Origin of the sequence: Psychrobacillus vulpis (assembly GCF_006861825.1) — a bacterium.
GTDB classification, from domain to species: Bacteria; Bacillota; Bacilli; order Bacillales_A; family Planococcaceae; genus Psychrobacillus; species Psychrobacillus vulpis.
Map to the genome: position 1 here is coordinate 1 of NZ_VDGI01000011.1, position 57,671 is coordinate 57,671.

A 57,671-nucleotide genomic window follows, 5' to 3' on the forward strand; every position below is an offset into this window, starting at 1 on the left:
ATGTAGCATCATCCGCGGGTCTATTCGGTATACAGATGCAAGGTGCAATGGCAATCTTTGCAGTAAATCTGAAAAGAATTATGAGCCTATTGAAGGAAGAAAAGTAAAAAAAACAGGAGAAAAAGGCAATTTTTCGTTCAAAATCGAACGAAAAATTGTCTTTTTTGATGGCGAGTATATAAAAAAATTAAAAGCTAAGGTTTTTCAGTGCCCTCCCTTTCCGCGGGCGTTGCCTTAGCCTCCTCGCTTCACTGCGGGGTCTTCGGCTAACGCTATTCCCGCAGGAGTGTCGCCTTTTTCAACGATTTTCCAGAAATAAAGAAATATTTATCTTATAACAGACAGTTTTTCACTGCCCTCGTTACCTAGGCAAACTAAAATTTCTATCATTTCTCAATTCTCTTAGGAGCAGTCTCATTTTGCTCGACTGGATAAAACTGATTCGCACCAGTTTCCGGGTCAAACTTTCGTTGAAATTCCATCCCTTTTACTTCAGCTAATACTAAATCTACTGTTATTACTGGGGTTTCACCTTTAATAAAATGTCCTCCAAAGACATTTCCTACTTGATCGCACATTGTTCCATGGAAATGCGTCTCATATTCCCCTTCTCTTTTACATACAATGCCAGTACCTTGTAAGAACTCAATTGGCCCTTCTTTTACTACAAGGTCATTATATCCAACACCAATTATCGAATTATCTTTTGGTACTAAATAAACAAAACCACTTCTTTGAAAACTTCCGAAACAACTTATAATTGTTGCATACTCAATATTATTATCTTCACATAATTGTTCAATTCCTTCTAGCAAATCTGTACCATATACTATTCTAGCCCCAACTGTTTTACCATACTGACCAACTGCATAATTCACCTTTATTGTCGACATATTCCCCATCATCCTTGCATATTTATTTATTGTTAGTTAACTTTAAACTACATCGACTGAAAATTTCAATAAGAAAAAATAGATTGACTTTGGTAAATTGGTGTAGTAAATTAACTTTTATGGAACTGCTGAAAAATTAAATAGCTTATATCTCTTATCAAGAGTAGCTGAGGGACTGGCCCGTTGAAGCTCGGCAACCATCTACATTTTCCAATGTAGAAAGGTGCTAAATCCTGCAAAACATTTTGTTTTGGAAGATAAGAGAGGACACTTTGTATACCTATGCGCCTCTCTTTCTTTTGAAGGAGAGGCTTTTATATTTATTCAACATTCCTAATAATTATTAGGAGGAGTAAAAATGAAAAAAATTGGTTTATTATTATCAAGCGTACTATTAACGGGGGCACTTGCAGCATGTGGAGATAGCTCTGGCGGTGGAGAAAAAGCGTTAAACGAGAAAAAGCTAGTAGTTGGCGTTACTGCAGGACCACATGAACAAATTGTAGAAGTTGCAAAAGAAGTAGCTGCTAAAGACGGGTTAGAAATAGAATTAAAAGTTTTCTCAGATTACATACTTCCAAATACTGCATTATCAGAAGGTGACTTGGATGCGAATAGTTACCAACATGGTCCATTCTTAGATACCTTTAACAAAGACCATAGTACTAACCTAGTAACTGTAGGAAAAACAATATTAAATCCTATGGGAGTTTATTCAGACAAATATGACTCTGTGGATGACCTTCCAGATGGTGCAACTTTTGGATTGCCAAATGACCCAACAAACGGTGCTCGCGCATTATACATTTTAGAGGAAAATGGCTACATTAAAATTAAAGAAGATAAAAGAGAAACTGCTTCCATCTATGACATTGAAGAAAACCCAAAAAACTTAAAGTTCATTGAATTAGAGGCTGCACAAATTCCAAAACAATTAAGTGAAGTAGACGCAGCGGCAATCAATACAAACTTCGCCTTAGATGCTGGTATAAACCCTAAAGAAGATTCTATTTTACTAGAGTCATCCAACTCTCCGTATGTAAACTACATTGTCGTTCGTGCGGAAAATAAAGATGACCCAACGATTCAGAAGTTTGTTAAAGCTTATCAATCTGAAGAAGTGAAAAAATTCATCGAGGAAGAGTTTCAAGGTTCTGTATTACCAAGTTGGGATGAGTAAAGATTAATCAATTTCGCCTCGGCGTAATTGCGTCCAGATTTTGAATTGAGCTTGCTCAATTAACTCCCTTCAAAATCTGTGACATCCGCCAGAAGCTTTAACTTGAATCAGCTGTTATTATTTGCGACGAGCTTGCGCAGGAGCAGGGAGTTTGGCATCCCTCTGATTTACATGGATTCTGGCATTCATCCCGCCACTTGTTGAAGTGGAGGACTTCTGCTGAATCAAGTAAAAACGTTACCGACATCGGTAACGTTTTCTTTAGAAAGGAAGGTTCATGATGATTGTATTAGAAAATATTACAAAAGAGTTTAATAGTAAAAGTGGAAAAGTAAAAGCAGTAAAAAATGTAAATATCCACGTAAAAAAAGGAGAAACCCATGGTGTCATCGGTTATAGTGGTGCCGGAAAAAGTACGCTTATTCGTTGTGTGAATTTACTCGAAAAACCAACAGAAGGAAAAGTATTTATTAATGGAGTAGAAACAACCTCCCTCCCCCTTCCCAAATTACGTGTAGCACGAAATAAAATCGGTATGATCTTCCAAGGTTTTAATCTCTTAAAAACAGCTACTGTTTACGATAATATTGCGATCCCTCTAAAGCTTCTTGGTTATAAAAAAGAAGAAGTAAAAATAAGAGTGGAAAAATATTTAGAAATTGTAGGTTTAACTGATAAACATAAAAACTACCCTAGCCAATTATCTGGTGGCCAAAAGCAAAGAGTTGCTATTGCAAGAGCTCTTGCGCAAGAACCGGAAGTATTATTAAGTGATGAAGCAACAAGTGCACTTGATCCAGAGACAACTGATTCAATTTTAGATTTGTTATTAAAAATCAATAAAGAACTTGGGATTACAATACTATTAATCACACATGAAATGAACGTAATTCAAAAAATATGCGACCATGTATATGTTATGGAAAATGGTGAAGTAGTGGAACAAAATACTGCTATTAATTTATTTACCAAACCTGCTCACCTTACTACTAAAAAGTTTTTAAATACAATTAGTCAGCGAAATTTATCATCTACACTAATTTCCCAATTAAATGTTACTGGTGCAGTTACTCGTTTAACATTTGTCGGAGAAAGTACAGGTAAACCTTTACTTGCAGAAGTAAGTAAAAAGTTTAATGTTCAACCGAATATTTTAACTGCAAATATTATTGAATTAAAAAATGGCATCGTTGGAAACATCGTCATTCATTTAATAGGTGATAAAGATCAAGTGCAAGCTGCCCTTACATTTTTAGAGGAGCATGGAGTAGGTACTGAGGATTTGGAGGGACAATCATGAGTAGATTTGAACAGTTTACAAATCAATGGCTACCTATAATAGGAAAATCTGTTATTGAAACATTTCAAATGGTCGGGATATCTTTACTTTTCGCTGTTTTAATCGGAATACCGCTTGGAATATTAATCGTATTAACTAGACCAGGGCAAGCTTTACAAAATAAGTTCCTTTATCAATTAAGTAACTTAATAATTAATATCGTCCGCTCCATTCCATTTATCATTTTACTATTTTTCATCCTGCCATTTACTAAACATCTTGTTGGAACGACGATAGGTGTAAAGGGTGTAATTGTGCCTTTAGTTATTTATACGGCTCCATATATTGCAAGATTAATGGAATCTGCTCTGTTAGAAGTAGAAAATGGCGTCATCGAAGCTTATACAGCTATGGGAATTAGTACACCGGCAATCATTTGGCATGTACTACTTCGAGAAGCACGTCCATCCATCGTTTTGGGATTAACCATTTCTACTGTTAGTTTAATAGGTGCTACCGCAATGGCTGGAATGGTTGGTGCTGGAGGTCTTGGTGATTTAGCATATCGGTTTGGACACTTACGATATGAAGTAGATGTCATGTATGCAACTGTCTTTATACTCATCATCCTTGTTCAAAGCATTCAATCGATTGGTAATAGATTGGCTGCTAGATTGAAGAAAGACTAATGGGAGGGTTTCAAATGTCAAACAATTTATATGTGGAGCGAAACGGTTCGATCGCTACCCTTGTTATTAATCGAGCAGAAAAGAAAAATTCATTTTCTCTTGCTATGTTTAAACAATTAGGAGTAATTTTAGATGAATTGGAAGCAGATCAACAAGTAAGATTGTTAATTGTAAAAGGTGTAGATGAAACTGCTTTTTCTTCAGGTGCTGATATTTCCGAGTTTCTTGAAAATCGTTTCTCTTCTAGTAATGCAAAAAAATACAACGATGCTACACTCGAGTCTATAGAAAAGCTTTATCGCTTTCCAAAACCTACGATTGCACTTATTAAGACACTAGCAATTGGTGGTGGCTTAGAACTTGCTAATTCCTGCGATTTCAGATTTGCAACATCTGGAAGCAAACTTGGGATTACTGCTGCAAACATCGGGATTGTTTACAACTTAACGAGCACGAAACGATTAGCAAATCTAATCGGTCCATCTAAAGCGAAAGAATTACTATATACAGCTAAGTTAATCTCAGCAGAAGAAGGAAATGAAATTGGATTAATCGATTATGTTTATTCAAAAGAAGAAATTGAAGAAAAATGTTTGGAATTTGCCGAGAAAATTGTTCGTAAATCTTCTGTAGCAAACAACGGTATCAAACAAGTTATTCAATCGATTATTGACGGAGAAAATGAAGAAACTAAAGAAATCGAACAACTCATTTTAGATTCTTTTAGTTCGGATGATTATAAAGAAGGAATTGCAGCGTTTTTAGAAAAAAGAAAGCCTAACTTTTCTTAAGGGGTGGAAAAAATGACGAATGGAAAAAATAATGATTTATTATTAGTGAACATCGGTTCAACAGAAAAATTTCCAATTAACTTTCAAGAATTAGAGCAAGCTGCAAAAGAAAAATTGACAACAGGCCCATTTGGATACATTCGCTCATCTGCTGGAGGTGAAGAAACGTATCGAAAAAATATAGAAGCTTTTCCTAAGTACTCCATTGTGCCAAGGTTTCTAAACGATGTTTCCACATTAAATACGGAAGTAACAATTTTTGGTCGTACATACCCCCACCCTCTTTTCATCGCCCCAGTTGGAGTGAATAAAATTGCACATGAAGATGGGGAAATCGCCGTAGCAAAAGCTGCAGCAAAATATGATTTTCCGTACATACAAAGTACAGTTTCCAGCTATTCAATAGAAGAAATTGCAGCTGCTACAGAAGGAAGCTCGAAATGGTTTCAATTGTATTGGTCACAAAATAAAGAAATTGCATTTAGTATGGTAAAAAGAGCGGATCAAGCTGGGTATGAAGCAATTGTTTTAACGGTTGATACAGTAATGCTTGGCTGGCGTGAAGAAGATGTTCGCAACCAATTCTCTCCCCTAAAAAGAGGTTTTGCAAAAGGAAACTATGCATCCGATCCTGTGTTTATGTCTGCTTTACCAGATCATGAGGAAGAAACGATTATAAGTAGTATCGTTGAAAACATTTATCATCCTTCCTTAAATTGGGATAATATTGCTGAACTAAAAGAAAGAACTACACTGCCAATTCTTATTAAAGGTATTCTGCATCCGGAAGACGCTAAGTTGGCAATTGAAAAGGGAATTGATGGAATAATAGTGTCAAATCATGGTGGCCGTCAATTAGATGGAGTCATCGCTAGCATCGATGCGCTCCCTGCAATCGTTGAAGCAGTTAACGGTAAAATTCCCGTATTATTTGATAGTGGTATTAGACGTGGTTCAGATGCTGTCAAAGCGTTAGCACTTGGTGCAACTGCTGTTTGTATTGGCCGACCTTTTGTTTGGGGCTTAGCTGCAGATGGTCAAGCTGGTGTTGAAAGAGTATTAGAAAACTTCTTACAAGAAACTAAGGTTTCCATTTCTTTAAGTGGAGTAAGCAATCTTAGTCAACTTCGCAATTTGAAGATTGTGAGAAATTAAAGGTGGTAAATTAATGGAACAAGCTTTAAAAGGTATGAAAGTGGTCGATTTATCTCAAGTGTTAGCTGGGCCATATTGCACGATGGTGCTAGGAGATATGGGAGCAGATGTTGTCAAAGTAGAGAAATTTCCACTTGGCGATGACACTCGAACAATGGGACCTTATATAAATGATGAAAGCTATATGTATATGATGGTAAATCGCAATAAACGTGGTGTTTGCCTTAATTTAAAAACTGACGAAGGCTTACAAGTTTTATATAAACTTATTAAAGAGGCAGATGTTTTTATCGAAAACTATCGACCAGGAGTTACAAGGAAGCTTGGTATTGATTATGATAGGTTAAAGGCGATGAATCCTAGCATTATTTATTGCTCTATTTCTGGTTATGGTCAAACTGGTCCTTACAAGAGTAGAGGCGGATTTGATATTATGGCACAAGGTTTATCTGGATTAATAAATATGACGGGTGAACGTGAAGGAAAACCTGTTAAAGTAGGAATTGCTATTCATGATATTGCGGCTGCTCAAACAGCGATTCAATCTATTTTAGCTGCTTATATTCATCGATTGAAAACAGGTATTGGACAGTATATCGATGTTTCACTTGTAGATTCAGGACTTGCTTGGACAGTATGGGAAGCTGCTGCTTATTTTGGCAAAGGCGAAGTACCACGTAGAAATGGAACGGCACATCGCGTTTCAGCTCCTTATCAAGGCTATAAAACAAAAGATGGTTTTATACTTATAGGCGCAGCGAATCAAAAACTGTGGGAAAAATTTTGTTTATCTGTTGTCAATAAACCAGAATGGGTTGCAGATGAACGTTTTTTAACAAATAGTATACGTGCACAACATGTAGATGAATTAGAAATAGAAATGGAAAAAGTGTTGATGGAACATAATTCCACCTACTGGCTTGATTTATTGGATAAGAGTGGTATTCCTTCTGGCCCAATATATTCTTATGACCAAACACTTTCAGATGAACATATTCTTTCAAGAGAAATGATTTTAAAATACGAACACCCAGTAGCTGGTGAGATGAAAACACTTGGCTTTCCTGCTAAGTTTTCAGAAACACCTAGTCAATTGAAAAGTCCTGCTCCCCTTCTTGGTCAACATAATAAAGAAGTATTAGTAGAACTAGGTTATTCTATAGATGAGATAGATAGTTTATTAACAAATAGTGTACTAAAAAATTAAGTTTTCTTTAGTCAAGACTACTACTATTCAATTACAGGATTTTCCGAATTGCCTATTAAGTAGAAAATCTTTGAAACGGCTCCCTTTTCGAGGGGTACTGAATAAGTGTTATTCTAATAAATCTTCTATTAAATAGTCGTTAAGAGAATTATCACTTTGGCATTCGCTTACCTCCGAGAGACGAGCCTCCTCCTACGCTTGCGCTTCGTACGGGGGTCTCGACTGTCTCGCTTTTCCCACAGGAGTCTCACGCCGCCGTGCTAAATCCTATAGCTACATCATGTATTTACCATATAAAATCTGTAATACATTTTTTCAGTGGCCTTGCTCCACTACGCTCGTGGTCTTCGACAAACGCTATTCCAGTTGGATTGTCGCCTTTCTTAACGATTTTCTACAAGAGAGTTCTACTATTAGAAAAGCGATCAATTGAAAGTGCCTCATAGCATTTATTAATCATTTTAGAGAGAAATATTTAAAAAAGTGAGAAGTATCTATCCATTAAGAAGCAAAGTGCACCCGAAATTGTATCTTCGGGTGCTGCTTTACGTATAAAAAAGTATTTTTCTTTCATTAACCTAAACCAAAAGTGCCCTGACTCCAATAGTTTTAGAAGTGTGACGGACAAAAGTCGACCACAAGATTACCGAAAAAGAGTGGAAGTAAGTGGCAAGCCACTTACTTCCACTCCTATAATTCCTTCGGTAATAGTGTAGCCGATGAGCAGTCCAAAACACTCCTAGAACTTTGGAGACAAAATGCTCTTAAATGCGCTTATGCATTATTTACATATTCTCCATTAATCTTTTAGCGATCGCTTTGTACTCTTCCGGTCCAATTCCAGGTGCGAACTCTTCTGGAAGAGAATCCAGATTAGGAATATCATAACCTTTTGGACTACCTTCTTTCACAACGAGCTGTGCCCCACTTGTTGGGTTCGTTCCTTTCCAAATCTGCTTTATATCTGTGTAATCTCCAACATTATTCCACGTAAACAGTACGTTTCCATAACCAAGATCCTCGTATTTTTTTGCTTGGTCAAATGCTCTATTGTCTAGATTTGGAATTGGAAGCATTTTAGTCACATCAACGCCGGTTGCCATTTCCATTGCTTTTGCATATGCCAAAATATGTGTACCTCCACGAACTAGCAAGTAACCAATCATTTCTCTTGCAGTCGGATGGTCAGTCATTTCATATACACGCATTTTATGTGTTCTTGCCCCACATTCTAAGAAGAAGTTATGAAGCAAATCAAGTACTAGATTGCCACTTGAAAAAACATAATCCCCTCTCCACGGGCTTCCCATCGAATCTCCCGCTAATGAGGTTTGTGCATTCGCTATAAAGTGATAGGTATTTCTTTTATCCTTGGCAGTTTGAAGTGGCGTAACGTCTGGATCTCCATTAAATGTAGTACCCTTTTGTAATAAGTTTATCGTGTTAGAGACTAGCTCTACATGACCGAACTCTTCAGCTGTTATACTTGCGACTAGATCATAAAAAGGTTTGAGTTTCGTTTTTTCTCTAAAATTGAATGATTGGTACATATAATTATTTAATGTAGACATTTCTCCAAACTTTCCACCTAGTAACTCTTGTACAGCAGCTGCTGCATTTGCATCACCATATTCCAAGTTCGGGAGTTCAATTAACAATTTGTTCACTCGATTGAACAATGAATCATACTCCTTTTTTTATTTTGATAGTGTTACCCAAACAATTTCTTTCATTCTAATATAAAAAGGACTACCACTAACTTCTACGACAATATAATCTGGTGCCACCGTCTTTAAATTTCCTTGCAGTGTACTTCTAGATGTTTGTACAGCAACTCGCTTCCCGCTTAACGTTTGAAGTAGTTGATATAAATACGGTTCAAAACTACTTACAAATTCAACGGACGATTGTGGATTTGCGTTCACCTAAATCCCATCCCTTCTATGCAATCGTAATATTGTATGATATGAATATTTATATGGTGACTATTAAGTGGTATGATAATGTGTAGACGTTAAACAAAGTAGGTATAATAAATGATAAAACGTTTAGTAGTAACTGGATATAAAGCACACGAGCTAGGAATATTTGATGACTCTCATCAAGGTATCCCAATCGTGAAAAAAGCAATTAAAAATCAATTCATTGCATTAATCGATGAAGGCTTAGAATGGATTATTTTAAGCGGTCAGCAAGGCGTTGAAACGTGGACTGCTGAAGTAGTATTAGAAATGAAGGAAGAATATCCTGATTTAAAATTTGCCATTATTACACCTTTTTTAGATCAAGAAAAAAACTGGAGTGAACTTAAACAAGAAAAATATAGAAGCTTATTGTCCCAAGCTGATTATCAAACAAGCCTTACAAAAAGGCCATATGAAGCTCCATGGCAATTCATTGAAAAAAATAAATTTCTACTTCGAAATTCAGACGGTATCTTAATTGTATACGATGAAGAAAACGAAGGATCGCCAAAATATATTAAAAATTTAGCAGCAAAGTTTGCAGAGAAAGAAAACTACTCGATATTCAGTATCGATGCATATGATCTTCAAGTCATAGCAGAAGAAATTGCAGAGGAAAAGAGGAATGATTATATATGATCAATTTACAATGTGAAAGATATGATAAAGAAACAGAAGAGCTAATTTCAAAAGATTCGATAGAGTTTTTAAAAACTCCACTTGCCTATTTTAAAGAAAAGAAAAATGAATATGTATATTTACAATCGGAAAGTTTCGATGCGATAAAAGTAGATGGACTAGTATTAGAATACGACGAGGTATTTGAAGTATACACTGCTATGTTTGGATTATCACTACAAAAGAAATTTGGATCTAATATAAAGACATTTATAAATGATCATTTCCATTCAGAAAAAATGAACTACAGTATGATGTTTTCTGGAGATGAAGGTTTATGGGAAATCAATTTACCACTAAATTACATCGACCAATTTAAAGAAGAATTTACAATTGAAGAATCTTATGAATTTCTACATACATTCATCTCTTCCCTAGTAGAAAATAGTTCCAGGCCCCTGTAACACATTTGTAATATAAAACCATGATGTGTATATTTCCAATTGATGTGGTCAAACTAACGAGGATGTTTCATTACATTTTCAATAAGGAGGAAAAATTTGAATGAATCAAAACTCTTTTGGTCAAGGTCAACCACATCAAAATATGCAAACTGGTAGTATTTCACAACAAATGAACCATGGTGGTCACGAACTGTTTGATGTTCATGAAGTTTTGTCAACTGCAATAGCAGGTTTAAATCAAAAAGTAATTCTTCGTCCACATGTTAAAGACCCGGAATTACTAAATATTTTAGATCGACAATACGCTTTTGCTATTGACGAGTATAATATTACCGTCGAGTGTTTCAAAACTGGAAAAGATCCGTCACATCCTACTTCCACTTATAAAATGCAGCAAGGAAATGACTTTATCTACGGTATGAAGCCATCACAGCCTAAAAAGCCAATCCAAAATGCCAATGAAATATCTGATGAATTAATTTCAGGATTTTTACTTGGTGCTGCAAAAGCATCAGCTACAGCAAAAACTGCTGCGGCTTTAGAAACAACTAATCCAGTTGTTCGAAGAGTTCTTGCTGACTCCATTCCAAACTGTATAGAAATGGCATATGAGCTTTCGATATATCAAAACAAACATCATTATTATCAAGTACCACAACTTGCCCAACAAGATATGCAACAGCTGCTGAATTGGTATGCACCTGTACAAGGTCAAATGATGAACAAAGTACAATAATATAAAAACTCGTCCCTATTTGCAGTAGGGACGGGTTTTTATGTTATTGGATTGTTTCTCCGCAAAATTAACGTATAATTTAACATAAGCGTCGACTAACGAAAGAATAGGTGATTTTAATGCGAGTAGCAATCTTCGACTTTGACGGGACACTTTATGCGGAAGAAACATTCAAACTATTGATGACTCATTTGAAAGAGCATCCTATTTACAATACAAAATTTAATCGTTTTTATCGATCTATCGTTCCTCCTTATATTGCGAATAAATTGAAGCTTTATCCAAGTTCAAAAATGAAAGAACGTTCGATGCAACTGTACTTAAACGCTTTTGAAGGATTATCTAAATCCGAAATGGATACTTATTTTGACGAGTTAACAGAAATGATGCAATCAGATTTTAATGACGAAGTTATTTCAAGACTTGAAAAGCATAGACAAGAAAATGTACATATACTTCTTGTATCAGGTGCATATACACAATTTTTACAACGAGTAACGGAAGGATTATCATTTAACAAGATTATCGGTACAGATATTCCTTATTTACATAATAAAGTTGATCTCCAAACTTCTATTAGACATATAAATGGTATTCGAAAAACAGAATTGATTTTACAAGCTTTAGAAGGAAAACAAATCGATTGGGAAAATAGCTACGCATATGGAGATAGCTATTCTGACTTACCTGTTCTAGAATTAGTCGGAAATCCTGTTGCTGTCAAACCTGAAGACAAGCTTCGTTTACTCGCAAAAGAAAGAGATTGGGAAATTATTTAACACTGGAAAGAGGCTTTCCTACAAGTAATCACCTTGTAGAAAAGCCTTTTGTTTTCATATATTTATAAATGCTCCTGTGAATGAATTCCTATTAATAGAAACTTCTTTTGGAGTACCCTCCGCAATAACTTTCCTCCAGCTACTCCACCACCAGGTCCAATATCAATAATCCATTCCTATTCTCTAATTAAATCGATGTTGTGCTCAACAATTACTATGATTTTGATCAATACAATTTCGAAATTACAATTTTATAAGAATGAAAATATAAGAATGGCGTGCTCCCTTTAGGGTAAACTATTTTGTAAATGTCTATACGAAAAGGAACATTATTAAAGAATGAGGTGTATTTGCATGGACAAAAGAGAATGCGATTTTTCACCATTAAAAGAACAATTAATAATCGAACTTGAAAACATCTCAAGTGAAGTTACTATAGGTATAAAAAAATTAGAAATAGATAACTTTTGTCTTCTAAGTAAAATTTCTTCTATTAAAGAACAATTTGAAAAGGCTGAGGCGATGGCGGCTTCTTTTTACTTAAATTGTTATTTGTCTCCATTTACAGATAAATATATAGATATATCTACTGCTATTCAAAATCTTTCCATTCAAAAACACGGTGCTTTAATTGTCATTGAGCGTAAAAACCAGTTGGATTCATTAATACGTCCAGGTACTCCAATAGATGCGAAGCTAACTCATTCCTTATTAGAATCCATCTTTTACCCTGGAAATCCTCTACATGATGGAGCAGTATTAGTTCGTAAAAGCCATATATTTTCAGCGGCAAATGTTCTCCCTTTGTCTAATATCGTTGTTGGAGAAAAAAAACTTGGGACACGCCATCGTGCCGCATTAGGTCTCTCCGAAATAAGCGATGCTCTTGTTCTAGTTGTTTCAGAAGAAACAGGAAGAGTTTCTTTCTCAGTTGACGGGGGACTACATCCTATTATTACTACTAGTTCTATGTTAGTCTGATTCAAAGTGAAAGAGTTAGTATTGTTCTTTTAATAATTGTATAAAAAAAGAACCAGATAATATTTCCTGATTCTTTTATATAATTTTTTCACTAAAAGCGAACATTAATATTCTTTTCGTGTAAAAATGATTTTATTTCTGAAATTGTATAATCTCCATAATGTATCATCGATGCGACAAGAGCCGCATCTGCGTTTCCATCCTTAAATACTTCTTCGATATGCTCCAGTTTACCAGCGCCCCCAGAAGCGATAATCGGAACATTTACTTTTTCAGAAAGTAATTTGATAAGCTCTACATCATAGCCATTTTTCATACCGTCTTTATGGATACTTGTACAAATAATTTCTCCTGCACCAAGGTCTGTTGCTTGTTGTACCCATTCGATAACATCCATACCTGTTTTTTCATGACCAGAATGTGTATAAACTTCCCATCTGAGAATTTCATTTTCTTCATTATATATAGGCATTGCATCTAACCCTAAAACGACGCATTGCTTTCCATAAATATCGGCTGCTTCTTTTAATAGTTCAGGACGTTGTACAGCGGCAGAGTTTACCCCTACTTTGTCAGCTCCAGCTCTCAGTAAGCGTTTAAAGTCATCAACTGTACGTACTCCTCCTATAACGGAAAATGGTATATATACTTGCTCAGCAACTTTTCGAATCCAGTCAATTTTAAGGTCTTGATTTTTAAGAGATGCAGTCGTGTCTAGATAAATCAATTCGTCCGCACCGTCTTCTGTATATTTTTTTCCTAGTTCTGCTGGATCTCCAATAATTGTTGGATTTCGAAACTGTACATATTTCACTGCTTGGTCATTTAACACATCGATTGCCGGAACGATTCTTTTTCTAAGCATTTGTTTTCTCCTTACTTACAATAATTATCCAGTAGCTGGATGCCGAACTTTCCACTTTTTTCTGGATGGAACTGTACACCCATAACTTGCTCATTTCCAATAACGGATGCAAAATCAAATCCGTAATTCGTAACTCCTAGAATATCCCGTTCTTCTTTAGGCTTTGCGTAAAAAGAATGTACAAAATAGAAATCCGAGTTTTCTGGAATATCGTGGAACAAGAAATGATTTTGGACATCCTTTACCTGATTCCACCCCATATGAGGTACTTTTTCAATATTCTCTTTAAATTCAGGAACACTACCTTTTATTAATCCCAGTCCTTCCGTATTCCCTTCCTCACTTGTTTCTAAAAGTAGCTGCATTCCTAAACAAACCCCTAATATAGGAGTACCTTCTGCCACCTGTTCTTTTATATAATGACTGAGACCGGAATTATTTAACACATCCATTGCCACTTTAGCATTTCCCACTCCAGGTAGTATAAGTTTTGTAATGGACTCCTCATGATCAATCGGTTTTGTAATAAGTCTTGTTTCAAATCCAAGTCGATCAATTGCTTTAAGCACACTATGTAAATTTCCTGCTCCATAATCGATTATGCCAATCATCATTTTGCCTCCACTAGTTAGTATACTTTTATTATGCCACCTCGAAGCAAAAAAATGAACTAAAACTTTAGTTCGCTAGCACATTAAAGCCAGTCATTATAAAATGACTGGCTTCTTGCGTTTCTAACTCCATGTACTTTGTATATTCTTTTCTACATATTCATGAACCTTTTTTGCTACTTCCTGCCCTTCTTTTATCGCCCAAACAATCAGACTTTGACCTTTTCTCGCATCTCCTGCAGCAAACACTCCATCCTTATTAGTTGCGTAATCGTTCGCAGATGCCCCAATTTTTTTATTCACGATATTTACTCCAAAATGTTCTGGTAGTGAAAGCTCAGGACCTTCGAAGCCAATTGCAACAAACACTATTTGGGCTGGCCACACTTTTTCAGTACCCGGTATTTCTTGGAAGTAATGAAAACCATCATCTCCAAGTATTTTTTTCATATAGATTGTATGAAGCTCTTTTAAATTTCCATTTTCATCAGAGACCATTTTTGTAGTTTGAATTAAATATTCACGAGGATCTTTGCCGTATTTTGCGTCTGCTTCCTCATACGCATAATCTAATGTATAAATATCCGGATTTGATGGCCATACATTATCTTCTGCTCTAGCTTTCGGGAGCTCAGGGTGTTTACCGAATTGAACAACCGATTTACAATTTTGACGAATCGAAGTCGCAACACAGTCAGCACCTGTATCTCCTCCACCTATTACAATGACATTCTTCCCTTTCGTATCAATAAATTTCCTATCTAAAAAATTTGAATCTAGTAAACTCTTTGTTGTAGAAGTTAAGTAGTCCATTGCAAGATAAACACCTTTAGACTTGCTTCCCTCCATACGTAATTCTCGTTGTTTTTGTGCACCGATGCATAGTATTACAGCATCATATTCTTTCATAATTTGCTCGGCAGATATGTCTTTACCTATTTCTGTATTTAGTACAAAGTCGATTCCCTCTTGCTGAAGGAACTGAATCCGACGGTTTACAATATCTTTTTCTAGTTTCATATTCGGAATACCGTACATTAATAAACCACCCGCTCGGTCAGCTCGCTCATAAACTGTTACAGAATGGCCTGCTTGATTTAATTCATCTGCACTTGTAAGTCCTGTTGGCCCTGACCCAATAATTGCTATCTTTTTCCCAGTACGATTTATTGGAATTCGAGGGATAATCCATCCATTCTCAAAACCTTTGTCGATTATCGTTCGCTCAATATTTTTGATCGATACTGCTGGATCTGCTATCGCAAGCGTACAAGATCCTTCACATGGAGCAGGACAAACCCTTCCAGTAAATTCAGGGAAATTATTTGTCATCGATAATCGATCTAACGCTTCCCTCCATTTACCTTTATATACTAAATCATTCCACTCTGGAATTAGGTTATGAATAGGACAACCAGCAGTCGCGCCTCGTATTTCGACACCCATATGGCAAAAAGGAGTGCCGCAATCCATACATCTTGCACCCTGTTGTTGAAGTGCTTCATCCGTAAGTTTTGATGAATATTCTGACCAATTTTTAATACGCTTTAGAGAGGGTTCCTCTTTTCCTTTTTCTCTTGCATAGTCCAAAAATCCAGTAGCTTTCCCCATTTGTAATTCCCCCTCCCCTTATTTTTTCAAAAGGTCCAATTGCTTAGTCTTCTGTTTACTAGAAGTTTCCAGAAATGCTTTCATTGCTGCAGCATCATTCGTCAATCCTTCGCGTTTAAAAGTTGCAATTAAATCGAGCATTTTCTTATAATCATTTGGCACAACTTTTATAAATTTTTCTACAGCTTCATCCCAATTATCTAGGATTTTTATAGCTTTCGTACTTTTCGTATAATAATAATGATCCATTATTAGTTGGCGTATTGTATGCCTTTCTTCCAACGATTCAATGCGTTTAAGTCCAATCATTTCTGTGTTGCATTTTTGCTTAAATCCGTCCAAGTCATCAACAAGTACATACGCAATTCCGCCTGACATTCCTGCGCCGAAATTTTTTCCCACATCCCCTAGTATGACAGCACGACCACCCGTCATATACTCGCATCCGTGATCCCCAATGCCTTCTACCACAACATCTACTCCACTATTTCGAACTGCAAAGCGCTCCCCAGCACGACCATTTATAAATGCAGTTCCACTTGTTGCACCGTAAAGCGCAACATTTCCAGCTATAACATTTTCTTCAGCTGCACCTTGAATAGGTGCAGTAACAATTAGCTTCCCACCTGATAACCCTTTTCCAAAATAATCATTTACATCCCCTGTTACATACATGGACATCCCTTTTGGTACAAATGCACCGAAACTCTGCCCAGCTGCTCCTGTAAATCGAAGAGTAATGGAATCATCAGCTAAACCTCTAGCTCCATATTTTTTGGAAATTTCACTTCCAATAATTGTGCCTACAACACGGTCAGTGTTCGCAATTGAATAATTCAATTCAACTTTTGTTTCACTCAGAATCGCATGTTGAACTTTTGGTAAAAGTTCACGTAAATCAAACGATTCGTCCATTTTATGATTTTGAAGATTTTTAAATGTTCGCGGTCCCTCTAATTGATACAAAAGCGCAGTTAAATCCAATTGTTTGGCTTTCCAATGTTCTTTTGCACGATCACTTACTTCAAGTACATCTGTTCGTCCTACCATCTCTTTAACTGTTCTAAATCCAAGTAGCGCCATATACTCACGTACTTCTTCCGCTACGAAACGCATATAGTTTACGACATAATCTGCACTGCCTGTAAATTTATCTCGTAGTTCCGGATTTTGTGTAGCTATGCCAACTGGACAAGTGTCTAAGTGACAAGCACGCATCATGACACAGCCCAAAACAATTAATGGCGCTGTCGCAAAACCATATTCCTCTGCTCCAAGTAGCGCTGCCATTACAACATCTTTACCTGTCATCAATTTTCCGTCTGTCTCAAGCACAACTCTGTCCCTTAGTCCATTCAACATTAATGTTTGATGTGCTTCAGCTAAGCCAAGTTCCCATGGTAGTCCAGTATGTTTAATACTCGTTTTCGGTGATGCACCTGTTCCCCCATCATATCCACTAATAACAATTACATCGGCAGCCCCTTTCGCTACCCCTGCAGCAATTGTTCCTACACCAGATTTTGCAACAAGTTTCACACTAATTCGTGCATGCCTATTTGCATTTTTTAAATCATGGATTAACTGAGCCATGTCTTCGATTGAATAAATATCATGATGCGGAGGTGGGGATATTAAACCTACTCCAGTTGTCGATCCACGAACATCGGCCACCAACGGATATACTTTATTGCCTGGTAATTGTCCACCTTCACCTGGTTTCGCGCCTTGTGCCATTTTAATCTGCAATTCATCGGCTTGTACTAAATAATGACTATTAACTCCAAATCGACCAGAAGCAATTTGTTTGATAGCACTTCTACGATTGTCTCCATTAGCATCTAATTTATATCGACTTGGATGCTCTCCACCTTCCCCACTATTACTTTTACCACCAAGTTGATTCATTGCTATAGCAAGCGTTTCATGTGCTTCTTTGCTTAATGAACCAAATGACATAGCACCCGTTTTAAAACGTTTGACGATGGAATCTACCGACTCAACTTCTTCCAGTGGTATACGTTTAGAATCCTTTTTGAAAATCAGTAAGTTACGTAAAAATCCAATACGTTCTTCATTCGCCATTTCAGCATATTGTCTATATAAACCGTAATCACCTTTTCGAGTTGCCCACTGCAGAGTATGAATCGTTTTAGGATTAAACGCATGATGTTCTCCTGTGTTCCTCCACTGAAAATCACTCCCTGAATCTAGTGAACCTATCGTGGAAGCAACAGCAGTTTGATGTCTTTTATTCGCTTCCTCTGCAATTGTTTCTAAATCTATTCCACCCAGTTGAGTTACTGTTCCTGTAAAATAACGGTCGATTACTTTTTTACTTATTCCTACTGCTTCAAAAATTTGAGCTCCTCTGTAACTTTGGACAGTAGATATTCCCATCTTGGACATAACTTTTACTACTCCATCTGCAATACCTTTACTGTATTTAGAAACAGCTTCTGAGTAACTACTCTCAATATGTCCATTTTCAATAGCTTCTGCAATTGTTGCATATGCAAGATATGGATTAATCGCATCTACTCCAAACCCTATAAGAGCAGCAAAGTGATGAACTTCCCTTGCCTCACCTGATTCAACAATAATACTTACTTTCGTTCGATTTCCTGAACGAAGTAAATGTTGATGAAGATGGCTTGCTGCTAACAGAACAGGAATTGTCGCTTGATTTGTATTTAACTCGCGGTCGGAAAGTATGAGTAATGAAATTCCTTGAGAAATCAATTTATCTACCTTTTTGGAGATGCTCTTTAAATCTTTTTCTAAATTTTCCGACATTTTTAACTGTATAATTGCACTTTCCAATATACGATAACTCGGTTCTTTTAATTGATTGAACTGATTATTCGTCAAAATTGGTGAATCTAATATGACCCGATGGCTATTCGAAGCAGATGGTTGTAGCAAATCTCCTTCTGCTCCAAGAAGTGTCATCGTCGAGGTCACAATATGCTCTCGTATCGAATCGATAGGAGGATTGGTTACTTGAGCGAAAAGCTGTTTAAAATAATTAAATAACGATTGCGGTAGATCTGATAATACTGCAAGTGGTGTATCATTCCCCATTGATCCAATTGGATCTTTGCCATCTAATGAGATTGGTATCATGTATTTATGAATATCTTCATAGGTGTAACCAAAAGCTTTTTGTTTGAATAACAAATCATCTATTAGCTCTTTTTCTTCTTTTTCAGATGACAGTGTTACTAAATTTTCTTCTAACCATTGTTGATATGGCAATGCATTTGCCATATTGGATTTAATTTCTTCATCTGAAATTATTCGCCCTTGTTCTAAATCAACAAGTAACATTTTCCCTGGACTTAAGCGATCTTTGTATAAAATATTTTCTTCTTCTACATCTACTACTCCAACTTCCGAGGAGAAAATTATATAATCATCTTTTGTCACATAGTAACGAGCTGGACGCAATCCGTTACGATCTAAAATGGCTCCAATTTGCTTTCCATCTGTAAATGCTAATGCAGTTGGTCCATCCCAAGGCTCCATTAAACTACTATGGTAAGCATAAAAGGCTTTATTCTCATTGTTGATGTGAGGGTTTTCTGTCCATGGCTCAGGAATAAGCATCATCGCAGTGTGGGCCGGAGTCCTTCCTGCTAAAACAAAAAATTCAAATGCATTGTCTAACATTGATGAGTCGCTTCCATTTGTATCAATAATCGGTAAAAGTTTTTGCAGGTCGTCACCGAATGCTTCTGATATAAACTGCTGTTCCCGCGCTTTCATCCAATTAACATTTCCACGTAATGTATTGATTTCCCCATTGTGAACTATATATCTATTTGGATGTGCCCGTTCCCAACTCGGAAATGTATTTGTACTATATCGAGAATGAACTAAAGAGAATGCAGATGTAAATAATTCATCTTGAAGGTCGAGATAAAAAAGATCTACTTCTTCAGGAGTAAGTAATCCTTTGTAAACGATTGTCTCACTCGAAAGACTTGCACAATAGAACTTATATTCTTGTTGGGAAGCCCAATGCTCCACTTGTTTTCGAATAACATATAATTTACGCTCAAATGCTTTCTTGTCCTGTGTGTTAATAGCTTTAATAAATACTTGGCGAACAACTGGTACAGTTTCTTTTGCTTTTTCACTTAACATAGTTCTGTTAATCGGAACCGTTCTCCATCCAATTAGTTCTTGCCCTTCAGCGAGGATAGTTTCATTTATTTTTTTCTCGACTGCTTCACGTTCTTCCGTTTCGTTCGTAAAAAAAAGCATTCCTACTCCATAATTTCCTCTATTCGGTAAATTCCATTCATTACATACAACTCGAAAAAATATATCTGGGATTTGTACCATCAACCCTGCACCATCTCCAGTTTGCCCATCGCTACCTCGACCAGCTCGATGATCGAGGCGACATAACATCTCTAATCCCTTTTTTACGATATCATGTGTAGCTCTTCCTTTTACATTTGCATATAAACCTATCCCACATGCGTCATGTTCTAACTCAGGATTATACATCCCTTGAGCTTTCGGTAACTGATGAAATGTCATGTATATCCCCTCCATCTTGTCTAAAAAGTGACTTAGGAATATTGTATGTTTTCAAAATAATATAAACAATATATAATTTAGATATAATTCATCTGTTTTTTAGATAGATTAGGAGGAGACAATGGAAATACGCCAGTTGAGGTACTTTATCGAAGTAGCAGAACGAGAACATATTTCTGAAGCAGCTATTCATTTACATGTTGCTCAATCAGCTGTAAGTAGACAAATAGCAAATTTAGAAGATGAACTTGGAGTTGAATTGTTTGAACGAGTTGGAAGAAATGTGAAGCTAACACCGATTGGTAAGATTTTTTTAGAACATAGCAACTCTGCGTTACAAGCAATCGATCATGCAAAAAAGCAAATTGACGAGTACTTAGACCCGGATAAAGGAACGATCAAAATCGGATTTCCAACTAGTTTAGCTGGTCACTTATTACCAACTGTCATATCTGCATTTAAAAAAGAATATCCAAATGTAGCCTTTCATTTACGTCAAGGATCATACAATTATTTGATTGAAGCCGTCAAATATAGAGAACTAAATTTAGCCTTTTTAGGACCACTTCCTCCTAAAGATGGATCGATTGACACCACAATATTATTTACAGAAAATTTTTCAGTACTTTTACCATACAATCATCCGCTTGCCAAACGAGAGAAGCTGCCACTTATTGATTTGAGGAATGAGGATTTCGTTTTGTTCCCAGAAGGATATATTCTTAATAAAATAGCCGTAGAATCATGTAATTCGGTAGGATTTACTCCGAAAATTTCATCAGAAGGAGAAGATATGGATGCTATTAAAGGTTTAGTTGCTGCAGGAATCGGTGTAAGTCTATTACCTGAAAGTACTTTTTACGATTCGACACCAAGATTTACAGTAAAAATACCAATTGAATCTCCAATTATTCGTAGAACTGTTGGTATTATAAGTCCAGCGACCCGTCAGCTATCGCCTTCTGAAAAGGTGTTTCATCAATTTGTCATCCGTTTCTTCGCACTACTGGGTCAATATCAGTGATAAAAGCGTAGACAATCGTTGAGGTACTTGGTCGTGATGAATTCAAAAAGTAGCATTTGATAAAGCAATTAGTTATATTACAACCCTCTAAGACACCTTATTCAAATACAATAAATCAATAATAAAGAAAATCGTTGAAACGGCTCCCTTTCCGCGGACGTTGCCTTAGCCTCCTCGCTTCGCTGCGGGGTCTTCGGCTAACGCTATTCCCGCAGGAGTGTCGCCTTTTTCAACGATTTTCTAGAAATTAAAAAGTAGAGTGTGGATTGTTGGATTCCCTCTACTTTTATTAGTTTTTGAGACAACATTTTGCTGATTTTGCCAGATGGGTTTGTCTAATAGCCCCAATTCATAAGAAAATCGTTGAAACGGATCCCTTTACGCGGACGTTGCCTTAGAGTCCTTGCTTCGCTGCGGGGTCTTCGGCTAACGCTATTCCCGCAGGAGTGTCGCCTTTTTCAACGATTTTCTAGAAATTAAAAAGTAGAGTGTGGATTGTTGGATTCCCTCTACTTTTATTAGTTTTGAGACAACATTTTGCTGATTTTGCCAGATAGGTTTATCTAATAGCCCAATTCATAAGAAGATCGTTAAAACGGCTCCCTTTCCCCGGGCGTTGCCTTAGCCTCCTCGCTTCGCTGCGGGGTCTTCGGCTAACACTATTCCCGCAGGAGTGTCGCCTTTTTCAACGATTTTCTAGAAACTAATAAGTAGAGTGTGAACTATTGGATTCCCTCTACTTTTATTAGTTTTTGAGACAACATTTTGCTGATTTTGCCAGGTAGGTTTGTGTAATAGCCCAATTCATAAGAAAATCGTTGAAACGGCTCGTCAAGACAACTCTATGTGACAAATTGTATTATAGGGACTTTTTCACGAACTCCTCGAAGCTCAGGAGGAAGCTCGGCAGTCACCCACGGAAAGCGAATGCCAAAGCGCTAATTTCTATTAGGAACTATTGATAGAATATTTATTAGAAAGAAACTTATTAGTACTTTAACAAAAAAACATGGATCGTGAAAATCACGGATCCCTGTCTTTTTGGATTTCTTCTATATAATATAATTATTTATAGAACACTTAGTTTTTCGTCTTTTAAATCACTGATAAACATACACCCTGGAGCATGAGTAATCATAATAGAAGGTTTACTTTGCATTGCAACTGCTTGCGGTGTGACTCCACAAGCCCAAAATACTGGAATTTCTCCTTCTTTAATCGTCACGGATTCACCAAAGTCAGGCTTAGCGATATCCTTAATACCAATCTGACTTGGCTCTCCAATATGAATTGGAGCACCGTGCACTCCAGGAAAACGAGAAGTAATTTGTATTGCTCGAATCGCATCCTCATGAGACATCGGACGCATGCTTACCACAGTCGGACCTTCGAATATTCCAGCTTTTTCACATGTTATATTTGTTTTATACATTGGTACATTACAGTTTTCTTCGATATGTCTAATTGGAATTCCTGCTTCCAGTAATGGCGTTTCGAATGTGAAACTACAGCCAATAAGAAACGCTACCATATCTTCTTCCCAATATTCAATAATATCCGTCACTTCATCAGTAAATACACCATCTTTATATATTCGGTACTTAGGAATATCCGTTCGAATATCTGCATCTTTTGCAATTAAGCTTGGAATATATGAACCTACTTCAGTTACATCTATTAAAGGGCAAGATTTTGGATTTCGTTGACAAAAAAGTAAAAAGTCAAATGCGTATTCTTTCTTCAATATTGCTAAATTTGCCTGGGTATACCCTTTTGCCATACCTGCTGTCGGACCTGTGATATGGCCAGCACTTATTAGTTTACGCAAATCACTTGGAGCCGTTATCTCATAATTACTCATCTCTTCACTCCTTACTATTTAAAAAGCAATGGAATTTGTTCAATTAGCGTCATGATTCCTAACACTCCCATAATAACAACAACTAGTCCACCAGTAATAGTTAACCAAATCGGATGCTTATAATCTCCTACAATATCCTTCTTATATGCTCCTACTAACATTGTTCCAAGTGCTAAAGGTAAGATTAATGCATTCAACGCACCTACAAGAAGTAGAATATTTACAGGTCGTCCAACTAAAGCAAATGTTATTGTTGATATTAAAATAAATACAATAATAACCCAGTTATGATATTTTTCAATCATAGGATGGAATGAACGAATAAATGATACTGAAGTATAAGCAGCTCCTACTACGGATGTGATGGCAGCAGCCCACATGATAACACCAAACATTCTATAACCAACTTCGCCTGCTGCTAGTTTAAATACGGAAGCCGGTGGATTTGCTGGATCAATTGCTAATCCTTGACTCACAACCCCAAGTACAGCTAAAAATAATGCAATTCGCATAATCCCTGTTACTGCAATTCCAGTTACAGAACTCTTTGTAACATCAGGTAACGATTCCACACCTTTGACTCCTGCATCTAAAAGACGGTGGCCTCCAGCAAAAGTAATATATCCACCTACTGTTCCACCTACAAGTGTTACGATAGCAAATATACTTATTTCAGATGGTGCAAATGTATTGATAACCGCTTCCCCAACTGGTGGTGACGTAGTAAAAGCAACATATACCATTAAAATAATCATGACAAAGCCTGCAATTTGGGCAACTTTATCCATAGCTTTCCCAGCTTCTTTTACAACAAATATAAAGATGGCGAATGCCGCACTTATAATAGCACCGGTAATTGGATCTATTCCAAGCATCGCATTTAAGCCTAATCCTGCTCCGGCAACGTTCCCTATATTAAATGCTAGTCCACCCATTACAATAAGTATAGCTAAGATTACTCCAAGTCCCGGTAATACTTTGTTTGCAATCTCTTGTCCACGTAATCCTGAAACTGCGATGATTCTCCACACATTCACTTGTGCAAAAACATCTAGTAACAAAGAAATTAATATAACAAATCCAAAGCTAGCAGCTAATTGCTGAGTGAATACAGTTGTTTGCGTTAAAAACCCTGGGCCTATAGATGATGTTGCCATTAAAAATGCTGCACCAAGTAGGACGCTTTTACCAACTTTCTTTTTAGTACCTGCTTTTTCTATTTTTTGCTCTCCCATACAAACATCTCCCCTTATTAGAACACTGCGGAAACTACAATACTGTTGCTCTCCAAAGTTTCTTTAATATATTTTGCGAAAGATACAGCGTGATCTCCATCCCCATGAATGCAAATTGTATCTGCTTTTATCATTACTTCTGTATTTTGTTGAGAAATTACTTTTCCTTCTGTTACCATCCTCACTACTTGCGCTACGGATTTGTTCGTATCTGTAATAAGTGCATCACTTTGTTGACGAGAAGTTAATGATCCATCTGACTGATAAGTACGATCTGCAAATACTTCATGAGCTGTTCGTAAACCAATGCTCTCACCAGCAGTTGTTAGTTCACTACTTGCTAAACCAAACAATACTAATGAAGGTGAAACGTCATAAACAGCTTGGGCTATTGCATGTGCGAGCTCAGAATCTTTTGCTGCCATATTATACAATGCGCCATGTGGTTTAACATGTTGCATTTCCTCTCCAAAAGTCGCCAAAAATCCATTTAAAGCACCGATTTGGTAAACAACGATGTCGTATCCTTCTTGAGGAGTGATTTTCATTTCTCTTCGACCAAATCCATTTAAATCTGGTAAACCAGGATGTGCACCTATTTTGACGCCATGCTCAATTGCTAACTTTACAGTTTCTCGCATTACGCTAGGATCTCCAGCATGAAATCCACATGCAATATTAGCAGAAGTAATATATTTTAATATTTCCTTTTGTTCTCCGAGTTGATATCGCCCAAAACTTTCCCCAAGGTCACAATTTAAATCTGCTCGAAACATTCTTATCCCCTCCAAAAGTAAAGTAAAATAGTTCTGTAAAAAAATACAAAGTTCCGAAATAAGGAACTGTAGTTTTGAAACTTAAACCAAGTTTAGCACAATTAGATTTTTCTGAATAGATATTATTTTAGGACTTTTATTTTTAAGGAATAGTGAGATTTTGACTTGTAATTTGTTTTTAGACAATTATAATTATTACTATAAATTCATTTTTAGGAACTCTAGTACCATATTTCGAAACTAAAGGAGCTGTTTTTGTGCCCAATCAACAGATAGAGACCATCATGAAACCATTGGGAGATTCTGCATTAATCGTACAGCTCGGAGAAGGAATAGATCCGATAATTCATGAAAGAGTTAAAAATCTTTCAGAATTATTAACAAATAATCCATTTGAAGGGTTCATTGAACTCGTTCCTGCTTACAATAATATAACGGTATTTTACAATCCGTATATTGTATATAATTCACAAAAAGGTACACTAACTGCTTTTGAAAAAGTATGTGCGCATATGAAACATTTAGTACAACAAATTAAAATCAATATAAACGAAGGTCCAAGGCTTGTCTCCATACCCGTTTGCTATGGAGGAGAATTCGGTCCGGATTTAGAAAATGTTGCACAATACCATAATATGACACAAGAAGAAGTCATTCGAATTCATTCAGAGAGTGAATGTTTAGTTTATATGCTTGGTTTTGCTCCAGGATTTCCATTTATGGGCGGAATGGATGAACGAATTGCAACACCTCGTAAAGAAACACCAAGATTATCCATAAAACCCGGATCAGTAGGAATTGCTGGTAAACAAACCGGAATTTATCCATTTGAAACTCCTGGTGGATGGCAAATTATCGGAAGAACGCCACTTAATTTGTTTCTTCCGCATATGTCCCCTCCGACTTTACTACAATCTGGGGATAAAATTCGATTTGTGCCTATTTCTCCAAATGATTATTCAGATTATAAGGAGATGAAACAATGAGTGTAAAAGTGCTACATTCGGGTCTGCTAACAACAATTCAAGACATCGGGAGATTCGGTTCTCAACAGTATGGGGTGATTGTTAGTGGAGCAATGGATAGTTATTCATTGCGGCTTGCAAACCTTTTAGTCGGTAATATGGAAAATGAAGCAACACTTGAAATTACTTTATTCGGGACTACCTTACAATTTGAGGAAGATACGTTAATCGCAATTACTGGTGGTGATTTTCTTGCGACTGTTGATGGAGTGGTTGCTCCTTTGTGGCGCCCTGTGCTTATTAAGAAAGATTCTATCTTAAAATTCAATTCTGCCATTAGAGGAAGTAGAGCATATGTTGCTTTCGCGGGAGGAATTAATGCTTCGGAAATTCTGGGTAGCAAAAGTACGTATCTTCGAGCAAAAATCGGTGGTTTTGAAGGAAGAGCTTTGCAAAAAGGAGATGTCCTTCTAGTTGGAGAAGGAAATTATCTAAGTAAGAAGCTGGTTCAACAATTAACTAAAAATAATTTCTCCTGGTCGATTAATTGCAACGAACTTATTAATTTCAATCAACATCAAGTCATTCGTGTACTAAAAGGTACAGAATTTCATCGTTTTAATAAAGAAAGTCAACAAATATTTTGGGAAGAACCTTATTCACTTACCGTTCAATCAGACCGCATGGGATATCGGTTAGAAGGTCCTCCAATTTCTCTATCAGAAAATTTCGAGCTTCTATCCGAAGGTGTTACATTTGGAACAATACAGATTCCTTCTAATGGTCAACCTATTATACTAATGGCAGATAGACAAACTACTGGCGGCTATCCTAAAATTGGACAAGTAATTACCGCTGACTTATCGAGTTTGGCACAGCTCCAACCAACGGCAACGATTCGTTTCAAGGAAGTCACACAGGAAGAAGCAGAAAAACTCTTAATTAAAAACGAGCAACTTATAAATAAAATAAAAACTGCGATTCACTATAAAGTGTTTCATTAGTCAATAAAAAATCCTCTATTCTCTTTTGGAATAGAGGATTTTACTTATATTAGATAGCCTAGTTTTTCGGAAATCTCATTTGCAGCATCAATCACTTTTTTTGCAAAAATATCCACTTTTTCATTTTGATAGTTTGCTTCAATTCCAGCAATACTAATACCTGCAATAACTTCTCCTCTATGATTAAAAATAGGCGCTGCAATTGCTGATGTATGATTTTCTAACTCCGAATTACTAATTGTATAGCCATTTTTTCTAGCATTTTGAATACTCTCAAACAATATTTCTTTATCTATTATCGTTCCCATGGCGAAAGAGTTTAATTCAACATTGCTTAAATAGGATTCAATTTCTTCATCTTGTAAAAAAGATAGTATGATGCGAGAGCAAGCTCCTGCATATAATGGGCTTCTTCTTCCCACCGCAGTATATAAACGAACTTTTTGATAACTATCAACTTTTTCAATATAGATCGCTTCATCGCCTTGTTTCACAATTAAGTTAATCGCTTCTTTTAACTCCTCATGTAAATCAAGCATAATTGGATAAGCGATTTGCCGAATATCAAGCCTCGAAGAAACAAGGTTTCCATAAGTTAGAAATAATAGTCCTAAACGATATTTAGAATCCTTTCCTTTTTCTACAAAACCCATTTCCTCTAATGATATTAACATTCTATAAACTGAGGTTTTAGGAATATGAGATAAATCAATAATTTCTTGGAATGTCAATGCAGAATGGTCAATAAATAAATTTAATATATCCATAGAACGAACGACTGTTTTATTTTTCATATATTCTCCTTAGTCTAGTTATTATTAAGTTTTATGTAGATAAATAGCTCTGCTTTCCTCGATAATTGACAAGAAAAATACTTAAACCAACTAGTAGTAATCCGAGAATTAGCAAATTAGTAATAGGTTCATGTAAAAATACAGCACCTATAAAAACGGCAATAACAGGTACTAAAAAAGTAAATGAACCAACTTTACTTGCTTCTCCTTTATTAATTAGTTTGTAGTAAATAATGTAAGATAAAGGAATTCCAAATGTTGAACCATACGTTAGTCCAAAAACATATATCATATTCCACTTAATGTCAGACCAACTTTCAAAAAGCGAGCCTGTGCCTAATAACAGTGTCCCACCTAAAATACACTGTAGAGAAACCATCCAATATGCATCTACTCTATGACTTACTCTTTTAACGTAAACTACTCCAATCGCCCAAAATACAGCAGTGAGTAAACCTAGAATTACTCCAACAACAGATACATGGAAGTTTAAACCATCTATACTTACAACGACAATACCAATAAACCCGATCATTAAACCAACTATTTTCACAGGACTTATCAATTCCGATAACCAGATCCAGGCAAACAATCCGAGTAACACAGGTTGAAAATAGACAAGAATCGAAAACAATCCTCCAGGTAAATATATTAGGCCAACAGTTTGTAAACCAAAAAATAGTACTGTATTAAATAGAGCAGAAATACAATATAAGCTCCAATTTTCACGCCAGTTAATCATTTTTCTTCTTTTCATCAGTATAATTGCTAGTAGTAGGCCACCAATTGTTGCTCGCATACCTGCAAATAAGAGTGGTGGCGTGTATGGTATTGCAGATTTATAAATCGGCCAACTAGCACCCCATACAAAAACCAAAACTAACAGTGCAGCAGTCGATTTCGTGAATAACCTACTCAATGACACTACTTCCTTTCAAAACTTATCCAATTCTCTGACTCCACTATACACTAAAAAAAATGAAACAATCTATAAATTTTTCAGAATTACAACTAATATATTACAAAATTATTACAGGTGCCAGGCACCAAAAATAAAACAAACATGAAAACGTGAGTTTCACGTCTTTCATGTTTGTTTCTGTGTTTTGACTCTAATTATTTTACTTTGTTATAGAATTCAACAAAATTTCCTACTACTGAATCTAGGAAAGCGACTGTTCCTTCGTCCGTAATTTCGTTTTGCTCGTTTAATTTCGTATGAATCGCACCAATATATACTTCGTTATTTGGAAGTAATTTTGGTTGTAATGTCGGATTTGAAATAATTTCTCTTAGATGCATTTGAGCACGAACGCTACCTAATACACCCATAGAAGAACCTACTATAAATGTTGGTTTGTCTTTTAAATCGTGACCGCTACGTGACATCCAGTCAATTGCATTTTTCAATGCTCCTGGAATCGAAAAGTTATATTCAGGAACTGCGAACAATACGGCTTCTGCTTCACTCACTTTCATTTTAAAGTCCATTGCGCCTTTTGGAGGATTTTCTTCAATATCTGCGCTGAACATTTCTACATCATTAATAAGTGCAATTTCAATTTCTAGTTTATCTGCATAACGTTTTTGCATATATTTTACTAACTTTAAGTTGTAAGATTCTTTTCTGTTACTACCGATGATTGCTGTTACTTTAATTGCCATTTGTAATTCTCCTCTTTCTTTTAGTTATGTAATTAATACAAAGATAAGAAAAATTCTTAACTTTTATCACGTTTTTTAGTATACCATTAGAATAAATCATTATGCTTGTACAATGCTCAACATATAAAATAAGTGAAAAAAAGAGATTGCTCTATCAAGCAATCTCCTCGTCTTTATACTAAAATATTAACCTACAATCGCGTTTGCAATGATGATCATTATTAATGCTGTGAACCAAGCTAGTGTAGTTGGAACTGACCAAACTAAAATTTGTTCTTTTAACTTACTAATCCCAAGCATACGATTGACAACCCAGAATAGCGAATCATTGAAGTAAGAGAATAACATTGCTCCTAATGCAGCTGCTTGAGCTGCAAGTGCTAAATTTACATCTAAGTTTGCTAGGATTGGTGCTGAAATAGATGCAGCAGTAATCATCGCAACAGTCCCACTACCTTGTATTAATCGAACGATTGATGCAATAAAGAATGGTACCAAAACTGCTGGTAGAGGTAAACCAGCGATGATTTCTGCAAGATAATCACCAGTTCCACTGTCACGAAGAACAGTTCCTAAAGCCCCACCTGCACCTGTCACTAGTAAAATAATACCAGCTGTTGTCATTCCTTCTTCCATTCTTTCCAATGCTTCTTCACGTTTCATACGATTAGCTAAACCGTAAATTGCTGCTACTAATCCTAGTGCTAACGCAATAATAGGTTGTCCTAAAAATAATACATAATCCCAAACTCCACCAGTAATTTTCAATGCAGATATTGTAGTATTTAAGAAGATTAAGATAATTGGTAATAAAATCGGAAATAGTGAAAGAAATAAAGAGGGTAACTCTTTCTCTCTATTTGCTTAAGCTGCTAAAAAGTCATTATAGACCATTTCAGAAGACTCCTTGCGAACAAATCCTTCGCCATCCTCTTCAGGTACTTGGTAAATTCTTTTACCTATCCATTGAGCATAAAGCACACCAACAATAATAATTGGAATTGCAAAAATCAGACCCCAGAAAATCATTTGTCCAATATCTACACCAAAAATCCCTGCAACTCCTAACGAGCCAGGAGTTGGTGGTACTGCATGATGTGTCGCTGCCAAACCAATAGCAAGAGCGATTCCAAGTGTAACAACAGATTTCCCTGTTTTTCGAGATAGTGATTTTACTAATGGGTTTAATATTACAAAAGCTGAGTCTACAAAAATTGGAATAGAAACAATATAACCCGCAATCGCCATTGCCCACTCTTCTTTTTTCTTTCCTACTAATCTGATTAATGAGTATGCTAGCTTTTCAGCTGCTCCTGTTACTTCTAAAATACGTCCCATCATAACTCCAAGACCAACAACGATCCCAATTGATGCCAGAGTATTCCCGAAACCAGTTGTGATGGAGCTTACAACTTTAAGCGGCTCCATACCTCCGATTAATCCAGTAATTGATGCTGCAATGATTAGTGCTAAAAATGCATGAATTTTCGTTTTTAGCACAAGTAAAATAAGAACGGTAATACCTATAACAAGACCAATTAACATTTGCATTTCTAATGTCATCCCCATGAAACCCCTTTCATCTTATGTTCTAAAAATAGAAGGAAAGCAAGTACTCCCCTTCTTATGAATTACCTACAATGACTCACGAGTGAATTTTGGTGCATATTCCGCAGCAAGTTTAATGCACTCAAACATACTTACTTCTGATGCAATATTTTTCCACGCAATATCGAATGCTGTACCATGATCAACAGATGTACGAAGGAATGGTAAACCATTTGTAATAGAAATTGTACGGTGGAAATCTGTCATTTTTGCAGCGATGTGCCCTTGATCATGGTATAAAGAAAGAACTGCATCGTACTTTCCATTTAATGCTTGGAAGAATACTGAATCCGCTGGAACTGGACCGTATGCATCGATTCCAGAAGCTTTCGCTAATTCAACTCCTGGTTTAATTTCTTCCACTTCTTCATTCCCAAATAGACCGCCTTCCCCAGCATGTGGGTTTAGACCAGCAACAGCTAGTTTACGATTCGTTGTAAAGCTTTGTCGCAACGAATTAAATAATCATGAACACGTTCTTTCGTCATTTGATTAATAGCTGTAGCTACTGATACGTGTCGAGTCAGGAAGAAAATTCGCATACCGTTTACTTGGAACATTGTTAACGGATCTGGAGTTCCACCTAAATCTTCTAACATCTCTGTATGTCCGATGTATGGAACTTTCGCTGCTTTTAATGATTCTTTATTGATAGGAGTTGTTGCAATTGCCTTTACTTCTCCTGCCATCGCCAATTCAACTGAGCGTTATAACATTAAAGAGATAAATGTGTTAGGAAAACGAATAGGAGCCTATTTAGAAGTTCAAGAAGATATAGAGCTTAAGGAAATTCATTTGATTTGTGATGCCTTTATACAATTACATCAAACTATGGATATTAACATAGCTAAAAATATCATTATGCCTATTTGGCAGCGTATTTCCAAATATGATCAATGGTATTTGAATGATATTCGTTTAATCAATACTATTTTATTTTTGTTTCCTGTCAACACTGCAATTGAATTCACTCGAAATGTATTAGACAGGCTAAGTAAATATACAGATTTTCGTGATGCTAACATACTAAAATTTGCGTTGCTCATTAATTTGTCATTGCTATTAATTAAGAATAAAGATTATTCCAAGTCCCTTTCTATTATTGAGGAATCACTACAACATCAAAGAAAAATGAACTATCCTATATTAGCACTTCATTTTTCAAGAATAGCAATATGCCATTTCCATCTTGGGAACAAAGATCCAGCAGTCTTTTTAGAAAAGGCAAAGCAGTTATTGTTCCTCTATAATGATGTAGAATACTGGGAACGTATTCAAACAGAATTCATACATTATACTCAATTGAAATTATAGGATAGTACGCTAAATGGAAACCTATTAATCTCTCTTGACTCTACCTTACAAGCCCAAAAGCACGGGTTTCGCGCTCTGGGCATTTTTATTTTGTGCTTGATAAATTACTTTCTGTATTTTACCGAGTAATCCAATACTAATTTAATAAACTGCTCTCTAGTAATTTCCCTGTTGTAGTTATTAGGGATGTTATCAATAACAGCGTTGTATTTGTATACGGTAATATTAGAATGTTCTTTGTCAATTTGATATAGATAGTCACCAGTACTATCTTAATGCTTCAGGTTCAATATCTTTAGGTGATTTACACTCCACAATACCTTCAGTAATTAACCAAAGAAAAAACTCTTTATAATCTCTTACATAATTGAAGAGTGGGAGGGGGGAGAGAATATCGAATTTATGATCTACATATTTTATTACGAAATTCGGCATTTCCTTCTGGAGTAGTTCTAATCGGTTCTCGTAATATTCATGCTGCTTAGTTATAGCCATCAGTATTTCCTCCAATCTATATCAGAATATAATTCTATAAGGTGGGGGGATACCCGATATTCACCTTGAAGAGAGTATAATACAATTATTACGAATATTTGTTCTATTCAACTTCGAAAATAGTAAACGCAAAATGTTTAAAATCTTCATATTCACTCGGTAAATATTTCATAATAATTTTTATAGTTATAGTGATGATAAAATTTCTCTCTAAAAGTATTAAACTTAAAGCAAAATCTGATGTCCTAATCGGATCTAAATGCTTATTAGATTTAGATATGTCTGTGATTGATTTAAGACCATGAGCTTCTGCTGACATTCCGGTATAGAGTACAGAATGAGCCTCTTTTAAAGAAGTTTGTTTTGCTAACTTTTTCAAATTATCTGGACCATCAAATAATGAGTACCATTTAGGTGGGTGATTTATCCTCAATTTTTTCTTAGTTCGAAATATTTCCTCTTGAAAACTCTTAAATTCATTATTTAGTAATCTATTATTATCTTCCAATTTTTTCAGTAACACTTCCTTAGACAACATAGGTTTTTTATTTTTTAATTCCTTATTAATAAATGTAACCTCTTCATATAACCATGTACTGTAGTAAGATAATGCCTTCCTTTTTATATCATTTTCTTCTTTAAGCATAAATTCTAATTGTAGAAATACTTCATAAGCAGCTCTTCCAACAGTAGTGTGAAGCAACTGAAGATAGATGCTCGCATCTATATCCCTTATTCCAGTTTCAAATTTAAAATATTGCTCGTTACCTCCGTTTGGCTGTTCTATTATTTCGAATCTTTTTGAAATCTTTCCCTAAATACATCCCTATCTCTCCAATCTTTTATTCCATGTGGAATATTTTGTCATGTAATCTCATTTTTCCTTTAACATTAATGGTGAAAGGTTGGATTATATTGGAGAAAGGTGGGATTGAATGGTGGAATTGATACAGTTATTTGTTGATATTTAGTTTCTCACTATTGGTAGTTGTATTTAGGTTCGTTTTTCATACTAGTTACTAAAAATAAGAATGGGGGATTTAAATTGAAAAAGTTATTAATTATGGGATTAACAATGGTTTTGGCATTTGCTTTTGCTTTCGTATCACCTTCTTATGCGAATGGGTTACTAACTAAGGAAGGTTTGACACAGCCGAATGATGGACTTGCACTAGCACTTGACGTTCGTACTGAAAACTTTTTATAGGAATTTACAACTAGTGGAATTATGGGTGAACTCTCTACTGACAGTGTTGGAAATATGATCCTACTAAATGATGATGTCAATTACTTAATGGGCAAGTATAATGTAAGTGATGAGTTTCTTAAACTTTTGAATGCTATAATGGATGATGCAAATGCTAAAGGATTAACAAAGGGATTAATTAGTGATGATTTTGTATCACTTCCAACTCCTGTAGAAGGCGGTATTACTGATATTACCAAGGAATTCCCAGGGGATACTGTCAGTCCGATGGCTCAAGTAAAAGACTGGAAGGTTTATTTTACTCTTGATGAAGTAAAAATGTACTTTTTTGTTGCCGCTTCTACAGGACCTGTTGCATTAGCAGCAGCTCTTAATAGTGTTGTATTTCTATTGGGTGGGCCTGTCGCAACAACTATTTCCCTTGTTTTAACTATTATTGGAACTGCTACGTTAGTTAACTTATGCTACCTTATTACACAAGCAGTAGTTCTAAAGAAAGGCGTTTACATTGGAATCACTTGGAATGGAGCATTCCCTAATTACGCACAAGGTACGTGGTAAGGCTTTCGAGAATGGAGGTTCGAAAAACAATTGGATAAAAACGCTCAAAAATTACTTAAACTTTCAAAATGGACATATGTAATGTTGTACTTCCCTTTATTGGGATATACATTAAATCCAGATTTATATTTCCTTTGGTTGATTTTGTTGTTTATTGGTGGATTGCTTTTATTGTTTAAGAATAAGCTAATTCAGGGAAATATGAAGACAAAAATAACACTAATTGAAGCCTTCACTACGTTGGGATTAATCTTTTTGGTTTTTTCCGATTTGATGCCTATTATAAAACAATTAATACTATTAATTGTTGTTACAATTATCATTTATAGTCATACTAAATTAGTATTTGCAGGAAAATTAACATAACACTGCATGCTCGTTTCAGGGGGAAAACTAATCTTTTCTCTCTAAAACGGGCTTTTTTCGTTTGCTTGTTGGTGCACATATTTGATTAAAAAACATACATCAAATATACCTTTCTATGTTCAAGAATATATATATGCCAAAAAAGAGCTAGGATTACTCCAGACACTCGTCTACAATATTTGTATAAGATTCCTTTTTTTCAATATGGCTTCTTAGAGAGGCTTTATTGGAGAAATCAATTGGTTTTATTTCGATGAATGAAAACCGTACTCGTGTAAATGTTTAAAAGGAGGATTAATGAAATGAGTTCAAAAAGTTGTGCATATTGTCGTAGATTTAGTAAAGATATAAAAATTATCGAAGTACCTGAGTCTTATGCTGACACTACTAAACAATATATTTATGTTTGCCCTAGTTGTATTAAAGAACATGCTTTAGAGAATACCCCTGAATTCGTACCTTCTGATTTACGATTATTCCTTGATAGTCAATATAAAAGTTTTACATTTTCTCTGCTAACTAATGACGATGGCAATGAGTATTTAATGTTAAATAATAATTTTACGACGTTGCCTCCAAAAGATTTAGAATTTATTGCTTACGAATTATTAAAAACAAGTAAGTTAGACGGCCTAGACGAATACATAAAAACTAGCAATAAATTAGCACTTATGAGCACTAGTTTTCAAAATGATCCTGAAGAAAATGGTAAGTTTCTTCTTCCACTTGATGAAATAGGTATTTCTAGAAAGAAATTTAACCCTGATAAAGTATAGGGATTCACATGTGGTAACTGCTCCGCAAAATTATCAAGTATATCTGGCGTGGAATACTTCAGTATTTATCCAGGTCAAAGAATTGACGCAAAAGGAGAAAGAGCATGTTCTGAAGGCTGTGTTAAAGTAATTGCAAAAGACATAATCAGTGATTGGGTATACGAAAATAAATATAAAGAATATTTTAATCTAGACAAATTAGACGATCAATTGAACGATTTACTAGAAAATACAATATAGAAAGTTTTATGAAAGAAGAGAGTGAAAACCACATAGCTTCACTCTCTTCTTTATATGTTATATTTGGTAAATAACTAATGAATATTAGGAGGAGAATATGAAAGTTTTAGATTGTGGAAACGATGATACAATGTTTCAATCATTAAGAGAAATATCCGGCATAAATAAGCATGAATTTCTTAAAATGTTCAATCAATTCGATTTAGATGAATTTTATGAATCTAATCCCAATTATCATGAACTTGCATATAAACTATTCTTGGACAAAATAACCGAAATGAGCAAGTATTCTTCATTTGAATGGGATAAAACTTGTTGGTTTCATCTAACACGTACTATTCCTTCTACTCAATTTGAAGATGGTTTATTGCCATTTGGTGAGAATTTGGACTACATATGGGATCTATTATTCTCGCTACAAAATGGATTCATTTCAAAAGGTGAGTGGAGTGACTTTAGACAATTATTAGAATCAAATTCTTCAATCGATTCTGCTTTTCTATACCGACATAAATTAAAATATAAAGATCTTTGGGGTCCATATGCAATGCTAATCCGTGAAGCAGCATTTCATTTTGAGGATCTCGGTAATCATAATTACTTGGGTGTACCAGAAATTATAAGAGACATTTGTAATCCTTTTCAGGAAAAATACGATTTCAATTTATTAGAAGCATATAAAAATGCTACCGCTCCATGTATTGTGAAGTTTGAATCACCATTCTCAGAAGTGCTTGACCTAGGGACTGTAGTTAATTTCCTCTACCACAAACACAATAATCTAAAATTATATGATGGTTGTAATTCAACCTTTGATGGTAAGGGAGAATTAATTCCTAGTTCATCAATAATAAAAATTGAGTATTTGTAGTTACCCCTACTCATTTCATAATAAAAAGCAATAATAACCACTATAAATCAAGCGGTCATTATTGCTTTATTCATTCCTATCGCAACAGAATTCCTCGAGCTCTCGAAATTGTTCTGTTGAAATAGGCAATAGATTATTGTTTCCAAGACTACAGTTCGCCTGTCAAGATCGATATATCCTAAAATTTGATTTACATCGTCTAACACCATAGCTGTTTTTCCGTCATTAGAGATGTATTTATGAGTAATATTGAACCCCTCTATATGGCTTACCATTCTCTAATTCTGATTCGATCGCCAAATATTTAAATAACGATCGAAGTGAGGACTTGTGACGATTTACCGTCTTGGTGTCTGGCCATACGATGATATTACAACATTTGAGTATACAACAATAAAGAAAGTGGTCCTGCACTTGTAGGAATTGAATTGAAAAATAGATCTGATTATAAAGTACTTATTTCTCTTATGACTGAGAATGGATTTTCGGATAAAGAAGTAAATAAAGTTAGTACCCTATTTGAATTATTAATTTAACAAAAAGTGAACTGATGCCTGTCATAGAGACAATCTTGATTGTTTATGTGCTGGGCATTTATTTTTTTCCTAATAAATATAAGTACATTTCTAGCATATTATAATTCTCTTTGATATAATCATTATTGAATTATAAATATTCTAATGTAGGAGGAATTATTAATGTCTGAAAATGATAAAAACAAATTAACGACTGCAGCAGGTGCACCAGTAGTTGATAACCAAAACTCAATGTCGGCTGGTTCAAGAGGTCCATTACTTTTACAAGATGTTTGGTTATTAGAAAAATTAGCTCATTTTGATAGAGAAGTAATTCCTGAACGCCGAATGCATGCAAAAGGCTCTGCTGCTTATGGAAAATTTACTGTTACACATGATATTACTCAATATACAAAAGCCGCTATCTTCTCTGAAATTGGTAAAGAAACGGAAATGTTTGTTCGTTTCTCTACAGTTGCTGGTGAACGTGGAGCAGCGGATGCTGAACGAGATATTCGTGGATTCTCTATGAGATTTTATACTGAGCAAGGTAACTGGGATCTTGTAGGTAACAACACGCCGGTTTTCTTTTTCCGTGATCCACTTAATTTCCCAGATTTAAACCATGCAGTAAAACGTGACCCACGTACGAATATGCGAAGCGCTAATAACAACTGGGATTTCTGGACTTCATTACCCGAAGCACTCCACCAAGTGACTATTGTAATGAGTGACCGTGGGATTCCGGAAACATACAGAAATATGCATGGTTTTGGAAGTCATACATTTAGTATGATTAATGCTGACAATGAACGTGTATGGGTTAAATTCCACCTTCGCTCACAGCAACCTATTAAAAACTTAACAGATCAAGAAGCAGAGCTTGTTGTTGGTAAAGACCGTGAAAGTCACCAACGTGATCTTTTAGAAAGCATCGATCAAGGAAACTTCCCGAAATGGAAAATGTATATTCAAGTTATGACGGAAGAACAAGCTAACAATATGCCATACAATCCTTTCGATTTAACAAAGGTTTGGTATAAAAAAGATTTCCCGTTAATCGAGGTTGGAGAATTCGAACTTAACCGTAATCCAGAAAACTATTTTGCTGAAGTAGAGCAAGCTGCTTTTACACCAGCTAACGTTGTACCTGGTATTAGTTTCTCACCTGACAAAATGCTTCAAGGTCGCTTATTCTCATACGGTGATGCTCAACGATACCGTTTAGGTGTAAACCATCATCAAATTCCAGTTAACCAACCGAAGTGCCCAGTTCACTCTTTCCATAGAGATGGTGCAATGCGTGTTGATGGTAACAAAGGTGGAACACTACATTATGAACCAAATAGCTACGGTCAATGGAAATCACAACCTGAATTCAAAGAACCAGCGTTAGCAATTCATGGTGCAGCTACACAATGGGATTTCCGTGAAGATGATGATAATTACTTTGAACAACCTGGTAAGCTATTCAATCTAATGAGCCCAGAGCAACAACAAGTATTGTTTGAAAATACCGCTCGTAATATGAACGGTGTTGAAGAATATATTAAAGTTCGTCACATTATTCATTGCTACAAAGCAGACCCTGCATATGGTAAAGGGCTTGCAGATGCTATGGATATTCCTTGGGGCAACATCGAGGCAGCATTAGCATAAAACATGAAAAGGACAGCAAATATGCTGTCCTTTACTGTTTTCTCAAATAATTAAGCGAATTCACACTTTAAATAACAACCCTTGAATGGGTAGTTCCCAGCAACTTATTGTCCAAGTTTTAATGTGGATTGTCCAACTTTTCATGAAGATTGTCCAACTTCATCGGTTATTGTCCAACTATCATGGTTTATTGTCCAAACTTCATTGGTTATTGTCCAACTATCAAGATTGATTGTCCAATTCTTTACGATTTTCTCCCGAACTAAAAATGCCGGAAGAATCTTTGTAAGACTCTCCCAGCATATTATACAGATAGCAACGCACGGTCACTTGTAAGTTTTTCACCACGAATACGTTGGAATTCTTCCATAAGCTTCGCAATCGATAAATCCTTTTTCTCTTCTTCTCCTACTTCTAAGATGATTTGCCCTTTATCCATCATAATTAATCGGTTCCCAAGATCTAATGCTTGCTGCATATTATGCGTTACCATTAATGTTGTTAATTGATCCTTTTCAACAAGCTGTTTGGTTAATTTCGTTATTAACTCCGCACGGGATGGATCTAGCGCAGCAGTATGTTCATCTAAAAGTAAAATAGAAGGCTGTGTAAAAGTAGCCATAAGTAGAGAAAGTGCTTGCCTTTCACCCCCGGATAGCATCCCCACTTTTGCATTCAAACGATTTTCTAAATTTAAGTGGAGCATTTCTAATGATGTTTTAAAGTAGTCTTTCCTCTTTTTATCTACACCAATTTTTAAACCTCTACTTTTGTTTCTTGAAAATGCTAGGGCAAGATTTTCTTCTATTGTCATTGAGGGAGCTGTACCAGCCATCGGATCCTGAAAAACTCGTCCAATAAAATGCGATCGTTTATATTCTGGCAATCTAGTAACATCTTTCCCATCTATTTCAATACTTCCGAAATCAGGGGTTAAAGCACCTGAAATCATATTCATCATTGTAGATTTTCCTGCCCCATTACTTCCAATTACTGTGACAAAGTCCCCAGCCTTCAGTTCGAGATTTATTTGGTCCAATGCTATTTTCTCATCTGCTGTTGCTTCATTAAAGATTTTATTAATAGATTTTAAGTTAAGCAAGATCATTCGCCTCCTGCTTTATCTTTTTCTTGATAGCAACACTTCGTTCGGCATGACGCTTCGCTTTCCTGCTCTTTTCTCGACGTTTGTCAAAGTATTGAGGTAAAATCAGTGCAATAATAACGATTGCAGCAGTAATTAACTTCATATCCCCTGTATCAAGCAAATCTACACGAAGAGCAAGTGCGAGAACAATACGATAAATAATTGCACCTGCGATAACAGCTATTGTCGTTCGTACAATTGTTTTCGTACCAAAAATTGCTTCTCCAATAATAACAGAAGCGAGTCCTATCACAATCATACCTATTCCCATTCCTATATCAGCAAATTTTGCATATTGAGCTATTAAAGCACCAGAAAATGCTACAAGTGCATTTGAAATTCCTAGTCCTATAATAACTAAATTATCCGTGTTTGCTGAGAAACTGCGAATCATTTTTTTGTTATCTCCAGTTGCACGAATTGCAAGGCCGATTTCCGTTTTTAAGAACCAATCGACTATGAATTTTATCATTATTACTATAATGGCAACTAGAAAAATTGTTCCCCATGTAGAAGGAACGAACTGGACACCTATACTTTTCAGAAAGTTATTAATAGCTTCATCTATGCCTAGGCTTCCCCACCACGTATAAAATTTACTGAATAATGTCTCGGCATTTAATAGTGGTATATTTGGACGCCCTATTGAATTATCAGCTGTTAATCCCATTATTCGTAAGTTAATGGAATATAAAGCGATCATCATTAAAATCCCAGAAAGCAAAGGATTTATTTTTCCTTTTGTATGCAGTATACCGGTTATACATCCTGCAATAAATCCAGCAGCAATTGCTACTAGCGTTGCTATTGCTGGATGATAACCTAGAACAATCATAGTAGCTGCAGTAGCAGCCCCTGTAACAAAACTTCCGTCTACTGTTAAATCTGGAAAATCTAACACTCGAAATGTTAGATACACTCCGAGTGCCATAATTGCATAGATGATTCCCTGCTCAACAGAGCCAAAAATAGCTGTAAACATATTAGAATCATCTCCTTATCTATTCAACTAATTCTGCTTTCCATTCTTCTTTTATTTCGATACCAATTGTATCTGCTATCTTTTTATTTAACACAAATCTTAAATTCTGAGGATATTGAACTGGGAGATCAGCAGGTGTGCTTTCACCTTTTAATATTTTGGCAGCCATTTGGCCAGCTTCGTAACCAATGTCATAATATTCAAATCCGTAAGCAGCTAATCCACCACGTTTTACAGAGTCAAACTCCCCTACCATCATAGGTAATTTATTGTCATTAGCAACAGAAATAACCGATTCAAGAGCAGAAACTACTGTGTTATCTGTAATAATATACAATGAATCTACTTTACCAATTAAAGATTCAGTAGCTTGTTTCACCTCAGCTGAAGTAGAAACGGAAGCTTCTATAACTGTTAATCCGACTGCACTCATCTGTTCTTTTACCGCATCAACTTGAGCACGTGAATTTTGTTCTCCTGCATTGAATACCATACCTACCTTTGTAGCACCTAATTCCTCCTTAAGGAATTTAATCGTACTTGGAATTGCATCTGGTTGAGTATCCACTGTTCCAGTTACATTTCCTCCGGGACTTTCCATTGATTGCACTAATTCTGCACTAACCGCATCTGTTACAGAAGTAAATATTATCGGAATATCTTTTGTAATACTTGCAACTGCTTGGGCACTTGGCGTAGAGTTAGCAAAAATCAAATCTACTCCAGAGCTAACCAAGTTATTTCCGATCGTTGTATTTGCGCTATTATCATTCTGAGCATTTTCTACCTGATAATCTGCTTCAATTCCAGCATCTTCTATTGCTTTTTTAAAACCATCAAATGCTGCATTTAAAGATGGGTGCTCTACTATTTGTGTAACTCCAATTTTAAATTTCTTTGTTTCTTCATTGGCAGTTGTTCCTTCTTTCGATTCAGAAGACGAGCTCGAACCACTTTCCCCTCCACATGCAGCTAAAAGAAGAATTGCACCAAAAAGAATAAAAGCAAATTTCTTCATACTTTTTTTCATCTTTATCTATACCCCCTAGTTAAATCATTCACATCAGCGATTCAACTCGCTAAAGTATGAATTAAAAGATATGTTACACTGCAATTGATTGATAGTCAATAACATTAGCAATTTTTCGAAAATAATAGATTCAATTATTATATAAAAAAAGATATTACACTCGAATTGTAAGTGTAATACCCTAGTCTATTTTCATTATTGATCTGTATTTGTCAAATCCATATAAAGAACTTCCCATAAATGGTTATCTAAATCTTGGAAACTTCTACTGTACATAAAACCTAAATCTTGAGGCTCGTTATAAAACGAAGCTCCATTAGCTAATGCTTTATCAACTATTTCGTCAACCAAATCTTTTGACTGAACACCAATTGCCATAATTGCTTGAGCATTTGTTGCAGTGTCAGGAATTTCTTTTTTAGTGAACTGTTTAAATCTTTCTTCTGTCATGATCATTGCAAACAGGTTTTCACCTATTAAAAGACATGCTGTTTGTTCGTCCGAGAATTGCATGTTAAATTCAAAGCCAATTGCAGAAAAAAATTCCATCGAATTTTTTACATCTTTTACTGGTAAATTTACAAAAATATTATCCGCTTTAATTGCCATGATTCATCACCTCTACTGCAATTTACCATTGATAATACAAGTTGTCTACATATCCTTTTTCCTAATATTCAATAAATTTATTAAGAAATATAACCTTTACAATCCGTTCACATTAGATTGATATTTAGTATTTATACTATAGAGTAGTACATTACGTTCTTTTTAGGGGGATTTGGGGAATGGCAATTGAAGATCATGATTATAGCGAATTATTTACTTACATTTTGGAGGAAAAGGCAATACAAACAGTATTTCAACCTATTATTTCACTCCAAACTGGTGATGTTTATGGATATGAAGCGTTATCACGTGGACCGGAAAATACGGCTTTGCGTAATCCTGAGACATTATTCGATTATGCTATGGAGAGTGGTCAACTTTGGGAACTCGAACACTTATGTAGAGGGAATGCTTTAAAATATGCGCATCTCTTAAAGGCAGAAGGAAAACTTTTCTTAAATGTTAATCCTAACATTATGAATGATCCAAAATTTAAACAAGGTTTTACAAAAGAATTTTTAAGTAATTTTCATATGGATTCTGATTGTATTGTTTTTGAAATTACAGAAAGAGAAGCTATAAATAATTTAAAGGATTTCATAAATACTGTTGATCATTACAAAAAACAATTTTATCAAATTGCAATTGATGACGTCGGATCTGGCTACTCAGGTTTGAATGTTATCACCGATGTACGTCCGCATTTTATTAAACTAGATATGAAGCTAATTAGGCATATCGATAAAGATCGTACGAAGCAGTTACTCGTAAAGAGTCTAAGTGAGTTTGCTCATTATTCACAAATACATATGATTGCAGAAGGTATTGAGACAAAGGAAGAACTTATCACATTAATAGATCTTGGTGTTCACTATGGCCAAGGCTACTATATTCAAAAACCAGAGAAACATCTTTTTTCAATTCGAGAGGAACTAAAAATATGTATTGAGTTGGAAAATAAAAGAAGAAATATTATAAGTTCAACCCGATTAACAGATACTTCTATCGAACAAATCGCTACTCCTTTACGAACAATAGCTAGTCATACACCCATCTCTAAAGTGAGCAAGCTAATGGAAGCAGATGATTCGTTACCTGGATTTTGTATTAAGGACGGTAACAAATTAATTGGGGTTATTACGAGAAATAAGCTCCATTTAAAATTTAGTGGGCCTTATGGATATAGTTTGTACAATAAAAAACCTGTATCTGCTATTATGAGCCGAAACTATATGAAAGTAGATGCAGCAACCCCAATTGATAAAGTAGCAAAGATCGCGATGAAGCGTGATCCTATTCATTTATATGATTTTATTACTATTACAAAAGAAAACAAATATTTTGGAGTTGTAACCGTAAAAGATTTGCTTGAGAAAAGTATGCAACTTGAGATTGACTATGCAAAGCATCTTAATCCACTCTCTGAATTACCTGGTAACATAATAATTGAACAACAGCTTCAAAAATGTATCGATTCTCCTGATAACTATACCGTACTATACCTCGATATAGATAATTTCAAACCATATAATGATGTGTATGGCTTTGAAAAAGGAGACAAAGTTATTATGAAACTTGCAGAAATATTAGAGGAATATTCTTCAACAGATGTTTTTGTAGGTCATATTGGCGGAGACGATTTCATTATGATTGTCGAGTCATCCAAAAGTAATGAATTATGTAAGAAAATCATTTATCAATTTGAAACATCTATTGAGCATTTTTATCATGCACATGACTTCCTAAAGGGATGTATCATCTCTAAAAATCGACATGGAATTGAAGAACAGTTTCCGCTACTAACTATATCAATTGCAGGAATTTTAAACAAAAATGCACAAACCATTTTTGAGCTTTCCGAAAAAGCAAGCTACATAAAAAAACAATGTAAACAGCTACACGGCAGTAACTACCTCATCACGAACACAATATTACAGGTGCCTGGCACCGAAACAAACGTGAATGTTTAAACATTCACGTTTGTTTCGGTAATTGAGACAGTTTAAAATTTGAATCTAAAATGTGTTATGATAATGGTACCAATGTTTTTTTGGAGGGAAAGTAATGACTGGAGTATTAATTTTTACAGGATTTATTTTTATTCTTATCATGTGTTTATCGTTTTTCACTATTAATAAAGGATATGCATATAAGCACACAATAGATGAACGTCCAACAGAATCTAACGAAAAAACGCATCAGCCGAAATAGGCGATGCGTTTTTATATTATTTAGATACTTTTTCTTTTTTGATTTGTTTGCTTCGTAATTGTCCACATGCCGCGTCAATATCTGTACCTTGTTCTAATCGAACCCCACAGTTGATCCCTTTTTTCTTTAATGCTTGGAAGAAAGCATCGATGGATTCTTGTGAGCTACGTTGGTATTGACTATGTTCGTCTACTGGATTGTATGGTATTAAGTTGACATACGATAGATGACGTTTATTTTCTAATAGTCTTGCTAACTGCTGCGCTTCTTCTACATGGTCATTGACATCTTTTAATAAAATATATTCAAATGTAATTCGACGATTTGTCGTCTCTAAATAATAATCAATTGCTTCCATCACTTTTTCAATTGGGAAAGCTTTGTTGATTACCATGATTTTTGTACGAAGTTCATCGTTCGGTGCATGCAATGAAACAGCTAGATTTACTTGAATATTTTCATTTGCAAAATCCACAATTTTTTTCGCCAGACCACTTGTAGAAACAGTAATATGTCGTGCACCAATTGCAAGGCCTTTTTGATCGTTTACAACACGTAAAAAGTTCATTAAATTTTTATAGTTATCAAACGGTTCACCGATACCCATAACAACAATGTGACTAACACGCTCGTCTTTCTGCATATTATCTAAATGCTCTTGCACTTTCATAATTTGACCAACTATTTCCCCTGCATCCAAGTCACGATTTTTCTTAAGTAAACCACTTGCACAGAAACTACAGCCAATATTACATCCGACTTGAGTTGTTACACAAACAGACAAACCATATTTAAATCGCATTAATACTGTTTCAATTAAATTTCCATCTTCCATTTCAAATAAAAACTTAATCGTCCCATCTTCAGATTCTTGTTTGACGGACTCTTTTAATGTTTGAATAACAAAATTATCCTCTAATAACTGAATACAATCTTTACTTACATTTTTCATATCAGAAAAGCTTTGCACTCTTTTAATGTATAACCAGTCCCATACTTGTTCAGCTCGGAACTTTTTCTGACCGTTTTCTAATAGCCACTCTATTAACTGATCTCTTGTAAGACCATATATTGATTTTTTCATGAATATTCCTCATTTCATTCGTATACAATTCGCCTATTATACAATAAATACTTACATACGACAATTAATTATAACGGAAAAGTGAAAAAAAAGATATTATTATCATCCGTTTTGCACCATTAGGTCTAGTTGAATAACGTGAAACGTTCTTGAAATTTATTTTAACCATTTATGATGGTGACGAAGCTAGCATTTATATCCATTTTGTTCATTAGTAAACTGATAACTAGACTAAAATGACGGATTAATTTTGCAAAGGTTGAATAATATATTAGTACATTAATCTATTTTACTGCGTACTTGTCAAGAAGACTCTCATTGGAATTGGGGATGTATTAAATGAATAGAAGAAACAAGAGAATGATATCTTTTAAAATAAGACGTGCCATCTTCAAATTAATCATGCTTATTATTGGTATTTCTGCCTTTTTGCCCCCAAACTTTTTAGAAGCAAATACTGAGGTTAGTAAAGATAAGATAGATCTTACAAATTATGTATTTAATTTGACAAACGATTCGATCAAAAGCTCTATCGATCAAATGTTAATTGTTTCGTACGAAATCGATTCCATTGAGGCAGAAGATGACGAACTGATTTCATCAGTAGTTATTGCATATACCCTCTTTGGTATCCCTTATGCAGAAGTTGTGACCAACAAAGATAGTGCTTATATAAATAAAAAATTTCTTTTCCGTGAATAATTGAAGAATAAAAGCATTGCCTACAGCCGTTTTTATATAAGATAGATCAGTTTTTCCAAAAATTCGACTTTGCCAGATGGTATTGTCCAATAGACCAATTAATAAGAAAATCGTTGAAAAGGCTCCCTTTCCGCGGGCGTTGCCTCAGCCTCCTCGCTTCGCTGTGGGGTCTTCGACTAACGCTTTCCCCGCAGGAGTGTCACCTTTTTCAACGATTTTCTAGAAATAAAAAAGTAGAGTGTGGATTAAAATACGTTTTAGATAATGGTCGTAAGAAAACCGGCACTTTTTGTTCAAAATCGAACAAAAAGTGCCGGTTTTTTAAACTGAAAAGCTTAATCTATTTTCCGAATAGCTATAAACTACTCTTTTTCTACTTCGTTTTCTCGAATCCAATCGCTATAGCTACCTACATATAATTGAACATTTTCATAACCAGCTTCTTTCAAGCTTGCATATAGTGGTGCAGCTGTTACACCACTTCCACAATATACTGTTACTGGTTTCGATTTATCAGTTAAACCATTTAGCCTTTCTATTAGCAACTCTTGCTTTAAGAACTTTCCGTCCTTTTTAAGCTGTTCCCAATCATAATTTAAAGCAGTTGGAATATGACCTGCTATTGCATCTATTGGTTCTACTTCACCACGGTATCGGATGTTTGCTCTTGCATCAACGAGTTGAGACTCCACTTCTCCAGCAACAATTCTCTTAACTGTTTCTATATCCACGTATAATTCATCTTTCCAATTTGCGCTAACAGTTGAAATGTTGTAATTGGTTTTTTCTTTTGATAATGGAAGTACCTTTTTTGCTTCTTCAAATCCTTCTCGAAGTACGTGAATATTAGAAAAACCTGCCCATTCCAATAAGAAATAAGCACGTAAAGCAAAAGGGGAACCTCCTTGATCGTAAATGACAATTGAATCATCGATAGATAATCCAGTTTGTTGAACAAGTGCAGTCATTTTTTCTTTTGAAATCATTGGATGACGGCCATATTTACTGTTCATATCAGACAAATCTTTTTCCAAATCCCAATAAACCGCCCCTTCCAAATGTTCAACATTGTACATCTCTCGACCAGCATTTGCATTTCCAAGATCAAAACGGGTATCAATAAAACGAACTTCTTTGCCTTCTATATCCTTACATTCAATAAATACCATGTTCATCCTGTTATCTCCCCTTTTATACTATTCGTGCATATATTTCTTTCCATTTTACAAGGGTTTCTTCTTGCTCAAGCAATTTACGTTCAGCATCAATTTGGGCAATAGATTCTTTTAACCATTTTAATCGAACAGATTCCGTTTCCACATCAGCATACTGCTCCACCCATTGAAAAAGCCTTTCTTTTTCTTTGGTTAAGTAAACTTCTGCCTCTACTTTTGTTTGTTCTGCTAATACATCTCGAAGCTTTTCTTTTTCATTCTTCTCGAAAAATGATTTTGTATTTTTAAAATAAGATTTAACATTTTCGTATTTCACGTTATCTTGAAATGGACCGACAAATTCCAATAACCCTCTATTCTCACTTTCATGTGGTGTAAAGGTAAAACTCGGATTCCAATCCTTCAATATACGTAATTCTTCTTTTTCTAACTGTTTCATTTGTTTTTGAATAAATTGCAATACCCGGAAATTTGTCACGCGCATTTCTTGCTCTATATCAAATCTCAGCATGCTTAACAAATCTTTTAATGCAATTTCTAATGCAGAACTTGACGATTTACTCGTAAATAAAGATGGATTATATGCCTCTTTAAAAAATTCGTTAAATCGATAATACACACGTTGGAGAACGTAATACATTAATGTTTCTAGCTCTTGTTTTCCTTCCTTAGCAATAAGGGACGACATCGAACTTGAATATCGTCTACGTATATTTTGCTCTTGCTCACGCAATTCTTGTAAACGGTCCTCTTTTCTCGCCAGATTAGCTTCCGTTTGTTCGATCAAAGAAAGCAATTTTGTTTGCTGACGAGTAGATTCTTCTTCAAGTGAAGTGACTGCAATCTGTTTTAAATCTTTTTCTAAAAATCGGTGGAATGCTTCTTCAAATTGAACCATCCCATCATGAACTTTTACATTTTCTACCTTTTCTTTTAAAGCAAGTAAACTCGAAACACCATACACTCTTGGAAATCTAATACCAAATCGTTGTAGCTCACCTTGTACATATTGTTTTACAAGAATTGCTTCTTCCTCATTATTAGCAAGATCAATGGCATTTACAACGAAGAACATTTTATCGAGTTCGAATGCATCTTTCACACGACCGAGCTGAATTAGAAACTCACGGTCTGCTTTTGCAAATGCATGATTATAATAGGTAACAAAAAGTACAGCATCTGCATTTCGAATATAATCAAACGCAACACCAGTATGTCTAGCATTGATGGAATCTGCTCCTGGAGTATCTACTAAAGTAACTCCTAAACGCGTCAATTCACAATCATAATAAAAATCAATGAAGTCCACAAAACAACTTCTAGATTCTTCTGCAACGTATTTGCCGAACTCTTCTCCTGATACACGAAGTACTTTACCTAATTGGGTTTGATAAGTTGGGTAACCTTTATAAAAAGCTGTTACAAAAGATTTATGCACTTCTTCTGTTACAGATTGATTCATCACATCTTTTGCTTGATCATATGCTTCTTCTAATGTCTGTACAGTTATTCCTAATTGCTTATAAGCAAATGCCACATCCTCTAGCAACTGTTCTTTTGTTTTGAACGTGACATCTGCTGTATTATGTGGATGTGTTTCGGACACAGGATGAATTTTATTTATAGCAGCTGTCGTTGGATTTGGCGAAACTGGTAATACATTTGCACCCATTAAAGCATTTGAAAAACTCGATTTTCCAGCGCTAAATGCGCCAAATAAAGCAATTGTAAATTGCTGATTAACTACACGCTGTGCTTTTCTCTTCATAATAGTTGCAGCCTCTTTAAATGCAGGTAGTTCGCTTATTACTTCGGCTATTTTGTTTGCTCGCAATAGCACCTCTTCTGATCCAAGAAGAAGTTCTTCCGTTTCTGTCTTTATCTCTAAAGTAGTTTCTATATGCTTTTCTTCTTTTTCTTCTATTGAAGGGTCATATTCTGTAATAGAATCTTGGAATTCTTTACGATCATTTTCCCATTCGATCATCAATAGATCGCGTTCTTTTCTATAATCTAATGGAGGATTAGTTACTACTTTTTCAATTACATCAAGCTTCGTATCAATTTCTTCTAAAGCTTGTATTGCTAACATCTTCTCGTTCAAAGATTGAGCTTTTTGTGCTGCTCTTTCTGTATCTTCTATTGGATTTTGATGCATTTCGCGAATGATTTGTTCTTTCCAACTATCTGTTTCTCGAATGAAAAATCGGTTGACTGCATCTCGAACTCGATTAGCATAATGAAGAATTGCATCCCCTGTTGTACTAGCCCCATCATGTAATGTGTCACTAATAAGGGAAGCTAAAATTTCAAATTCTTTTTCATCAATTTCTGTTGATTTTTCGATGGATAAAAGGGAAACATCTTTTAGCATCCCTTTCATCAATTGTTTAATATGCACGGTAATATTTGTAGATATTACTTTTTCTAATAATTGCAATGCATCTTGTAATCTTTTTCTTCTTTCTTCTTCCGTTTTCTTTTTACTACCTATAAAGCCTACCTTAAAAGAGTTTTGCATACCTTCTGCGTATAATTTTAATGCATCTCTCATTGCATAAGGCATAATCGTAGCATTTTCTAAAATAGTCTTCCTATTTTCTTCAAACGTTTTTTTCCATACTGCTACATCTTGAAGCTCTTCTTGTTTTTGAGATAGCTGTAATTGTTCCTTGATATCTTCTTTGTTGTTCCATTCCTCTTCCGAAAGGTGACTTTCAAACGTCTCTAAACAAGCAGCCTTTTCATCTCCCAAATATTGTTTATGTTCATCTATTAGCTTTTCAAGTGTTGCACTTACTGATGTAAGAAAATAGGCTTCCTTATGTTGGATTGAGTGTAATACAATTTGCTGCACTTTCGAGAAATCGTTATGTATGAAATTTTTGTCTTTTAATGAAGTAAAGAAAATATCTTTCGGCTCTACAGCCCATGCTTTAAATGCACTTGCAACAGATTGTTTAAAAGCATCAAATGATAGCTCTTCCTCTCGGTGTTTATCTACTTGGTTAACAATTAAATAAACATTCTCATTATAATGAAGTAATTGTTTTGTAAATTGAAAATTAAGTTCAGATTGCACGTGATTATAATCCATTACATAAAACACTATATCAGCTAAATGCAGAGCCGATTCGGTTGATATTCTATGTGCATCATCTGTGGAATCAACTCCAGGAGTATCCATTACAGTAATTCCTTCTGGTAAGCTAGAAGTGGAATGCCCTATTTCGATTTGAGAGACTTTGCTTCCATCCTTCGAATATTTCTTCACAAGTTGAATATCGTATGCACCAGAAAATTTTACTGGAGGTCTATCTATAAAATGTACAAGTGCATAATTTTCATTTGTCTTTTTTACAGTTACAATGTTCGCAGACGTTGGGATCGGGCTTGTTGGCAGTAGTTGCTCATCTACGAGTGCATTGATCATACTAGATTTTCCAGCCGAAAAATGGCCTGCAAACGCAATTGTAAAAGTACCTTTTTCAAGTTTTTCTGCAAATAATTTTGCTTTTGCAAAACGCTCTTCATCTTTATTGTGATGAAACAATGTTGCAAGTAGTGCGTTTTTTTCTTTGATTATTTGTAATTTCTCTGAATTCTCCATTTAAAAAAAGTAGCTCCTTTTTATTTCGACAATATACTTTTCAAGTTATCCTTATTATAGATAGCCATAATTACTAATACAACATTTATTAAAAATCATTAAACAAGTTATTAAATCAAATTTGATGAAAGATGAATTTAGTGAAAAATACTTTCCGGTCATCAAACTTTCTATGTGGATTTTTTCTGGTCATAAATTTATTTATCCGAACACATTTTTTCTACAGGGCAAGGATTCACATCTTATTTACAAATAAAAAAACACCGCTCTAATTTGAACGATGTCCGCATACTTAGGTGTCCGTTTCCATTAACGGATTTATTGATTATTATCTTTTTGCTGCTCTGAAGGTTCTTCAGTTGGATCTGGCTCATCTTCATCAACACCGTTACAGCCGAACAAAAAGCCTGCTGATAAAATAACAGACATTAGCGCTAGAATATGTCTTTTATGCTTCATTCTAATCCCTCCACTCCGCATTTACTACAGTTAATATTATCTTAATTCTAGAAAAATATTCATCATTCGAAAAAAAATACAAACTGTTCTACTCTGTGCTCTTTCTCAATAGAGCCAATTATCAGGCTATTTACTTTCTGTTATAATGAATCTATTATTTCAGAAAGGAAGATTAGATGTTAAAAAGTAAGAATATATATTTAAGACAACTTAAAATCTCGGATGCGAATGAACTACTAGATTTACTTAAGAAAAATCAATCTTTTTTTGAGAAATACTCAATCAATCGTCCTACTAATTACTGGACTATAGAAACACAGAAAGAATTAATAGAAAAATGGGAGCAAAATGCAAAACAAGATACTGAATACCAATTTGGTATTTATAAATCGGACGATAATTCACTTATTGGTAGCATCAGCCTATTCCATGTTGCTCGCGGCCCTCGTCATAGTGCAATGGTAGGCTACCATTTAGATCAAGAGCACAATGGAAAAGGTTATACTACCGAAGCAACTAAACTAATTGTCAACTATGCTTTTGAAATCCTCCATTTACATAGAATTGAAGCTGGAGTTATGCCACATAACATTGGTTCCATAAAAGTTTTAGAGAAAGCTGGTTTTCTTAAAGAAGGAATAGCTAAGAAAAATATTAAGATTAACGGTCGTTGGGAAGATCATCAGATGTTGGCAATAATAAATCCTAAAGAATAACTGTATATACATTACTCACTCATTTGGTTTAAAATGAGTGTTTTTTGTTAATATTTTCACTTGCACACCCCAAAGAATATTACGACATTTTATGACAAAACTTTCCTATGTATCCTATCTGAATTGTGATGTTTTGAAACAAAAAAATGACTCTACTTGTCTTTTCTATAAAAAAAACAAGTGGAGTCATCTATTAGACCAATATTATTTAGCTTGCGGAGATGTTGAGCGTAAAACAAAAGCAGTAACCCCGCTATATAGTAGAATTGTAGATCCTATAAAAAAAGTTATCATACAAATCGTCCTCTCAGGTGAATTTGAAATTCATTCTCATTCAAATACTAGCACAACATTTCGACATTTTCTACATTTACTATTCAACTATTCATTTTTTCATGCTACTATTAAGTCATATTTACTACATGGAGGGAACGTAATGAGTGCATCAAAACACATACAAACCATATTAAATGGAACTATTCAATCGTTAAAATCTGTCATCCCTCTTACAATGGATATTAAATCCCCTTCTTTAATGGTGCAACCGTTTGAGCAAAAAGAAATGGGCGTACTAATAGGAATTATTGGAGATATTAAAGGACGTATAATCGTAGATTCCACTTCCGATTGTTTTTCATCGATAGGAGCAACAATGTTTGGTATGCCCTTAGAGGGTGAAATGCTCGAATCATTTACTGGAGAACTTGGAAATATGATTGCAGGGAATTTATGTACATCCGTAGCTGGAAACGGTGTAGAAATTGATATTACCCCGCCAACTGTTATCGTTGGTACAACAAGATTATTTGGATTTCAGCATGCGTTCAAATTACCTGTCGAAATATCTGGTGTTGGAGAATTAACAGTAATATTAACCATTGATGAATAATAGGTAGACTATATGGGGCTACCACCTCTGAACTATGATTTTGTAAACAACCTAAAGGGAACTTTCTACTAAAGAAAGTTCCTTTTTTATTTTATCTAAAAGTAATAATTAATTGTTTCACATTAATTTCACATTATACCCTTTCTAGTGTGATTTTTATCACATCTTTGGGCTACTAATCTATTTATTATTAAAAGCATACAAGAACATCTTTTACTGGAGGTGTAACGAAGATGTCGAATAAGAAAGAAAAAGAACTAAATTTGAAAGGCACATTGTATTCTGTTGGATTTGTAGGTGTATTCATTTTAGTCACTTGGTTTATGGCATTTTACTTGTTTATTGAGCGATTTTAATTTATTGGAGGTCAAAGGCTATGCATATGCATAAGTACGAAAAATGGTGGTTAACATTTGGAGTTGGATCACTCGTATTATTTTTAGTAATTGTTGGTTTTAGTGCTTTCCACTATGGTTCCCACCCACCGAGTGCAAAAGTATACATCGATCCTGAGCGAGTTGATGAAATTGCACCATTCAATAATCCAGGTGTTCACAAAGTGGAAGGAAAGGATTGGGACTATGAAGTAGTATTCGTTGCATCAGCGTTCTACTATAACCCACCAGAAATTGAAGTTCCACTCGATGCAAAAGTTAAATTCATTGCTACTACAAAGGATGTAGTACATGGATTCCAAGTTGCTGGAACGAATATTAATATGATGCTTGAACCAGGATATGTTTCGGAATTTGTAACAACAGTTGATAAGTCAGGCGAATATTTAATTTTATGTAATGAGTATTGTGGAATTGGTCATTCTACTATGACATCCATGCTAAAGGTGGTTGAGTAATATGACAACAATTACGGAAAAAGCAAAAGATTTAGTAAAAGTAGATAAGAGAGATGGCAAATTAGCACTGGCACATATTTATGTTGCATTTATCTCTTTATTTATAGGCGGACTATGTGGATTATTACAAACGCTAGTTAGGTCTGGTCATTTTACACTCCCTTGGGGAATTGGCTATTATCAAATATTAACAGTACATGGTGTATTACTAGGACTTATTTTAACAACATATTTTATTTTCGGTTTTCAAATTGCGGCAGTTAGTAGAACTGCTGGTACATTAACTTCTAAACAACGTCTTCTAGGTTGGATTGGTTTTTGGGTTATGACTGTTGGAGTTGTTATGGCAGCTACTATGGTATTGCTCAATGAAGCTTCTGTACTCTATACATTTTATGCACCACTTCAAGCTCATTGGATTTTCTATTTAGGACTAACTTTTGTTATAGTTGGATCTTGGATTGGAGGAGCTGGCCAAATACTAAAGTACATCGAATGGCGCAAAGCAAATCCTGGAAAACCAAGTCCATTAATAACATTCATGGTTGTTATTAATCTAGCATTATGGATCATTGCTTCTTTAGGTGTTGCAACTTCAGTTCTTTTCCAATTATTACCTTGGTCATTAGGATGGGTAGATAAAGTAGATGTATTAATTTCACGAACATTGTTTTGGTATTTTGGTCACCCTCTTGTTTACTTCTGGTTATTACCAGCATATATGGTTTGGTATGTAGTTATTCCTAAGATAATTGGCGGCAAGATTTTCTCTGATTCTCTTGCAAGATTATCATTTGTATTATTTTTATTATTTTCTATTCCTGTTGGTTTTCACCATCAATTAACTGAACCAGGTATCAGTTCTTTTTGGAAGTTTTTGCAAGTAGTATTAACTTTAATGGTAGTTATTCCTTCTCTTTTGACTGCTTTCTCATTATTTGCAACGTTTGAAATCCGCGGTCGAATGTTAGGTGGAAAAGGAATCTTTGGATGGTTAAAAAAATTACCATGGAATGATGCTCGTTTTGTAGTTCCCTTCATCGGAATGGTCGCATTTATCCCTGCTGGTGCTGGCGGTATTATTAATGCTTCCCACCAAATGAATCAAGTAATTCATAATACGATTTGGGTAACAGGACACTTCCACTTAACGGTGGCAACATCTGTATTACTTACATTCTTTGGAGCTGCTTATTGGTTAGTCCCCCATCTGACAGGGAGAGTATTAACAAAGGAAATGAATCGTCTTGCAATTATTCAAGCAATTGTATGGTCAGTAGGTATGTCTATCATGTCAACTGCAATGCATATTGTTGGATTGTTTGGAGCACCACGCCGTTCAGATTTTTCAACTTACGGTGGTTCTGCACAAGCAGCGGAATGGATTCCTTACCAACTTGCACAAGCAATTGGCGGTACAATTCTTTTTATCGGAATCATTTTGGCACTTTATATCATCGCAAACTTATTATGGTTTGCTCCTAAAGGGGATGAAGAATTCCCGATCGGAGAAGTTTCTGAGCACGCAGAGAAAACACCAATGGTATTCGAGAACTGGAAAATCTGGTTAACGATTTGTATTGTACTCATTTTATTTGCTTACACAGTACCATTTATTGATATGATTCAAAATGCTCCACCTGGATCGATCGGATATAAATTCTGGTAAAACATGAATTTTCCCTATAAAATATAAAAGCGCTTGGCAAAATCCAAGCGCTTTTTATTTTCTATTATGTTTTTAATGATTTGTTTTTATATTATTTACTTCAATTACATGGCAAATATAGGTTTAACTAGAATACTATTTTTATAATGATAACATATGAGAGGTATCTCCAACATTGCGAAATTCGTAGTGCTGGAGGTACCCTTTTTAAACAAGTTAAAATCTAGCAGCCTAAAGAAGGAACTCTCACTTGTCTTATTTGAAGTAATTTTAGCGTAATATCGACTACAAGCTTTTCTCGCAATTCTTTTATTGTTTCTCCAAATTCTAATGGACATGGGGAAAAATCTATTTCAAAGAAATCTGCACTAATTAATTCGCAATAAGGTTGCTCGTTGTAAAAAACGCTATTTTCAAAGAAGTATTTATCTAGACGCGGAGTTTCACCGTGTTTCGGATCAATAAATCGAGATTTACTTTCAGAAGATTCGCCTAAAATAGGGAAAAGTATAAAATCTCCACCCTGTTGGACGTCACCCTTTAGATCCGCAAATCCACAGAATGGAACAGTGGCAATTCGATCACGAATAAATCCATTACAATTTGATGTAGCATATTCAATATCCTTGCGAATAAATCCTTCTATAAATAATTTCCCTCTTGTTACAGTACGAACACCTGGGCATGTATCATCGCAAAATTTTACAGGAACAAGTTTACATTGAGTAATAAATACATCTTTTAACACTCTCTTAATCTCGCTAGCTGGTGGTGTTAGCGGAATACATGCTTCAACGACGACTTGAACTGTAGTCTCAGCTAATACTGCTGGGACTTTAATAATTGGTCTAAACCCTTGGGGAAGTACACATGGCTCAACCGGTTCATCTTTAAAAGGTGACAATGTCTTTGCCTCTACTGGACATGGCATCGCAATTGGACAATTATCATTACATGGATCGTTTTGTTGTGTCATCAAAATCACCTCCTTTCACTTACCAATTATCTTTTGATTGCCATTTAGTAATTTTTTTGTAACGAAGATTCACACTTCAAAGAATATATGAATTTTTTTATTGTTATGCCTAAACTTCTTTTTATCGTATTAAGCACCTTTTATTATCTTTCGTTCGACTTATATCTTAATATATGTCGTATAGAGCAGTAGAATTGAGCTTATATAATAGGTACATAAACAATTATTTGGTTTTTTAGCAAATTTCTA

General features: G+C 35.2%; 54 protein-coding genes, 2 pseudogenes and 1 riboswitch. Of the genes and pseudogenes, 30 read left to right on the forward strand and 26 right to left on the reverse strand.

Annotation, left to right across the window (positions count from 1 at the left end):
• Window positions 1-386: 386 nt before the first annotated feature.
• The gene (locus FG384_RS10695; protein ID WP_142642592.1) at window positions 387-893 is read right to left on the reverse strand and encodes a PPC domain-containing DNA-binding protein; all 507 of its coding nucleotides are present in this window, start codon (window positions 891-893) and stop codon (window positions 387-389) included.
• Between the two features lie 151 nt (window positions 894-1,044).
• A riboswitch (SAM riboswitch) is annotated at window positions 1,045-1,157 on the forward strand.
• Between the two features lie 94 nt (window positions 1,158-1,251).
• On the opposite strand from FG384_RS10695, the gene FG384_RS10700 reads away from it, so the two are divergent.
• From FG384_RS10700 to FG384_RS10725, 6 genes are all read left to right on the forward strand, one after another.
• Complete coding sequence (locus FG384_RS10700; RefSeq protein ID WP_142642593.1) at window positions 1,252-2,073, forward strand: MetQ/NlpA family ABC transporter substrate-binding protein; 822 nt, start codon at window positions 1,252-1,254, stop codon at window positions 2,071-2,073.
• Between the two features lie 280 nt (window positions 2,074-2,353).
• A complete protein-coding gene (locus FG384_RS10705; protein ID WP_142642594.1) occupies window positions 2,354-3,373 on the forward strand; it encodes a methionine ABC transporter ATP-binding protein in 1,020 nt (339 codons plus the stop codon).
• The gene (locus FG384_RS10710) at window positions 3,370-4,041 is read left to right on the forward strand and encodes a methionine ABC transporter permease (protein ID WP_142642595.1); all 672 of its coding nucleotides are present in this window, start codon (window positions 3,370-3,372) and stop codon (window positions 4,039-4,041) included. The genes FG384_RS10705 and FG384_RS10710 overlap by 4 nt, the downstream gene beginning before the upstream one ends.
• A gap of 14 nt (window positions 4,042-4,055) precedes the next feature.
• Window positions 4,056-4,832 carry an enoyl-CoA hydratase/isomerase family protein gene (locus FG384_RS10715; protein ID WP_142642596.1) on the forward strand — a complete coding sequence of 259 codons (777 nt, stop codon included), beginning with the start codon at window positions 4,056-4,058 and terminating at the stop codon, window positions 4,830-4,832.
• Between the two features lie 12 nt (window positions 4,833-4,844).
• Window positions 4,845-5,987 (forward strand): alpha-hydroxy-acid oxidizing protein, encoded by a 1,143-nt coding sequence (locus FG384_RS10720; protein WP_142642597.1) that lies wholly within the window; start codon window positions 4,845-4,847, stop codon window positions 5,985-5,987.
• A 13-nt stretch (window positions 5,988-6,000) separates the two neighbouring features.
• Entirely contained in the window at window positions 6,001-7,194 is a 1,194-nt protein-coding gene (locus FG384_RS10725; protein ID WP_142642598.1) for a CaiB/BaiF CoA transferase family protein, read from the forward strand.
• A gap of 785 nt (window positions 7,195-7,979) precedes the next feature.
• Here the strand turns inward: FG384_RS10725 and FG384_RS10730 are convergent.
• Window positions 7,980-8,873 (reverse strand): manganese catalase family protein, encoded by an 894-nt coding sequence (locus FG384_RS10730; protein WP_142642599.1) that lies wholly within the window; start codon window positions 8,871-8,873, stop codon window positions 7,980-7,982.
• An 18-nt stretch (window positions 8,874-8,891) separates the two neighbouring features.
• A complete protein-coding gene (locus FG384_RS10735) occupies window positions 8,892-9,119 on the reverse strand; it encodes a YuzF family protein (RefSeq protein WP_142642600.1) in 228 nt (75 codons plus the stop codon).
• Between the two features lie 111 nt (window positions 9,120-9,230).
• On the opposite strand from FG384_RS10735, the gene FG384_RS10740 reads away from it, so the two are divergent.
• The 5 genes from FG384_RS10740 to cdaS all read left to right on the forward strand — a co-directional run bounded on the left by FG384_RS10740 (window position 9,231) and on the right by cdaS (window position 12,736).
• A complete protein-coding gene (locus FG384_RS10740) occupies window positions 9,231-9,797 on the forward strand; it encodes an SLOG family protein (RefSeq protein ID WP_142642601.1) in 567 nt (188 codons plus the stop codon).
• Window positions 9,794-10,240, forward strand: coding sequence for a branched-chain amino acid aminotransferase (locus FG384_RS10745; RefSeq protein WP_142642602.1), 447 nt, complete (start codon window positions 9,794-9,796; stop codon window positions 10,238-10,240). Before FG384_RS10740 ends, FG384_RS10745 begins: the two co-directional genes overlap by 4 nt.
• 100 nt (window positions 10,241-10,340) lie before the next feature.
• Complete coding sequence (locus tag FG384_RS10750; protein WP_142642603.1) at window positions 10,341-10,976, forward strand: spore coat protein; 636 nt, start codon at window positions 10,341-10,343, stop codon at window positions 10,974-10,976.
• Window positions 10,977-11,095: 119 nt separating this feature from the next.
• Window positions 11,096-11,755 carry an HAD family hydrolase gene (locus tag FG384_RS10755; RefSeq protein WP_142642604.1) on the forward strand — a complete coding sequence of 220 codons (660 nt, stop codon included), beginning with the start codon at window positions 11,096-11,098 and terminating at the stop codon, window positions 11,753-11,755.
• A 354-nt stretch (window positions 11,756-12,109) separates the two neighbouring features.
• Window positions 12,110-12,736 carry a sporulation-specific diadenylate cyclase CdaS gene (gene cdaS, locus FG384_RS10760; RefSeq protein WP_142642605.1) on the forward strand — a complete coding sequence of 209 codons (627 nt, stop codon included), beginning with the start codon at window positions 12,110-12,112 and terminating at the stop codon, window positions 12,734-12,736.
• Window positions 12,737-12,827: 91 nt separating this feature from the next.
• On the opposite strand, the gene hisF is transcribed toward cdaS, so the two are convergent.
• The 4 genes from hisF to gltB all read right to left on the reverse strand — a co-directional run bounded on the left by hisF (window position 12,828) and on the right by gltB (window position 20,374).
• A complete protein-coding gene (gene hisF, locus FG384_RS10765; protein WP_142642606.1) occupies window positions 12,828-13,601 on the reverse strand; it encodes an imidazole glycerol phosphate synthase subunit HisF in 774 nt (257 codons plus the stop codon).
• A gap of 11 nt (window positions 13,602-13,612) precedes the next feature.
• The gene (hisH, locus tag FG384_RS10770) at window positions 13,613-14,212 is read right to left on the reverse strand and encodes an imidazole glycerol phosphate synthase subunit HisH (protein ID WP_142642607.1); all 600 of its coding nucleotides are present in this window, start codon (window positions 14,210-14,212) and stop codon (window positions 13,613-13,615) included.
• Between the two features lie 123 nt (window positions 14,213-14,335).
• The gene (locus FG384_RS10775; protein WP_142642608.1) at window positions 14,336-15,823 is read right to left on the reverse strand and encodes a glutamate synthase subunit beta; all 1,488 of its coding nucleotides are present in this window, start codon (window positions 15,821-15,823) and stop codon (window positions 14,336-14,338) included.
• Window positions 15,824-15,841: 18 nt separating this feature from the next.
• Window positions 15,842-20,374 (reverse strand): glutamate synthase large subunit, encoded by a 4,533-nt coding sequence (gene gltB / locus FG384_RS10780; protein ID WP_142642609.1) that lies wholly within the window; start codon window positions 20,372-20,374, stop codon window positions 15,842-15,844.
• Between the two features lie 121 nt (window positions 20,375-20,495).
• Between gltB and gltC the strand changes: the two genes are divergently transcribed.
• Entirely contained in the window at window positions 20,496-21,398 is a 903-nt protein-coding gene (gene gltC, locus FG384_RS10785; protein WP_142642610.1) for a glutamate biosynthesis transcriptional regulator GltC, read from the forward strand.
• A gap of 1,069 nt (window positions 21,399-22,467) precedes the next feature.
• On the opposite strand, the gene FG384_RS10790 is transcribed toward gltC, so the two are convergent.
• Genes FG384_RS10790 through FG384_RS10800 form a run of 3 tightly spaced genes read right to left on the reverse strand, consistent with a single transcriptional unit; the run spans window position 22,468 to window position 25,270 of the window.
• Window positions 22,468-23,259 (reverse strand): putative hydro-lyase, encoded by a 792-nt coding sequence (locus FG384_RS10790; protein ID WP_142642611.1) that lies wholly within the window; start codon window positions 23,257-23,259, stop codon window positions 22,468-22,470.
• A gap of 14 nt (window positions 23,260-23,273) precedes the next feature.
• The gene (locus tag FG384_RS10795) at window positions 23,274-24,494 is read right to left on the reverse strand and encodes an NRAMP family divalent metal transporter (RefSeq protein ID WP_142642612.1); all 1,221 of its coding nucleotides are present in this window, start codon (window positions 24,492-24,494) and stop codon (window positions 23,274-23,276) included.
• Window positions 24,495-24,511: 17 nt separating this feature from the next.
• Window positions 24,512-25,270: a LamB/YcsF family protein gene (locus FG384_RS10800; RefSeq protein ID WP_142642613.1), complete on the reverse strand. Its 759-nt coding sequence runs from the start codon at window positions 25,268-25,270 to the stop codon at window positions 24,512-24,514.
• Between the two features lie 284 nt (window positions 25,271-25,554).
• Between FG384_RS10800 and pxpB the strand changes: the two genes are divergently transcribed.
• Window positions 25,555-26,256, forward strand: a complete 702-nt coding sequence (gene pxpB, locus FG384_RS10805; protein WP_205961784.1) for a 5-oxoprolinase subunit PxpB — start codon at window positions 25,555-25,557, stop codon at window positions 26,254-26,256.
• Window positions 26,253-27,239, forward strand: a complete 987-nt coding sequence (locus tag FG384_RS10810; protein ID WP_142642615.1) for a 5-oxoprolinase subunit C family protein — start codon at window positions 26,253-26,255, stop codon at window positions 27,237-27,239. Before pxpB ends, FG384_RS10810 begins: the two co-directional genes overlap by 4 nt.
• A gap of 44 nt (window positions 27,240-27,283) precedes the next feature.
• On the opposite strand, the gene FG384_RS10815 is transcribed toward FG384_RS10810, so the two are convergent.
• From FG384_RS10815 to FG384_RS10835, 5 genes and pseudogenes are all read right to left on the reverse strand, one after another.
• Window positions 27,284-28,033 (reverse strand): IclR family transcriptional regulator, encoded by a 750-nt coding sequence (locus tag FG384_RS10815; RefSeq protein ID WP_142642616.1) that lies wholly within the window; start codon window positions 28,031-28,033, stop codon window positions 27,284-27,286.
• 31 nt (window positions 28,034-28,064) lie between these two features.
• On the reverse strand, window positions 28,065-28,952 hold the full coding sequence (locus tag FG384_RS10820; RefSeq protein WP_142642617.1) for a DMT family transporter: 888 nt from the start codon (window positions 28,950-28,952) through the stop codon (window positions 28,065-28,067).
• 197 nt (window positions 28,953-29,149) lie between these two features.
• Entirely contained in the window at window positions 29,150-29,698 is a 549-nt protein-coding gene (locus FG384_RS10825; protein WP_205961782.1) for an NADPH-dependent FMN reductase, read from the reverse strand.
• Between the two features lie 186 nt (window positions 29,699-29,884).
• Window positions 29,885-31,261, reverse strand: a pseudogene (locus tag FG384_RS10830) (GntP family permease).
• Between the two features lie 72 nt (window positions 31,262-31,333).
• A pseudogene (locus tag FG384_RS10835) lies at window positions 31,334-32,010 on the reverse strand (4-hydroxythreonine-4-phosphate dehydrogenase PdxA); the annotation flags it as partial.
• A 25-nt stretch (window positions 32,011-32,035) separates the two neighbouring features.
• On the opposite strand from FG384_RS10835, the gene FG384_RS10840 reads away from it, so the two are divergent.
• Window positions 32,036-32,620, forward strand: coding sequence for an Rgg family transcriptional regulator (locus FG384_RS10840; RefSeq protein WP_142642618.1), 585 nt, complete (start codon window positions 32,036-32,038; stop codon window positions 32,618-32,620).
• A 267-nt stretch (window positions 32,621-32,887) separates the two neighbouring features.
• Here FG384_RS10840 and FG384_RS10845 read toward each other — a convergent pair whose 3' ends face one another.
• The gene (locus FG384_RS10845; RefSeq protein WP_240793401.1) at window positions 32,888-33,115 is read right to left on the reverse strand and encodes a hypothetical protein; all 228 of its coding nucleotides are present in this window, start codon (window positions 33,113-33,115) and stop codon (window positions 32,888-32,890) included.
• Between the two features lie 103 nt (window positions 33,116-33,218).
• The gene (locus tag FG384_RS10850) at window positions 33,219-33,818 is read right to left on the reverse strand and encodes a DUF5677 domain-containing protein (RefSeq protein ID WP_142642619.1); all 600 of its coding nucleotides are present in this window, start codon (window positions 33,816-33,818) and stop codon (window positions 33,219-33,221) included.
• A 342-nt stretch (window positions 33,819-34,160) separates the two neighbouring features.
• Here FG384_RS10850 and FG384_RS19800 point away from each other — a divergent pair, with 342 nt between their 5' ends.
• From FG384_RS19800 to FG384_RS10885, 7 genes are all read left to right on the forward strand, one after another.
• Complete coding sequence (locus tag FG384_RS19800; RefSeq protein WP_166462428.1) at window positions 34,161-34,322, forward strand: hypothetical protein; 162 nt, start codon at window positions 34,161-34,163, stop codon at window positions 34,320-34,322.
• Between the two features lie 54 nt (window positions 34,323-34,376).
• Window positions 34,377-34,883, forward strand: coding sequence for a hypothetical protein (locus tag FG384_RS10855; RefSeq protein WP_142642620.1), 507 nt, complete (start codon window positions 34,377-34,379; stop codon window positions 34,881-34,883).
• A 30-nt stretch (window positions 34,884-34,913) separates the two neighbouring features.
• Complete coding sequence (locus tag FG384_RS10860) at window positions 34,914-35,249, forward strand: hypothetical protein (RefSeq protein ID WP_142642621.1); 336 nt, start codon at window positions 34,914-34,916, stop codon at window positions 35,247-35,249.
• A 302-nt stretch (window positions 35,250-35,551) separates the two neighbouring features.
• On the forward strand, window positions 35,552-36,025 hold the full coding sequence (locus FG384_RS10865; RefSeq protein ID WP_142642622.1) for a hypothetical protein: 474 nt from the start codon (window positions 35,552-35,554) through the stop codon (window positions 36,023-36,025).
• 48 nt (window positions 36,026-36,073) lie between these two features.
• The gene (locus tag FG384_RS10870) at window positions 36,074-36,265 is read left to right on the forward strand and encodes a hypothetical protein (protein ID WP_142642623.1); all 192 of its coding nucleotides are present in this window, start codon (window positions 36,074-36,076) and stop codon (window positions 36,263-36,265) included.
• Between the two features lie 97 nt (window positions 36,266-36,362).
• Window positions 36,363-37,136, forward strand: coding sequence for a hypothetical protein (locus tag FG384_RS10875; protein WP_142642624.1), 774 nt, complete (start codon window positions 36,363-36,365; stop codon window positions 37,134-37,136).
• Between the two features lie 698 nt (window positions 37,137-37,834).
• Complete coding sequence (locus FG384_RS10885; protein ID WP_142642625.1) at window positions 37,835-39,310, forward strand: catalase; 1,476 nt, start codon at window positions 37,835-37,837, stop codon at window positions 39,308-39,310.
• Window positions 39,311-39,614: 304 nt separating this feature from the next.
• On the opposite strand, the gene FG384_RS10890 is transcribed toward FG384_RS10885, so the two are convergent.
• The 4 genes from FG384_RS10890 to FG384_RS10905 all read right to left on the reverse strand — a co-directional run bounded on the left by FG384_RS10890 (window position 39,615) and on the right by FG384_RS10905 (window position 43,078).
• On the reverse strand, window positions 39,615-40,412 hold the full coding sequence (locus FG384_RS10890) for an ABC transporter ATP-binding protein (RefSeq protein ID WP_142642626.1): 798 nt from the start codon (window positions 40,410-40,412) through the stop codon (window positions 39,615-39,617).
• Window positions 40,405-41,439 carry an ABC transporter permease gene (locus tag FG384_RS10895; RefSeq protein ID WP_142642627.1) on the reverse strand — a complete coding sequence of 345 codons (1,035 nt, stop codon included), beginning with the start codon at window positions 41,437-41,439 and terminating at the stop codon, window positions 40,405-40,407. The genes FG384_RS10890 and FG384_RS10895 overlap by 8 nt, the downstream gene beginning before the upstream one ends.
• A 19-nt stretch (window positions 41,440-41,458) precedes the next feature.
• Window positions 41,459-42,469, reverse strand: a complete 1,011-nt coding sequence (locus FG384_RS10900) for an ABC transporter substrate-binding protein (RefSeq protein ID WP_142642628.1) — start codon at window positions 42,467-42,469, stop codon at window positions 41,459-41,461.
• A 195-nt stretch (window positions 42,470-42,664) separates the two neighbouring features.
• A complete protein-coding gene (locus tag FG384_RS10905; protein WP_142642629.1) occupies window positions 42,665-43,078 on the reverse strand; it encodes a VOC family protein in 414 nt (137 codons plus the stop codon).
• Window positions 43,079-43,257: 179 nt separating this feature from the next.
• Between FG384_RS10905 and FG384_RS10910 the strand changes: the two genes are divergently transcribed.
• A complete protein-coding gene (locus FG384_RS10910; RefSeq protein ID WP_142642630.1) occupies window positions 43,258-45,048 on the forward strand; it encodes a GGDEF domain-containing protein in 1,791 nt (596 codons plus the stop codon).
• A 94-nt stretch (window positions 45,049-45,142) separates the two neighbouring features.
• Window positions 45,143-45,289: a YtzI protein gene (gene ytzI, locus FG384_RS10915; protein ID WP_142642631.1), complete on the forward strand. Its 147-nt coding sequence runs from the start codon at window positions 45,143-45,145 to the stop codon at window positions 45,287-45,289.
• 16 nt (window positions 45,290-45,305) lie between these two features.
• On the opposite strand, the gene rlmN is transcribed toward ytzI, so the two are convergent.
• On the reverse strand, window positions 45,306-46,373 hold the full coding sequence (gene rlmN, locus FG384_RS10920; RefSeq protein ID WP_142642632.1) for a dual-specificity RNA methyltransferase RlmN: 1,068 nt from the start codon (window positions 46,371-46,373) through the stop codon (window positions 45,306-45,308).
• 339 nt (window positions 46,374-46,712) lie between these two features.
• Here rlmN and FG384_RS10925 point away from each other — a divergent pair, with 339 nt between their 5' ends.
• Entirely contained in the window at window positions 46,713-47,075 is a 363-nt protein-coding gene (locus tag FG384_RS10925) for a hypothetical protein (RefSeq protein WP_142642633.1), read from the forward strand.
• A 362-nt stretch (window positions 47,076-47,437) separates the two neighbouring features.
• Here FG384_RS10925 and FG384_RS10930 read toward each other — a convergent pair whose 3' ends face one another.
• From FG384_RS10930 to FG384_RS19805, 3 genes are all read right to left on the reverse strand, one after another.
• Complete coding sequence (locus FG384_RS10930) at window positions 47,438-48,250, reverse strand: sulfurtransferase (RefSeq protein ID WP_142642634.1); 813 nt, start codon at window positions 48,248-48,250, stop codon at window positions 47,438-47,440.
• A 16-nt stretch (window positions 48,251-48,266) separates the two neighbouring features.
• A complete protein-coding gene (locus tag FG384_RS10935; RefSeq protein WP_142642635.1) occupies window positions 48,267-51,860 on the reverse strand; it encodes a dynamin family protein in 3,594 nt (1,197 codons plus the stop codon).
• A gap of 318 nt (window positions 51,861-52,178) precedes the next feature.
• The gene (locus FG384_RS19805; protein WP_166462429.1) at window positions 52,179-52,319 is read right to left on the reverse strand and encodes a hypothetical protein; all 141 of its coding nucleotides are present in this window, start codon (window positions 52,317-52,319) and stop codon (window positions 52,179-52,181) included.
• Between the two features lie 176 nt (window positions 52,320-52,495).
• Between FG384_RS19805 and FG384_RS10940 the strand changes: the two genes are divergently transcribed.
• From FG384_RS10940 to FG384_RS10960, 5 genes are all read left to right on the forward strand, one after another.
• Window positions 52,496-53,035, forward strand: a complete 540-nt coding sequence (locus FG384_RS10940) for a GNAT family N-acetyltransferase (RefSeq protein WP_142642636.1) — start codon at window positions 52,496-52,498, stop codon at window positions 53,033-53,035.
• A gap of 436 nt (window positions 53,036-53,471) precedes the next feature.
• Complete coding sequence (locus tag FG384_RS10945) at window positions 53,472-53,924, forward strand: chemotaxis protein CheX (RefSeq protein ID WP_142642637.1); 453 nt, start codon at window positions 53,472-53,474, stop codon at window positions 53,922-53,924.
• A 233-nt stretch (window positions 53,925-54,157) separates the two neighbouring features.
• Window positions 54,158-54,280 (forward strand): cytochrome c oxidase subunit 2A, encoded by a 123-nt coding sequence (locus FG384_RS10950; RefSeq protein ID WP_142642638.1) that lies wholly within the window; start codon window positions 54,158-54,160, stop codon window positions 54,278-54,280.
• A gap of 20 nt (window positions 54,281-54,300) precedes the next feature.
• On the forward strand, window positions 54,301-54,777 hold the full coding sequence (locus tag FG384_RS10955; RefSeq protein WP_142642639.1) for a cytochrome c oxidase subunit II: 477 nt from the start codon (window positions 54,301-54,303) through the stop codon (window positions 54,775-54,777).
• Between the two features lies 1 nt (window position 54,778).
• Window positions 54,779-56,446 (forward strand): b(o/a)3-type cytochrome-c oxidase subunit 1, encoded by a 1,668-nt coding sequence (locus tag FG384_RS10960; protein WP_142642640.1) that lies wholly within the window; start codon window positions 54,779-54,781, stop codon window positions 56,444-56,446.
• 223 nt (window positions 56,447-56,669) lie between these two features.
• On the opposite strand, the gene FG384_RS10965 is transcribed toward FG384_RS10960, so the two are convergent.
• Window positions 56,670-57,422 carry a CsxC family protein gene (locus FG384_RS10965; protein WP_142642641.1) on the reverse strand — a complete coding sequence of 251 codons (753 nt, stop codon included), beginning with the start codon at window positions 57,420-57,422 and terminating at the stop codon, window positions 56,670-56,672.
• Window positions 57,423-57,671 lie beyond the last annotated feature (249 nt).

Bases quoted from the DNA above. Each gene is read 5' to 3' on its own strand.
- FG384_RS10955 (WP_142642639.1), top strand. From the start codon at position 54,301: ATGCATATGCATAAGTACGAAAAATGGTGGTTAACATTTGGAGTTGGA.
- FG384_RS10930 (WP_142642634.1), bottom strand. From the start codon at position 48,250: ATGAACATGGTATTTATTGAATGTAAGGATATAGAAGGCAAAGAAGTT.
- FG384_RS10740 (WP_142642601.1), top strand. From the start codon at position 9,231: ATGATAAAACGTTTAGTAGTAACTGGATATAAAGCACACGAGCTAGGA.
- FG384_RS10710 (WP_142642595.1), top strand. From the start codon at position 3,370: ATGAGTAGATTTGAACAGTTTACAAATCAATGGCTACCTATAATAGGA.
- hisF (WP_142642606.1), bottom strand. From the start codon at position 13,601: ATGCTTAGAAAAAGAATCGTTCCGGCAATCGATGTGTTAAATGACCAA.
- FG384_RS10825 (WP_205961782.1), bottom strand. From the start codon at position 29,698: ATGGCAATTAAAGTAACAGCAATCATCGGTAGTAACAGAAAAGAATCT.
- gltB (WP_142642609.1), bottom strand. From the start codon at position 20,374: ATGACATTTCATCAGTTACCGAAAGCTCAAGGGATGTATAATCCTGAG.
- FG384_RS10960 (WP_142642640.1), top strand. From the start codon at position 54,779: ATGACAACAATTACGGAAAAAGCAAAAGATTTAGTAAAAGTAGATAAG.
- FG384_RS10790 (WP_142642611.1), bottom strand. From the start codon at position 23,259: ATGAGTAATTATGAGATAACGGCTCCAAGTGATTTGCGTAAACTAATA.
- FG384_RS10905 (WP_142642629.1), bottom strand. From the start codon at position 43,078: ATGGCAATTAAAGCGGATAATATTTTTGTAAATTTACCAGTAAAAGAT.
- FG384_RS10935 (WP_142642635.1), bottom strand. From the start codon at position 51,860: ATGGAGAATTCAGAGAAATTACAAATAATCAAAGAAAAAAACGCACTA.
- FG384_RS10720 (WP_142642597.1), top strand. From the start codon at position 4,845: ATGACGAATGGAAAAAATAATGATTTATTATTAGTGAACATCGGTTCA.
- FG384_RS10875 (WP_142642624.1), top strand. From the start codon at position 36,363: ATGAAAGTTTTAGATTGTGGAAACGATGATACAATGTTTCAATCATTA.
- FG384_RS10810 (WP_142642615.1), top strand. From the start codon at position 26,253: ATGAGTGTAAAAGTGCTACATTCGGGTCTGCTAACAACAATTCAAGAC.
- FG384_RS10695 (WP_142642592.1), bottom strand. From the start codon at position 893: ATGTCGACAATAAAGGTGAATTATGCAGTTGGTCAGTATGGTAAAACA.
- pxpB (WP_205961784.1), top strand. From the start codon at position 25,555: ATGAAACCATTGGGAGATTCTGCATTAATCGTACAGCTCGGAGAAGGA.
- FG384_RS10885 (WP_142642625.1), top strand. From the start codon at position 37,835: ATGTCTGAAAATGATAAAAACAAATTAACGACTGCAGCAGGTGCACCA.
- FG384_RS10700 (WP_142642593.1), top strand. From the start codon at position 1,252: ATGAAAAAAATTGGTTTATTATTATCAAGCGTACTATTAACGGGGGCA.
- FG384_RS10725 (WP_142642598.1), top strand. From the start codon at position 6,001: ATGGAACAAGCTTTAAAAGGTATGAAAGTGGTCGATTTATCTCAAGTG.
- FG384_RS19805 (WP_166462429.1), bottom strand. From the start codon at position 52,319: ATGAAGCATAAAAGACATATTCTAGCGCTAATGTCTGTTATTTTATCA.
- FG384_RS10745 (WP_142642602.1), top strand. From the start codon at position 9,794: ATGATCAATTTACAATGTGAAAGATATGATAAAGAAACAGAAGAGCTA.
- FG384_RS10855 (WP_142642620.1), top strand. From the start codon at position 34,377: ATGATCCTACTAAATGATGATGTCAATTACTTAATGGGCAAGTATAAT.
- FG384_RS10900 (WP_142642628.1), bottom strand. From the start codon at position 42,469: ATGAAAAAAAGTATGAAGAAATTTGCTTTTATTCTTTTTGGTGCAATT.
- cdaS (WP_142642605.1), top strand. From the start codon at position 12,110: ATGGACAAAAGAGAATGCGATTTTTCACCATTAAAAGAACAATTAATA.
- gltC (WP_142642610.1), top strand. From the start codon at position 20,496: ATGGAAATACGCCAGTTGAGGTACTTTATCGAAGTAGCAGAACGAGAA.
- FG384_RS10755 (WP_142642604.1), top strand. From the start codon at position 11,096: ATGCGAGTAGCAATCTTCGACTTTGACGGGACACTTTATGCGGAAGAA.
- FG384_RS10750 (WP_142642603.1), top strand. From the start codon at position 10,341: ATGAATCAAAACTCTTTTGGTCAAGGTCAACCACATCAAAATATGCAA.
- hisH (WP_142642607.1), bottom strand. From the start codon at position 14,212: ATGATTGGCATAATCGATTATGGAGCAGGAAATTTACATAGTGTGCTT.
- FG384_RS10815 (WP_142642616.1), bottom strand. From the start codon at position 28,033: ATGAAAAATAAAACAGTCGTTCGTTCTATGGATATATTAAATTTATTT.
- FG384_RS10950 (WP_142642638.1), top strand. From the start codon at position 54,158: ATGTCGAATAAGAAAGAAAAAGAACTAAATTTGAAAGGCACATTGTAT.
- FG384_RS10705 (WP_142642594.1), top strand. From the start codon at position 2,354: ATGATTGTATTAGAAAATATTACAAAAGAGTTTAATAGTAAAAGTGGA.
- FG384_RS10795 (WP_142642612.1), bottom strand. From the start codon at position 24,494: ATGGGAGAGCAAAAAATAGAAAAAGCAGGTACTAAAAAGAAAGTTGGT.
- FG384_RS10775 (WP_142642608.1), bottom strand. From the start codon at position 15,823: ATGGGGAAAGCTACTGGATTTTTGGACTATGCAAGAGAAAAAGGAAAA.
- FG384_RS10940 (WP_142642636.1), top strand. From the start codon at position 52,496: ATGTTAAAAAGTAAGAATATATATTTAAGACAACTTAAAATCTCGGAT.
- FG384_RS10965 (WP_142642641.1), bottom strand. From the start codon at position 57,422: ATGACACAACAAAACGATCCATGTAATGATAATTGTCCAATTGCGATG.
- FG384_RS10945 (WP_142642637.1), top strand. From the start codon at position 53,472: ATGAGTGCATCAAAACACATACAAACCATATTAAATGGAACTATTCAA.
- FG384_RS10715 (WP_142642596.1), top strand. From the start codon at position 4,056: ATGTCAAACAATTTATATGTGGAGCGAAACGGTTCGATCGCTACCCTT.
- FG384_RS10910 (WP_142642630.1), top strand. From the start codon at position 43,258: ATGGCAATTGAAGATCATGATTATAGCGAATTATTTACTTACATTTTG.
- FG384_RS10800 (WP_142642613.1), bottom strand. From the start codon at position 25,270: ATGTTTCGAGCAGATTTAAATTGTGACCTTGGGGAAAGTTTTGGGCGA.
- rlmN (WP_142642632.1), bottom strand. From the start codon at position 46,373: ATGAAAAAATCAATATATGGTCTTACAAGAGATCAGTTAATAGAGTGG.
- FG384_RS10925 (WP_142642633.1), top strand. From the start codon at position 46,713: ATGAATAGAAGAAACAAGAGAATGATATCTTTTAAAATAAGACGTGCC.
- FG384_RS10865 (WP_142642622.1), top strand. From the start codon at position 35,552: ATGAGTTCAAAAAGTTGTGCATATTGTCGTAGATTTAGTAAAGATATA.
- FG384_RS10845 (WP_240793401.1), bottom strand. From the start codon at position 33,115: ATGGCTATAACTAAGCAGCATGAATATTACGAGAACCGATTAGAACTA.
- FG384_RS10895 (WP_142642627.1), bottom strand. From the start codon at position 41,439: ATGTTTACAGCTATTTTTGGCTCTGTTGAGCAGGGAATCATCTATGCA.
- ytzI (WP_142642631.1), top strand. From the start codon at position 45,143: ATGACTGGAGTATTAATTTTTACAGGATTTATTTTTATTCTTATCATG.